Raw genomic sequence first — 56,204 nt, 5'->3', positions numbered from 1 at the left:
CACGAGCGCTACCAGCCCCGGCGCATGATGGACGTGATCTTCTGCCGAAACGTCCTGATCTATTTCGATCTCGACGTGCAGCAGCAGATCATCGCCAAGCTCTGCCAGCATCTGCGCCCGGGCGGCCTCCTGATCCTCGGCCATGCGGAATCGGCGCGCGGCGGAAAGGCCCCGCTGCGCCTTCTCCTCAACACGATCTACGAGCGGCTGGACGACTGACCGGGTGGGGCGCCGATCCGTCACGGGCCGGGCGACCTCTTCTCCGTTTCCACGCGGCACGAACGAAAAAAGGCGGCCTCCCGGACCGCCTTTTTCCTTATCCTGCGGCCGCAAGGCCGAAAGGGTCAGATGCCGTCGCCGTAATAGGGCGGCTGCTTCTGGGGTTCGGAGGCCTCCTCGCGCTTTGTCCCCCGGTCGGCGATGAGGCCGGTGACGAAGGGGCGCAGGAGGAAGTCGAGGAGGCCGAGAGCGGCTGCCGAAAAGACGTTCAGCCCGAACAGCACCGCGAGGACGACGAGAAGGGCGCTCGCGGTGGCGCGGGCGGCGAGCCGCGTCGTCGCAGCTTCCGTTCCCGGCGCGACGTCGCCTCCGAGCCATTCGGCCTTCGCCTTCCCGAAGCCGGACAATGCGGCGGTGGCGGCGGTACCCGTCTCGCTCGCCACGGTCTCGGCGGGCCTTGCGATCTCCTTGACGACGCCGAGGGCGACGGTCTCGTTGGTGAGCTGGTCGATCAGGATGAAGGCGCCGAGCTCGCGGTTCTCCTCGTAGGTGGTCGCCACCGGCGGCCGGTCGAAGGCGATGGTCACCTTGCCGATCTCGTTCATGAGAAGGGCGTTGGCGGGCTTCACCTCGTAGGAATGAATATCGACCGAGCCCGAGAGCGCGCGAAGCGTCGCGGGCGTCTGGTGCGAACCGAGCTTGGCGATGAGGCGACCGCCGGCGACCATCGGCCGGTCGACCATCCAGAGAAGATCGGCCTCGACGGTCTTCACCGGGCGGATCGTGTCGCCCTCGCGCACGATGACGTCGCCGCGCGAGGCGTCGATCTCGTCGTTGAGGGTGAGGGTCACGGATTCGCCGGTGCGCGCCCGCTCGATCATGCCGCCGGGACCCCAGACCGCCTTGACGCTGGAGGTCTGGCCGGAGGGCAGCGAGATCACCCGGTCGCCCGCCCGGATCGTGCCGCTCGCCACCGTGCCGCAAAAGCCGCGGAAGTCGAGATTGGGACGGTTCACCCACTGGACCGGCATGCGGAAGGGGGAGGCGTCCGCATCGAAGGTCTCGGGGCTCGCGCTTTCGAGGCGCTGGAGCAGCGTCTCGCCGTGATACCAGGGCGTGTTCGGCGATCGCGTGACGATGTTGTCGCCGTTCTTGGCCGACAGCGGCACATAGGAGACGTCGGTGAAGCCGAGCTGGGGCAGGATCTCCTGATAGCCGCGCTTGATCTCCTCGAACCGCTCCTGCGAAAAATCGACGAGATCCATCTTGTTGATGGCGATGACCACCGACTTGATGCCGACGAGGGAGGTGATGAAGGAGTGGCGGCGGGTCTGGGGCAGGATGCCCTTGCGCGCGTCGACGAGGATCACCGCGAGCTCGGCCTGGGAGGCGCCGGTCGCCATGTTGCGGGTATACTGCTCGTGGCCGGGCGTATCGGCGATGATGAAGGCGCGCCGGCTGGTGGAGAAGTAGCGATAGGCGACGTCGATGGTGATGCCCTGCTCGCGCTCGGCCGACAGGCCGTCCACGAGAAGCGCGAAGTCGAGATCGCCGCCGGTGGTGCCGAACTTCTTCGAATCCTTTTCCAGCGCCTCCATCTGGTCGTCGAAGACCGCATTGGTCTCGAAGAGGAGGCGGCCGATCAGCGTCGACTTGCCGTCGTCCACCGAGCCGCAGGTGATGAAGCGCAGGAGGGATTCGGCGGGCGCGACGAGCGGCTCCATCCCCGCTTGGGGATCGATGACGCGCACATTCTCGCTCGCGGCGGTCTCGCCGTTTGCATCGGGGGCGGGGCCGGCGTAGCGCTCGTCGGCGAGCGCGGCCGCCACCGAGCCCTGGGCCCGGTCGGCCTCGTCGGTGCGGGTCTCGTCAGGGCGTCCGTCTTCGATGCGGTGCGCGTCGTCACCGGCTTTGTCGACGCGGGGGGTGTCGTGCAGGGCGTTGGACATGATCAGAAATAGCCTTCCTGCTTCTTCTCTTCCATCGACGCGCCCGAATCGCGGTCGATGACGCGCCCCTGGCGCTCGGAGACGCGCGAGCCGCGCATTTCGGCGAGGACCTCTTCGAGGGTCCGGGCCTCCGATTCCACGCCGCCGGTGAGCGGGTAGCAGCCGAGGGTGCGGAAGCGGACCATCATCTCCTCGACCTTCTCGCCGGGCCGCAGCTGCATGCGGTCGTCGTCGCGCATGATGAGGGCGCCGTCGCGCCGCACCACGGGTCGCCTCGCCGCGAAATAGAGCGGCACGACCGGGATCTCCTCGAGGGCGATGTAGTCCCAGATATCCTGCTCGGTCCAGTTGGAGAGCGGGAAGACGCGGAAGCTCTCGCCGTTGCGCTTGCGGGTGTTGAACAGGCGCCAGGGCTCCGGCCGCTGGTTCTTGGCGTCCCAGCGATGCTCGGGCGAGCGCAGGGAGAAGACGCGCTCCTTGGCGCGGCTCTTCTCCTCGTCGCGCCGCGCGCCGCCGAAGGCCGCGTCGAACTTGTACTTCTCCAGCGCCTGCTTGAGGGCCTGGGTCTTCATGACGTCGGTGTGGACGGCCGAGCCCGAGTCGAACGGGTTGATGCCCGCCTTCACGCCCTCCTGATTGGTATGGACGATGAGCTCGACGCCGAGCTCCTTGGCGCGCCGGTCGCGGAACTCGATCATCTCGCGGAACTTCCAGGTGGTATCCACGTGGAGGAGCGGGAAGGGGGGCTTGCCCGGCGAGAAGGCCTTCATGGCGAGATGCAGCATCACCGCCGAATCCTTGCCGATCGAATAGAGCATGACCGGATTGTCGGCGGTCGCGGCGACCTCGCGGATGATGAAGATCGATTCGGCCTCCAGGCGCTGGAGGTGGGTCATGTGCTTCATGGGCCTTGGGCCTTCAATGCGTGGTCTTCAGAGCGGCCCTTGGCAAAGGCGCCGCGATAACAGGCGGGGTGGCTCCGGCCGGATCAGGCTCTCGCGCCTTTCGGGACGGACGTAGCGTCCGGGACGTGCAGGCCGCATTCGCGCTTGGTGTCGTCCTCCCACCACCAGCGGCCGGCGCGCTCGGGCTCTCCCGGTTCGAGCGCCCGGGTGCAGGGAGCGCAGCCGATCGACAGGAAGCCCTTGTCGTGGAGGACGTTCACGGGAACGCTCTCGCTCGCGGTGTAGGCGGCGATCTCGGCCCGCGTCAGGTCGAAGAGGGGATTGGCCTTGACGAGGCCGCGCACGGCGTCGAAGCCGACGAAGTCCATATCGCTGCGATTGGCCGACTGGTCGGCGCGCAAGCCCGTCACCCAGCCATTGGCACCGGCCAGCGCGCGGCCGAGCGGTTCGATCTTGCGCACGCCGCAGCATGCGAGGCGGAACTCCTTGGCATAGTAGAAGCCGTCGATGCCCTGATCCTCGATCAATTCCTCGAGCTTCTCGCCGTTCGGATATTTGGCGTGGATGCGCTTGCCGTATTGTTCCTCGGTGCGGCGCCAGAGGTCGTAGGTCTCGGGAAACAGGCGGCCGGTATCGAGGGTGACGACCTCGATTTTGATCGCGTTCGAAAAGATCAGATGGGTGATCATCTGGTCCTCGATGCCGAGGCTCGTGGTGAAGACGAGCCGCCCCGGAACCGTCTCGCGCAGACGCTTAAGGCGCTCCAGCGGCGACAGGGCCGGGAACTCCGCGTTGAGCTCGGCGGCAAGGCCCTTGAGATCGGTCGGGGCCTCAGCGGTCATCGCGCGGCCTCCTCGCGGGCGGCCATGCGCTGCTGCAGGATGCTTTTGCCCTCGCCGAACCCGGTCTGGTAGTGGACGGACATCGTGTCCTTCATCTCCAGCCATTGCTGCACCGGCTGGCGGTTCGCCATGGTGTCGGGAATGTCCACCTCGTCGAAGCCGCAGGCGAGCGCATCGGCGAACTGGTCGGCGATGAGCGGGCCCTTGGCGCGCAGGGTGCCCGTGAAGCCTTCGCGGCGCAGGCGCTTGGCGAGCGAGAAGCCGCGCCCGTCCGAAAAGGCGGGAAAGGCGATGGCGATGAGGTCGACCGAGCCAAGATGCGGCGCGATCTCGGCGATCTCGGCCGTGTTCTCGACGAAGAGGCCGAACGGGGCCTCCGGCGTCTCGATCTCGCCGAGGAGCGCGAGGGGAACGAGCGGCTTGGACCCGGCCGCGTTCCCGGCGGGGGCCTTGGCATCCTCGGTGGTCTCGATCAGGCGATAGGCGTCGCGGCGCTCGCCTTCGGGCGTGATGACGGTCATTATTCTGCTGCCTCTTGCGCGGCCCGCGTTTCAATGAAGCCGGCAAAGCTTGCCTTGAACGGATCGGCTCCGGTGCGTCGCACGGTCTCGATGAAGCTTTCCGAGCCCTCTCTTTCGGAAAGATAGGTCTCGACCAGCGCCTCGATCGCGCCCGGCACGTCCTCGGCGTCGATGCCGGGACCGAGGCGCTCGCCGAGGCTCGCATGCTCGGTCGCATCGCCGCCGACGGTGATCTGGTAGTTCTCGCGCCCGCCCTTTTCGAGGCCGAGAATGCCGATGGCGCCCACATGGTGGTGGCCGCAGGCATTGATGCAGCCGGAGATCTTGATCGGCAGCTCGCCGATCGCCTTCTGGCGCGCATCGTCCGCGAAGGTCTTCGCGATCTCCTGGGCGATCGGGATCGACTTCGCCGTCGCCAGCGCGCAGTAGTCGAGGCCCGGGCAGGCGATGATGTCGGTGACGAGCCCGGCATTGGCGGTCGCCAGATCGTGGGTCTTCAGCTCCGCATAGAGCGCCGGCAGATCGTCCTTCTTCACGTAAGGCAGGACGAGGTTCTGGCTGTGGGTGACGCGCAGTTCGCCGAGGGAATAGCGCTCGGCGATGTCGGCGAAGGCCTCCATCTGATCGGCGCTCATATCGCCCGGAACGCCGCCGATGGGCTTCAGGGAGATGGTGAGCGCGATATAGCCCGGCTGCTTGTGGGCGAAGCCGTTCTGCTCGACGAAGCGATCGAGCCCGGCATCGGCCTTGCGCGCCTCGCCCAAGGTGACGGATTCGGCCGGCAGGTCCTCATAGGCGGGCGGGGCGAAATAGGCGGCGATCCGCTCCACCTCTTCGAGCGGGGCGTTGACCGTCGGCCCGTCGAGCTTTGCGTATTCCTCCTCGACGCGGGCGGTGAATTCCTCGGTGCCGGTCTCGTGGACGAGGATCTTGACGCGCGCCTTGAACTTGTTGTCGCGCCGGCCTTCGGCGTTGTAGACGCGCATGATCGCCTCGACATAGGCGAGAAGCTCGTCCTTGGGCAGGAACTCGCGGATCACCTTGCCGATCATCGGCGTGCGGCCGAGCCCGCCGCCGACCGAGATCTCGTAGCCCGGCTCGCCCGCCTCGTTCCGCCTCATCCTGAGGCCGATATCGTGGACGCGGATCGCCGCGCGGTCGTGTTCGGCACCGGTGACGGCGATCTTGAACTTGCGCGGCAGCCAGACGAATTCGGGATGCTGGCTCGACCACTGGCGCAGGAGCTCGGCGGTCGGGCGCGGGTCCTCCACCTCGTCTGCGGCAACACCCGAGAACTGGTCGGCGGTGGTGTTGCGGATGCAGTTGCCCGAGGTCTGGATCGCGTGCATCTCGACATCGGCGAGGAGGTCGAGGATCGCCGGCACGTCCTTCAGCTTGGGCCAGTTGAACTGGATGTTCTGGCGCGTGGTGAAGTGGCCATAGCCCTTGTCGTAGTCGCGCGCGATCTTCGCGAGCTGGCGCAGCTGGCGTCCGCTCAGGGTGCCGTAGGGGATCGCGACGCGCAGCATGTAGGCGTGCAGTTGGAGGTAGAGGCCGTTCTTGAGGCGCAGGGGCTTGAACTCGTCCTCGGTGAGCGAGCCGTCGAGGCGGCGCTTCACCTGCTCCCCGAACTGGGCCACCCGCTCGCGCACGAAGCGCTCGTCGAATTCGTCGTAGCGATACATCTCAAGGCCTCTTGGCTTCGTGTCTCATTGGCGCCCGTCGGCGCCGTCTGCAGGTGGCGCCCGTCGGCGCCGTCCGTCCGATCTGCCCGGACCGGATCAGGCAATGGGGCCGAAATCGGCCTGCTTGCCCATGTCCGGATGGATCGAGGGACCCTTCTGGCGCATCACGTCCCGGAAGTGCCTGGCCAGCGGATGGCCCTCCTCGGTGATCTCGACCGGAACGAGATAGGGATCGACGACGGCGTTGGCGGCGGCCGCAGCCTTGCCTTCGGCCTCCATCGCATCGGCGCTTTCCTGATCGTGGGCGATGCGCGCCGCCTTGGAATCGCGCGTCCAGCCCGTCTCGGCGAGAAACACGGTGTCGCCCTCGAGAAGATCGCTCGCCATCACGATGGCGGGCAGCTTGTCGCCCTTGACCTTCGATCCGGCGCGGTGGTCCTTCGCCATGGCTTGTCTCCGCTTGGCCTCGTTCCATCGGATGCGCCGTTCGGCGGCGGTCCAATTCATAGAGGTTCTAAATAGGGCTTGGAGCCCAAAGATGCGCCGTTCGCGATTGCCGGCAAGCGGGGCGGGGAGAAACAATATTTCCCGATGCCCCGGAGCGGGCAGGAGATTCGTTCCGCAAGGCTCGCGATGCGGGCTTTGCGACGGGGCCGGCCCGCACGTTCCGCGCCCTTGGCACGCTGCGTTATGCCGAGCCCTAGGGCCTACTCGCCGGCGGGGCCGGACGGGCGCCGCAGCCCGGCCTCGCCCGCCTCCGCCTCGCCCTCGTGCCCATCGGGAAGGGCTTCGGGCGCGGAAGCGGGGGCCTCGAATTCGGGAACGATGCGGCGCAGGCATTCGACGGCGCGATCGGTCTCGCCGGCCTCGATCGCCGCCTCCACCGTCTTCAGGTTGCGCGACAGGAGCTGGACGTCGGGCACGCGCGAGCGGGCGAAGAACAGGCCCTCGCGGCCGGTCTCCTCCCGGTTCTCCTCCAGGGAGAACAATTCCTCGTAGAGCTTCTCGCCCCGGCGAAGGCCGGTGAACTCGATCGCGATGTCGATATGCGGGCGCAGTCCGGCAAGCTGGATCAGCCGCTCGGCAAGTTCGGCGATGCGGATCGGCTTGCCCATGTCGAGGACGTAGATGAGGCCCTTGGAGCCGGCATTGTTCATGCCGTCGCCCGCCGCATGGAGGATGAGGCGGGAGGCCTCCGGAATGGTCATGAAGAAGCGAACGATGTTGCGATCGGTGACGGTGAGGGGGCCGCCGCGGGCGAGCTGGCTCTGAAAGAGGGGCACGACCGAGCCGGTGGAGCCCAGCACATTGCCGAAGCGCACGGTCATGAAGCGCGTCGCGTCCTGGCTGAGATCGAGCGACTGGCAATAGGCCTCAGCCGCCCTTTTGGTGGCGCCCATGACATTGGTGGGGTTCACGGCCTTGTCGGTCGAGACCATGACGAAGGCGCGCGCGCCCGAGGCGAGGGCGGCATCGGCGACGTTGCGGGTGCCGATGAGGTTCGTCTCGATCCCCTCGATCGGGTTCTCCTCCACGATCGGCACATGCTTCATGGCGGCGGCGTGGAAGACGACCTCGGGCCGCGTCTCCTCGAACAGGCGGGCGATGCGCGCGGCATGGCGCACGTCGAGATGGCGGGGGACGACCTGGAGATCGGGGCAGCGGGCCGCGATCTGGCGCTCGATCGCCCACAGGTTGAATTCGGAATTGTCGACGAGGATGAGGCTCGCCGGCCGGAAGCCCACGATCTGGCGCACGAGTTCCGAGCCGATCGACCCGCCCGCGCCGGTGACGAGCACCCGCGCGCCGGCGAGGAGATCGCCGGTCTCGGCGATGTCGAGATCGACGACCTTGCGGCTGAGGAGATCCTCGAGCTCGATCGGCCGGGGCTCGATGGGCGCGTTCTCGTCGACGACGCCGGTGCGGGCAATGTCGGGCAGGCGCTTGACCGCGATCTTCAGGGGCGCGGCCGTCGCGACGATCTCGGAGAGGATGGAGGCGGGAAGGCCGGGATCTGCGACGACGAGTTCGCCGACGGGCGACAGGGCGCCGTCCCGGCGCGTCGCCGCGATCTTCGGAAGATCCTCCCAGCCGCCGAGCACGGGAACGCCGTGAAGCTGGCGGCGCCGGTTCTTCGGCCGCTCGTCGAGAATGCCGACGATGCGCCCGCCCCGGCCGGAGCGGCGGGCATTGCGCACGAAGAGATCGGCATCGTCGGTATAGCCGTAGACGAGCACCGCCTCGCCCTGGGGAAGGTCGGGATGCTCGGCGCGCTCGCGCTGGCCGCCCTCCTTCATGAGCCGGTAGGCGAGGCGCGGGCCGCCGAGGCCGACGATGAGGACGAACCAGGTGGTGACGATCGCCGCGCGCGGCAGATAGTCGCCCCGCAGCACGAAGAAGCTGACGAGGAGGAAGACGACGAGGGCGACCGTGACCGCCTTGACGATGGAGGCGACGTCGAGGAGCGAGGCGTAGCGCCAGGCGCCGCTGTTCAGGCGGAAAACCGGATAGACGAGGGCGCAGATGCCGGTGAAGACGAGGATCTGGGCCCAGATCTGCCAGAGATTCATCATCGGCGTCAGGCCCCAGGACAGGGCCATGGCGAAGGTGATCGACAGGAAGCTGACGAGGATGTCGTGAACGACGCCGAGCTTGCGCAAGGAGGCCCTCGGCCGGCGGACCGCCTTCAGCTTCTCGATCGTCTTGCCGCCGGTGAACGGGTCCATCAGCCTTTTCGTCCCTTGAGGCTCTCGCCGCTGCGAAGATCGGCGCCGCTGCGAAGATCGGCCCCGCAATGCCGGCGCCCGCGACCCGCCGCATGGGCGTGCGGCAGGGGGACCGGGCCCGGCGCCGCAGGCCTTGCGCCGGGGATCGGGCGTTGGAGCCCGTCAGATACACCCTTCGGATGGGCGCGTCCAACCTTGTGCGAAGGACCGGCGGGCCTCGAAGGCCCGCGCCGGCGCCGCCCGTCAGGCGGCGAAGACGCCGGCCCCTTCGTCCGCCGTGCCGACGAGGGCGCGGAAGGGGGCGAAGAGTTCGCGGCCGATGCCGTATTCGTAATGGGAGAGATCGACCACTACGGGTTCGCGGGCCTCGAACTCGGCGGCTTCGACCTTCACCTCGAGGAGTCCCGCCTCGGCATCGAGGCGCACCACGTCGCCCTCGCGCAGTTTGGCGATCGGCCCGCCGGCCTTGGCTTCCGGGGTGACGTGGATCGCGGCCGGCACCTTGCCCGAGGCGCCCGACATGCGCCCGTCGGTGACGAGGGCGACCTTGTGGCCGCGATCCTGCAGGATGCCGAGGAGCGGGGTCAGCTTGTGAAGCTCGGGCATGCCGTTCGACTTCGGACCCTGGAAGCGCACGACGCAGACGACGTCGCGGTCGAGCTCGCCCCCGTCGAAGGCGGCCTTGACCTCGTTCTGGTCCTCGAAGATGCGCACCGGCGCCTCGACCGTGCGGTGCTCGGGCTTGACGGCCGAGATCTTGATGACGCCCCGGCCGAGATTGCCGGACAGCATCTTGAGGCCGCCATTGGAGGAGAACGGATTGTCGCCGGTGGTGAGCACCTTCGGATTGCCGCTCTCCTCGGGCGCCGGCATGCGGGCGACGGACTGGCCGTCCTCGCCGAGCTTCGCCTCGATCGCATAGGCGTCGAGCCCGGTGCCCCAGGCGGTCTTCACGTCCTTGTGGAGGAGGCCGCGCGACAGGAGTTCGCGGATGAGGAAGCCCATGCCGCCGGCGGCGTGGAAGTGGTTCACGTCGGCGAGCCCGTTGGGATAGACGCGGGCGAGCAGCGGGGTGACGTCGGACAGGTCCGAGATGTCGGCCCAGGTGAGGCGGATGCCCGCGGCCCGCGCGATCGCGACGAGATGCAGGGTGTGATTGGTCGAGCCGCCGGTGGCATGGAGGCCGACGACGCCGTTGACCACGGCCCGTTCGTCCACCACGAGGCCGGCGGGGGTGTATTCGTTGCCGAGTGCGGTAATGGCGAGCGCGCGCTTCGTCGCCTCTTTCGTCAGGGCGTCGCGCAGCGGCGTGTTCGGATTGACGAAGGAGGAGCCGGGCGTGTGCAGCCCCATGATCTCCATCAGCATCTGGTTGGAATTGGCCGTGCCGTAGAAGGTGCAGGTGCCCGGCCCGTGATAGGAGGCCGATTCCGCCTTCAGGAGTTCGTCGCGGCCGACCTTGCCCTCGGCGTAGAGCTGGCGGATGCGGCTCTTCTCGTCGTTGGGAAGCCCCGAGGTCATCGGGCCGGCGGGCACGAAGATCGCCGGCAGATGGCCGAAGGTGAGGGCGGCGATGGCAAGGCCCGGCACGATCTTGTCGCAGACGCCGAGATAGACGGCGGCATCGAACATGTCGTGGGAGAGGCCGACGGCGGCGGCCATGGCGATGACGTCGCGCGAGAACAGGGACAGCTCCATGCCGGCCTGGCCTTGGGTGACGCCGTCGCACATGGCCGGAACGCCGCCCGCGACCTGGGCGGTCGCGCCCACCTCGCGCGCGGCCTCCCGGATGATCTCGGGGAAGCGCTCGAAGGGCTGGTGGGCCGAGAGCATGTCGTTATAGGCGGTGATGATGCCGAGATTGGCGGTGACGTCGCCCATCAGCCGGTCCTTGTCGACCGGTCCGCAGGCGGCGAAACCGTGGGCGAGATTGCCGCAGGTGAGCGTCGAGCGCTTCGGCCCCTCCGAGCCCTTGGCGCGGATGCGGGCGAGATAGGGCTCGCGCATGTCCTTCGAGCGCTCGCGGATGCGATCGGTGATCTCTTCGATGCGGCGGTCGACGGTCATGGTGTCATCCTTCCTGAAAGATGGGCCGAAGCGGCGGCACGCGTCTTCGGCGGCATGGGCGAACGGCCTGTCTCAGGGCGCCCAGAAAACGTTGAGGGGCTCGGCGCGTGTGGCGCCGAGGATCGCGCGGACCGGCATTTCGGACACGTCCGAGCCGGCGAGGGCGGCATCAAGGACGGTCCGCTTCTCCTCCCCCTCGATATGGAGAGCGAGGAAGCGCGCGTCCACCAGCATGGGCAGAGTAAGGGTGATGCGGGGCTCGCCCGCGCCCGGTGCGTGAACGGCGGCGACCTCGTCATGGCCCTGCGGATGGAGGAGTTCGTCGAGATTGCCCGCGCCAGGGAAGAAGGAGGCGGTATGGCCGTCCGTTCCCATGCCGAGAACCGCGACGTCGAAGGGCCGCGACAGGCGGCAATAGCGATGGCGCAGCTCCTCGATCGCCTCCTCGGGCGTGTCGTGGCCGGTATAGAAACCGAGAAGATGGGCCTTCTCGGCCGGTCCCTGCATGAGATGGCGCCTGACGAGGGAGAGGTTCGAGCGCTCCGAGGTCTCGGGCACCCAGCGCTCGTCGACGAGGGTGACCTCGACCTGCGACCAGTCGATCTCGGCCCGGCCGAGATGTTCGAGGAAGAGTTTGGGCGTCGAGCCGCCGGAGACGGCGAGGGTGGCGGAGCCGCGCGTCGCGATCGCTCCGGCGAGCACCGCCGCGACGCCCGTCGCGAGCGCCTCGGCGAGATCCTGCCGGTTGTCGTAGCGGTGGAGGACGGGATCGGTCATGACGGGATCGGCCTTCTCGCTGAGGGTCGGGAACGGGGCGTGTCGCGGGGCCGGTCTCAGTCCGGCTCGTGCCAGGTGCGGCCGTCGCGCTCGATCAGCGCGATCGAGGAGGACGGGCCCCAGGTGCCGGAGGTGTAGCCCTGGGGCTTCTGGTTCTTCTCGTCCCAGGCCTTCAGGATCGGGTCGATCCAGTCCCAGGCCGCCTCCACCTCGTCGCGGCGCATGAAGAGGGTCTGGTTGCCGCGGATGACGTCGAGGAGAAGCCGCTCGTAGGCGTCGGGATTGCGCACCTTGAAGGACTGGGCGAAGGTCATGTCGAGGGGAATCTGGCGAAGGCGCATGCCGCCCGGACCCGGATCCTTGATCATCAGATACTGCTTCATGCCCTCGTCGGGCTGCAGGCGCAGGACGAGCTGGTTCTGCTGCACCTCGCCCGCCACATGGGCGAAGATGTTGTGCGGCGGCTTCCTGAAGGTGATGACGATCTCCGACATGCGCTGGGAGAGCCGCTTGCCGGTGCGCAGGTAGAAGGGCACGCCCGCCCAGCGCCAGTTGTTGATCTCCGCCTTGATGGCGACGAAGGTCTCGGTCTGGCTCTCGGGCTCGCCCAGATCGTCGAGATAGGACTTCACCGCATGGCCGTTCGAGGCGCCGGACTTGTACTGGCCGCGCACGGTGAGGGTCTCGACATTGGCGGCGGTGATCGGGTTCAGCGAGCGCAGGATCTTCAGCTTCTCGTCGCGCAGCGCGTTGTCACCGAAATCGGAGGGCGGCTCGAGGGCGACGAGGCACATCAGCTGGACGATGTGGTTCTGCACCATGTCGCGCAGGGCGCCCGCCGTGTCGTAATAGCCGGCGCGGCCTTCCAGCCCCACCTCCTCGGCCACCGTGATCTGCACGTGGTCGATGTGATTGGCGTTCCAGACCGGCTCGTAGAGCGCGTTGGCAAAGCGCAGCGCCATGAGGTTCTGCACCGTCTCCTTGCCGAGATAGTGATCGATGCGGAAGACCTGGTCCTCGCGGAAGTGGCGGGCGATCTCGGCGTTCAGCGCCTTGGCCGATTCCAGATCGCGCCCGACGGGCTTCTCGACCACGACGCGGGTCTTCTCGTCGGCGAGGCCGAACTCGGTGACCTTCTGGGCGAAGGCGCCGAAGAGGCTCGGGGCGACCGCCATGTAGAAGGCGCGGATGCGGGTGGTGCCGGTTTCGTCGAGACAGGACTTCAGCTCGGCCCAACCCTCGCCGGAGCGGGCGTCCACATGCCGGTAGAAGAGGCGATCGAGGAAGCGGGCGACGGCCGGCTCGACGAGATCCTCCGGCTCCACATGGGCGGCGAGCGCCTCGCGGGCAAAAGCGCGATAGTCCTCGTCGGACAGCGGCGTGCGCGAGGCGCCGATGATGCGCGCGGCGTCCGGGATCTGCCCGTCCCGGTCGCGGTGATAGAGTGCGGGCAGCAGCTTGCGCGCGGCAAGGTCTCCGTTTCCGCCGAAGACGACGTAGTCGAAGGGTTCGACGGGAATGATCTGACTGGACATGACGCGGTTCCGCTGCGCGATTCAAACGGTTCAAATCATGCCTTTAGGGCATTCTCCCCCGAGAGCGCAATCACAACCGGCGCACAGTCGCGGCACAAGCGGACACGGCAGCCATGCATTCGCGGACCCCTTGCCGGGATCCATGCGGGGCGCCCTGCCGAAACGGGCCGGAGGCGTCAGCCCCTCGCGCGCTCGATCGAGCGTTTCAGGGCGGCAAGGAGGTCGTCCTCCGAGAACGGCTTCTTGACCGCCTCCACGTCCGGACCCGCGGCCTCGGGGAATTCGATCTTCTCGCCATAGCCGGTGACGAAGACGAAGGGGATGCCGCGTTCGACGAGGGGGGCGACAAGGGGGAAGCTCGTCTCGGCGCCGAGATTGACGTCGAGCATCGCAAGGTCGATGGATTCCTCGTCGAGGATGCGCCGGGCCTCGGAGACCGAGGCGGCGACGAAGACCGTACTCGTGCCGTGGCTTTCGAGAAGCTGCTCGGCATCGAGCGAGATGATGACGTTGTCCTCCACGAGGAGCGCATTCATGCCCTCGAGAAGTTTTGCGTTGCCTGCGGTCATTGCGTTGCGGTCCTCGGGCCTCCGGGAGGCGTTTGTCGTGTCGTCCGCGCCATATCCGTCATGGGGCGTCGCCGAATGGTCGTGCTGCGGATGCGGATCGATCTCGATCACGTGGGCGGGCAGGACGAACCGGCCTTCGAAGCCGGCGAGCTTGTAGCTGATCTCGGCCTCGCCGCCGAGTTCGTGCGGGATCGAGCGCTCGATGATGGTGGTGCCGAAGCCCCGGCGGCTCGGCCGCTGGACGGCGGGCCCGCCTTCCTCGCGCCAGTGAAGGACGCAGTTGTCGTGATCGTCGATCCGCCACTTCACGTAGACGCGCCCGGTCGAATCGGAGAGCGAGCCGTATTTCGCCGAATTCGTCACCAGTTCGTGGAAGACGAGGGCGAGGATCGAGAAGGCCTTGGCCGAGACGTGGAGGGCGGGACCCGACAGGACGACCCGGTCCTTCTTGGCGCCGATATAGGCATCGACCTCGGTCTTGATGATGTCGGCGAGGGGCTGGGGGGCGTATCGCTCGTCGGTGATCTGGTCGTGGGCGCGGGCGAGCGCCTGAATGCGGCCCGAGACGATCTTCGAGAAGTCGTCGATGCCGGTCGCCGTCGCCTTGCTCTGGGTGACGAGCGCGCGGATGAGCGCGAGGATGTTGCGGACCCGGTGGTTGAGCTCGGCGATCAGGAGTTCCTGGGACTGCTGGGCCTGGGCCTGCTGGCGCGAGGTCTCCTCGGTGAAGCGCACGAGAACCTCGAGGATCGACACCCGCAGCGCCTCGGACGCCTTCTTCTCGGCCTCGGTCCAGGACAGGGACTTGCCGCGCACCGTCTCCTGCCAGGCCTCGAAGCTCTTGCGCGGCGTCAGGCGCGGCCCGTTGGGGCCGTAGTCCATCTCCTTGGCCTTGGGATTGCCGGCCCAGTTCACGGTCTGGACGAGCTCCTGGCGGAAGAACATGATGTAGTCGCGCGGCGAACGCGAGATCGGGATGGCGAGAAGGCCGGCGACGTCCGCGCCGAATTCCCGGGCGCCCGGATAGACCGAGCCCAGTTCGTCGGTGGCGTAGACGCGGCTCGCGGCGGCCCGGTTGAGGAAGCGGGCGAGCGCCGGCATCGCCTCGACGGGGGGCGTCTTGCCGAAGCTCTTGGCGACGCCGTCCGCCCAGACCGAGAAGCCGTCGGACGGAATGATCGGCTGGAGATCGCCCGCGAAGTCGGAGAGATCGGCGACCGAGGGCGTCAGGCTCATCAGCTTGCCGACGAAGCGGTCGTGCAGTTCGCGCGCCTTCTCCTCGGCCTTGCGCTGCTCGCGCGCAAGGCGCCCCTCGATCATCAGCGAGATCATCAGGCCGAAGAGCTCGGTGGCGTTGCGCATCTCCATGGAGAGCCGGCGCGGCTTGTAGTGGTGCAGGGCGAACAGGCCCCAGAGCTGGCCGTCGATGACGATGGAGATCGAGAAGGAGGCCTCGACGCCCATGTTCCGCAGATATTCGACATGGATCGGCGAGACCGAGCGCAGCACCGAGAGCGACAGGTCCAGCGGCTCGCCGGACGGGTCGAGCGCGGGCTCGATCGGCACGGGCACGGCCGCGATGTCGGCGATGGTGCGCACCCGGTTGCGCACGTAGAGCGCACGCGCCTGCCGGGGGATGTCGCTCGCCGGATAGTTGAGACCCTTGAAGGCTTCGAGCCCGGTGCGCAGCGCCTCGGAGACGACGGTTCCCGCCCCGTCCTGGTTGAAGCGGTAGAGCATCACCCGGTCGAAGCCGGTGACGCTGCGCAGCTGGCGCACGCTCTCGTCGAAGAGATCCTGGGTGGACCGGGTGCGCTGGAGGCGGCCGGACATGGAGCGGACGAGCGTGCCGGGGCTGATCGTCTGGCCGACATCGGAGGGCTCGGCCTCGACGATGATCGAGGCGCCGGAGATGTGCATGGAGACGTCGTATTTCCGGCCGTCGGCCAGGAAATCGATGCCGAAGACGCGCTCGGAGGCATCGTCGGCCGACAGCATCTGGACGCGCGAGCGCAGCATGTGGATCACGCTGTCGCCGAGGAGATCGGAGACCGGCGCGCCGAGAAGGTCGTCCACCTGCCGGCCGGTATAATCGGCGACGTTGAGCGAGACGCGCTGGATCAGCCAGTCGAAGGAGATGACCAGCAGGAAGCCGAAATCCTGGATCGCGCCGAGCATGTGGATCGGTTCGCGGTCGCAATTGGTCAGATCGACCGAGAAGGTCGTCGGGTCCTCTGTGACGGTCATCTGTCTGTCCCGCTGGGTGAAGCGTCTGGTGTCCGATACGCCCTCTCGGCGGCGGCGCGGAACAGACGAAAGCCTTCCCTGGCGCTCGAAAGAGCCCTTTCGAAGGCGTCCTCCTCCCGCATCAGGGGTTCGAGAGCGGCCATGCGCCGGGAAAAATTGCTTGAGCCGCGTGCCGTCTCGAAGAACGCCGTGGGAATTGTTCCCACGGGTCTCGCCCATGAAGCATCAAGCACGTGGCGGTGCAACATGCGCGCACCCAATCGTGACCCTTCGACGACGTAGAGGAAGCCGATGGCGGAGGCCGGATCGCGCGGGGCGTCCGCGCGCAAGGGAATGGACGGGGGGAGGCGCATTCCGAGGGCGGCGAGATCCTGCGAAAGGGCGAAGCGGGCGGGGGCGTAGGGCCCGAGCTCCGGCGCCTCCGCGACCGCCTCCTCGATCACCGGCTCGAGCGTGGCATGGGCCGAATGGTTCATCGCGAGATAGGCGGCATAGCGCTCGCGCGAGGTCCAGATCTCGCCGAGAAAGGCGTCGAGCTCGCGGTGATCGCGATCGGTTTCCACGCGCAACGCCTCGCGCAGGCGCGATGCGCCATCGGACGCGGTGTCCGGCGTCATGGTGCTCGCGGGAGGTGCCGCGGCAGGAGATGCGTCGGCCTGTCCCGCGACGAGCCCGGTCGCGGCAAGGCGGGTGTCTGGAAGCATGAAGTCCGGTAGGGTCCGTCGTTTCGGGAGGTCGGGCGCGCTCGATATCGTGTCGAACTCGTTAATCTGGCGTCGCTCAAGAAAAATGACAGATGATCCTTTGCCGGGAAACGATCACTTTCCCTTGGTCGGCAAGGCTTACCAGCGTTCCTTTCGCGCCGGTATCGGGTCCGTCATTCGGGCGGGGATGCGGGACACCGGCTGTGTCCTCGCGGGGGCGGGAGGCAAGCATGCCCGGATGCCCCATTGGCCGCGGTCAAAAGACGAGCAGCGCTGGATACAGAGGGCGAAACGGGCCTGGAGAGCGCAAGGTTCCACGTGGTTGCAGGAATTTTTTCACGTTCTGTCTTTGGGTGTTCTTGTGCCGGATCTTCGGTTTTGGCCTCAGAAGCGGTCGCGGAAGGCGTACCAGGTCATCGCGAGCATGGCGATGAGGCCGCGCAGGCGCGTGCCGCCGGGAAAGGGCGGGATGTCCAGGTCTTCCAGAAGCTTCAGGCGGTCGCGATTGCCCGCGAGCCGTTCGGCATAGAGGCGGCCGGCGAAATTGGCGAGCATGACGCCATGGCCCGAAAAGCCGCCGATCGCCGTCACGCCGGTCTCGCTCGTGTCGACGAAGGGCATGCGTTTCATGGTGATGGCCACGTGGCCGCCCCAGGCATGGGTGAGCTCGACGCCCTTCAGCTGCGGATAGACCTCGGCGATCTGCCTCGATATGTGCCGGGCGATGTCGCCGGTGGCCGAGGTATAGGCCTCGCGCCCGCCGAAGAGCAGGCGGCCGTCCGGCGACTTCCGGAAATAGCGCACGACGAAGCGCGAATCGTGACAGGCCTCCCCGCCCGGCAGGATGGTGGTCTCGCCGAGCGGCTCGGTCGCGCCGATGAAGGAGCCGATCGGCATCACATGGGCGTCGAGCCGGCGCGACAGGTCGCGGCCATAGGCGTTGGTGGCAAGGAGGACGTCGCGGGCCGAGATCTCGCCTTGCGCGGTTCTCGCCAGATGCCGGCCGTCCTCGTGGGTGAGGGAAAGGACGGGGCTCGCCTCGTGGAGGGCGGCGCCGGCCCGGGCGGCGGCAGCGGCGGTCGCGACGGCGAGCTTCAGCGGATTGAGATGGCCGGTTCCCGTGTCGCGCATGCCGCCGAAGAAGCGGCTCGTGCCGAGGCGTTCCTCGGTCTCGGCCCGGTCCATGAAGCTTGCATGGGGATAGTCGTAGCGGGCGGCGAGGATCTCGGCCTGGGCCTTGAAGTCGTCCACATAGCGGGCCTTGTGGGCAACCGCGAGCTGGCCGCGGCGAAGATCGACGTCGAGCCGGTTCGTCTCGATGAATTCGAAGAGGCTCGCCTTCGCCTCCTCGGCGAGATCGAAGAGGGCGCGCGAGCGCTCGTAGCCGATCTCGGGTTCGAGCTCTTCGGGCCAGAGCCGCTGGCCGGTGCCGATCTGGCCGCCATTGCGGCCCGAGGCGCCGTCGCCGAAGCGATGGGCCTCGAGGACGGCGACGCTCGCGCCGGCCTTGGCGAGGTTGAGCGCGGCCGACAGCCCGGTGAAGCCGCCGCCGACGACGAGAACGTCCACCTGCCGGCGCTCGGCGAGCTTCGGATAGTCGGGACGCTCGACCGTATCCTCGTAATAGGAGCGGCCGGGCGCGATGGGGGAGGTCGCGGCGTGATCCATGGACGGGGGCTGCGCCCTCAGACCTGGAGCAGCAGGAACTCGCGCTCCCACGGGCTGATCACCTGCATGAAGGTCTCGTGCTCGCCGCGCTTGATGCCGGCATAGGTCGCGACGAAATCGGCGCCGAGAACGCTGTGGAAGGCCTTCTCCGCCTCGAAGGCCGCGACCGCTTCCAGAAGCCCGCGCGGCAGGGCGATCTCGCCGTCCTCGTTGGCCGTGCGCTCGGTCGGATCGGTGGGGCGGATCGCCTCGATCATGCCGAGATAGCCGCAGGCGAGCGAGGCGGCGATGGAGAGATAGGGATTGGTGTCGGAGGAGGGCAGGCGGTTCTCCACGCGCCGGCCCTCGGGCTCGGAGGTGGGCACCCGGAAGGCGGTGGTGCGGTTGTCGAAGCCCCATTCGCAATTGGTGGGCGCCGCCATGCCCCAGGTGAGCCGGCGATAGGAATTGACGTAGGGCGCCATCATGATGAGGGCGGCGGGCACGTATTTCTGCATGCCGCCGATGAAGTGGTGGAAGAGATCGGAGGGCCCGCCATCGGGCCGCGAGAAGACGTTGCGGCCGGTCTCGATATCGACCACCGACTGGTGGATGTGCATGGCCGAGCCGGGCTGGCCCTGGATGGGCTTGGCCATGAAGGTGGCGTAGATGTCGTGGCCCATCGCCGCCTCGCGGATGGTCCGCTTGAACAGGAAGACCTGGTCGGCGAGCTCCACCGGATCACCGTGGCGCAGGTTGATCTCGAGCTGGGCCGCGCCCTCCTCGTGGATCAGGGTATCGATCTCGAGCCCTTGCGCGTCGGAATAGTCGTAGATGTCGTCGATCAGCTCGTCGAACTCGTTGACGCCGCCGATGGAATAGGACTGGCCCGACTGGATCTGGCGCCCGGACCGGCCGATGGGCGGGGTGAGCGGATAATCGGGATCGGCGTTCTTGGAGACGAGGTAGAACTCGATCTCGGGTGCGATCACCGGTTTCCAGCCGCGCGCCTCGTAGAGCGAGATCACGTGCTTCAGGACGTTGCGCGGAGTGTAGCCGACGGCCGCGCCGCTCTGGTCGACGAGATCGCAGATCACCTGGGCGGTGGGATCGCTCTCCCAAGGCACGGCGCAGAGCGTCGAGAGATCGGGCACGAGCTTCAGGTCGCCGTCGTTCGGCGAATAGCGGAAATCGCCGCTCTCTTCCGGGTATTCGCCCGAGATCGTGTGCATGAAGAGGGCCGAGGGCAGGGCAAGCGAGGTGTTGCCGACGAACTTCTTGGCCGGCATCATCTTGCCGCGCGCAACGCCGGCGAGATCCGGCGTGATGCATTCCACGTCGTCGATGCCGCGCGCCATCAGCCAGTCGCGGGCATCCTCCATGGAGGCAACGCCGCGCTTGGATTCCCAGAAGTCGCGCGACTGGGCCTGGGCCTGGGCGGCCGCCGCCGCGCTCTCCCGCGCCACGGGTTCCAGTCTCGGTCGGGGGGCAGGCCTTGCCGATGCCTGCGCCGGGGCAGGAGCGGACGCCTCCGGCTGCGGCTTGCGGCGAGGCTGGACGGGCTCGGGATTGCGCGGTCGCGAGGAGGGCTGTTCGGGCTTGGGCATGACGTCCGTTCGGCTTGATGACCGGCCGACAATAACCGCTCGCCCGGCGGTCAGGAACCCCGCAATCGAATGCCATGCGCCGGACGAATGAATCGACCCCTCGGGTCGATCCACGTCCGTCGAGGGGCTCAGACGCCGCTCGGGCTGCCAGCGGACCTTTGAAAGCGATGCTTTCACAGGTTCGCCGGCATCATGCGCCGGACGGGGCCTTCATCGCATCGAGCCGGGCGACCGCCTCCTGCGGGAGCGGCGTCGAGCGGCGCGTTTGCGTGTCGGTGAGGACGACGACGGAGAGCGCCCGCGCGCACGGCTTGCCGTTCTGGAACAGGGCCTGCTCGATTTTGATCGAGGAGCGGCCGACCGAGAGGATGCGGGTCGCGGTCTCGACCTCGCCCGGCCACAGCATCTCGGAGAGGAAGTCGATCGACACATGGGCGACGACGAAGGCGCAGCCTTCGGGGGCGAGCGGGTTGGCGGGGTCGTAGATCACCTCGCAGCGCGCCTGCTCGATCAGAACCATGAAGACCACGTTGTTGATGTGGCCCTGCCGGTCCATGTCGGCAAAGCGCAGCTTGTCGCGCGTGACGTGAGGATAGTCCTCGATGCGGGGGGGCGTTCGGCTGTCCATGGGCGTCGCTCGCGGGGCTGTCGTTTCCGAAGGGCGCCTTTGAGGCGCGCCCGCACTTTTCGGCCAGCGGGCGCGCGAACTCAAGCTCTTCTCGACGGTTCGATCGTTCAACGGTTCGAAGGGCGGACGGCGCGCGCCCCGGCCGACCTTACCCGTCAGGAGCCGGTCCGGCGCGCCGCGAGATCGAAGCGGACGGTGACCTCGCGCGCAAGGTCGCGGCCGGTCGGATCGTTCGAAACGCCGATGCCGTAGAGGGTGCGGTCGATCGTCGTGGAGCCGGCGACCCGTGCCGTATCGCCCTCGCCGGGCACGAAGGTGAAGGCGAGCGTGACCGGATGGGTCTTCCCGCGAAGGGTGAGCTGCCCGTCCGCTTCGAACGCGTTCGGCTCGCTGCCTGCCTGCCGGAAGGTGTCGAGGACGAGGCGGGCTTCCGGAAAGTCCTTCGAGGCGAACCCGTCGGGACCCTGGAGCTGGGGCGCGACGAAGGCATTGGCGGTGGCGATCGAGGCGGTGCGGATCAGGATCTCGGCCCGGGCCGAAGCGAGATCGTCCGGCGAGAAGACGATATCGGCGTCGTAGTCCGAGACGGTGCCCTCCATGGGAGCGCCGGAAAAGCTCGTCTCGAAGCCGAGCCGGCTCTCGCTTTTCTCGATCGTCCAGTCCCCGGTGGTGGTGGTTCCGCTCGCAGCCTCTCCGGCGCTCTCGCCCATGACTGCCGTCTGCGCGTCTGGCGCGGACGCTTGCCCGCTCGCGCCGGTCTCGGCCTGGCCGGCGAGAAGGCCGATGGCGAGGACGAGGGCGAAGCCCGACAGGGCAAGCGGCACGGCGCCCGGCCGGCTTCTCGCCCGCGCGAGCCCCGAGCCGAGGCCCATGCGCGAGAAGGAGGGGAGCTTGTCGCGCATATGGTGCTTGGCGGCGCCCGCCACGTGCAGGGCGAGAAGGCCGAGAAAGGCGAGGGCGAGCCATTTGTGGCTGAAGTCGAAAAAGGCCGCGAGATGTTCGCGGGTCGTCTCGTTCACCGCCTCGCGGATCGGAAGGCTCGGCCAGGGCAGGGCCTCGATCATGAAGAGATAGGTGGGCACCCGCGCGGCCGAGGCCGAGACCACCAGCCAGCCGAAGAGCGGCACGAGGATCATCAGCGCATAGAAGAGGATGTGGACGAGATGGGCGGCGATGCGCTCGCTGCGCGCCATCACCGGCGCATGGGCGGGAGGCGGGTTCATGACGCGCCAGAGGATGCGCGCGACCGACAGAGCGAGGACGAGGAGGCCGATGGTCTTGTGGAACTGGATGACCGGGAAGCGAACGGCGTCCGGCAAGAGGTCGTAGGAGAAGAGAAGCCCGCCCGCGATATTGCCGAGGATGAGCGCCGCGATCGTCCAGTGGAGGATGACGGCGCCTCGCGTGTACCGGGTATAGGCGGCGCGCCATGCCGCCTGTTCGCCTGCCATGCTCATCGGAACGGCCTCGTCGTCTGGTTTCGGGTATGGGGACTGGGAGCGGAAAGGGTGGCGGGAGGCCCGGGACGCTCCCATGCGAGGGCCGGGCGGATGTTTCGGCACGGGATCTGCGCCGGGGCCATCGCGGGGCATCGCCGGATCGTGCGGGGGCTGCCGGTGCGGCGCGGGCGCTTCGGGGTCACGCGGGTCATGCGGGGCATGACGGGATGCGGGCCGGGCGCCGGGATTGGGTCTCCCCCGCGCGGCGAGCGGGCCGCGCGGGGGAAGGGCTTGGCGATCTGCGCGAAAGGCGCCGATCAGGACTGGGGAACGAACTCGGCCTCGATCTCGAGGGTGACCTCGGCGCCGACGGGCCCTGCGAGCTGGTCGATGCCGTATTTCGTGCGATCGATGGTCATCTCGCCGGAGAAGCCCACCGCCGGGTTCTGGGTCATCGGATGCGGGTTGAGCGCGGCGTTCAGGGTCACGTCCATGACCTCTTCATGGGTCTGGCCGTGCAGCGTGAGGTCGCCCGTTACGCGGCCGGTGTTCTCGCCGGTCAGCTCGATCGACTTGGAGACGAACTTGGCCTCCGGGAACTCGGCCGCGTTGAGGAACATGTCGCTCTGGATCTCTTCGGCAAAGCTCTTGTCGCCCTCGAAGTTGACGCTGACCGAGGCCGGGTCGACGGTCGCCGTGAGGCTGGACTGGGCCGGGTTCTCGGGGTCCAGTTCGAGCGTGGCGCTCATCGTGTCGAAGCGGCCGATATAGGTGGAGAGGCCGAAATGGCTGAGCTTCCACAGGACATTGGTGTGGTTGGGATCGTTCACATAGGTTCCGGCGGGAACGTCGATCGTCTGGGCGCTGGCGGCACCGGTGAGGAGAAGGGCGGTCGCGGCGCCGAGAAGAAGATTGCGCATGAGGTGGGCTCCATGGGACAGGCAATTGAAGACGGATGTTCGGGGCGATGGGACGTGGACACCCCGATCCGGCCCTTAGTATTCAAATCCTGGACGCTCTTCTCAAGTGCAAAACCGCTCACGGATTGTTCATCGATGATCGTCCAATCCAATTTCGAAGATCTGAACGAAGGACGAAGACGCAAACGGTGCGTCAGGAGCCGGAAATACATGGGAAAAGGCGGGGTTTCGAAGTCTCTCCGGCCATTGGGAGCGAAACGGTGAACGGTTTGGCCACGGCCCAGCCGAGCCCTCAGGTGGGCGCGCGCCTAAAGCGGCATCTGGCCGAGGGCGCCGAACGGCTCGGCTTCTCAGGCTTCGGCATCGCGCCGGGAACCGGCGACGGGGTGGCGGGGGGACGGCTTAAGACCTTCGTGGCAGAAGGCCGGCACGGCACCATGGGCTGGATGCCGGAGACGCTCGAGCGCCGGCGCTCGGCAAAAGCGCTGTGGCCGGACGTGCGCTCGATCCTGGTTCTCGCCATGAATTACGGGCCGGGCGAGGACCCGCTCGCGATCCTCGAGCGGGCGGACCGGGGGGCGATCTCCGTCTATGCCCGCCATCGGGACTATCACGACGTCATCAAGGGAAAGCTGAAGGAACTGGCGAGCCGGCTGATCGCCGAGGCGTGGCGCGAGGGGCTCGGCGCCCATGACGCGAAGGTCTTCGTCGACACCGCGCCGGTGATGGAAAAGCCGCTGGGCGCGCTTGCCGGGCTCGGCTGGCAGGGCAAGCACACCAATCTGTTGTCGCGCGATTTCGGCTCCTGGCTGTTTCTCGGCTCGATCTTCACGACCCTCGACCTGCCCCATGACGAACCGGCGACGGATCGCTGCGGCTCCTGCACCGCCTGCCTCGACATCTGTCCGACGAACGCCTTTCCCGCGCCATATCAGCTCGATGCGCGGGCCTGCATCTCCTATCTCACCATCGAGACCAAGCGGGTGATTCCGCGCTCTCTTCGCGCGAAGATGGGCAATCGCATCTATGGCTGCGACGACTGCCTGGCGGTCTGCCCCTGGAACAAGTTCGCTGAGGCGGCGCGCGAGGCCAAGCTGATCGCCCGCGAGGATCTGAAGGCGCCGCGCCTCGACGATCTTCTCGCCCTCGACGACAAGGCCTTCCGCGCCCTGTTCTCCGGCTCGCCGATCAAGCGGATCGGGCGGGGCAAGTTCGTCTCGAACTGCCTGATCGCGGCGGGCAATTCCGGCGACCGGGCCTTCCTGCCCCAGATCCGCACGCTTCTCGGCGATGGCGAAGCGCTGGTGCGGGCGATGGCGGTCTGGGCCTTCGCGCAGCTTACGTCCGATGCCGACCTCTTGCGCGAGGCCGGGCCTGCGCGAGATAGCGAGACCGACGAGATGGTGATCGAGGAATGGCAGGCGGCGATGACGGAGAGAGGCACGGGCGGGCAGGCCCCGACGGGAACGCCGACGGATAGGGGAGAGCGGAGATGAGGCTCTTCGTCTTCGGAAACGGCTATTCGGCCTCCGCCTATGTGGACCGGGTGAAGCGCGAGGACGTCGTCGGCGTCACCGTTCGCAGTTCGGAGAAGGCCGAGGCGCTGGCTGCGTCCGGGCTGCCGGCCCTCGTCTTCGACGGGGAGCGCTTTTCGCCCGAAGTCGCGCGGGTGCTCGGTGGGGCGACCCATCTTCTCGTCTCTGTGCCACCCGGCCACGCGGCCCCGCCCGAGGCGCGGGTCGGCGGGGCGAACGCGCCGGACGGCGATCCGGTGCTGAAACTCTTCGGCGAGACGCTGCTCAACGAGGCCCCACACCTCGAATGGATCGGCTATCTCTCCACGGTCGGCGTCTATGGCGACCATGACGGGGCCTGGATCGACGAGGAGACGCCGACCGCGCCGCAATCGGCCCGCTCGAAAGCGCGGGTTTCGGCGGAGGACGGCTGGCGCGAGCTTGCCGCCCGGCGCGGCGTACCGCTCTCGATCCTGCGGCTTTCCGGCATCTACGGGCCGGGCCGAAACGCCTTCGAGAGCTTGAGAACGGGCAAGGCCAAGCGGCTGATCAAGCCCGGCCAGGTGTTCAACCGCATCCATGTGGCCGATATCGCGGGCAGTCTCGAGCTTCTCGCCGAACGGCGCTGCGACGGGATCTACAACGTGACCGACGACGAGCCGGCCCCGCCCCAGGACGTCGTCACCCATGCCGCCCGGCTGATGGGGGTGGAGCCGCCGCCCGAGACGCGCTTCGAGGAGGCCGATCTCTCGCCCATGGCGCGCTCCTTCTACGGCGAGAACAAGCGCGTCTCCAATGCGAAGATCAAGGCCGAGGGCTATGCCTTCCGCTATCCGACCTATCGCGAGGCGCTGGAGGCGATGAGGCCCGAGGGCCGGGACGGCTGAGGCGGGCCGTTCGGCCGACAGTCCCGGGACATGAAAAAGGCCGCCCGAAAGCGGCCTTTTTCGATGGCTGTGCCGGGACCCGGCCGGGCTCTATTCGGCCGGAACCGCGTCCCCGCCGCCCTTGCGCCTCTGCCGCCCCAGCGGGTCGCCGAGGCGCGGGCTCGGCTCGTTGATGCCGCGCCGGCGCCGGACGAAGGCGATGACGCTCTCGCCGAGCATCAGGAGGGCCGGCGTCAGGATCAGCGTGAGGATGGTCGCGAAGGTGAGACCGCCGGCGATCGCCGCCGACAGTTCGGTCCACCACTGGGTGGAGGGCGCGCCGAACTCGATCGAGCGGTTGAGGAAGTCCACATTCGCGCCCATCACCATGGGAACGAGGCCGAGGACCGTGGTGATCGAGGTGAGGAAGACCGGGCGCAGGCGCTGGGCGCCGGTGCGCAACAGGGCTTCCAGCACCGGCTGACCCTGTTTCCTGAGGTCGTTATAGGTGTCGATCAAGACGATGTTGTTGTTCACCACGATGCCCGCCAGCGCGATGACGCCGATGCCGCCCATGACGATGCCGAAGGGCCGGCCCGTGACGAGAAGCCCGTAGAACACGCCCGCCGTCGAGAAGACGATGGCGCTCATGACGAGGAAGGCCTGGTAGATCGAGTTGAACTGGGTGACGAGGACGATGAACATCAGGGAGAGGGCCACCGCGAAGGCGCCGCCGAGGAAGTTCGCGGCCTCCGCCTGATCCTCCGCCTCGCCGCCGAAGGAGTATTCGACGCCCGCCGGCAGGTCCATGGTCTCCAGTGCCCGGGTGAGCTTCTGGACCTGATCGTCGACGAGGAGGCCTTCCGCCGCGTCCGCCTCGATCGACATCACCCGGCTCTGGTCGATGCGGGTGATGGTGCCGACCTTGGGGGAAGGCTGGAAGGAGACGAAGTTGCGGATCGGCACGAGGCCCTGGCTCGTGGGGATGCGCAGGTCCTCCAGCCGCTCCAGCGTGCGGTCGCCCGCCGGGAAGCGCACGCGGATCGGCACCTCGCCGTCGCCGCTGGCGTTTTCGGGCCTGTAGTCCGACACCTCGATGCCGCGGGTGAGAAGCTGCACCGCCTGGCCGAGAAGCGAGACGTCGGCGCCGTAGCGCGCGGCCTCCTCCCGGTTCACCGACAGGCGCCATTCGACGCCGGGAAGCGGGCGGGTGTCGGAGACGTTGGTATAGCCGCCGATCTCGTCCATGGCGCTGCGCACCATGGCGACCGCATCGCCGAGCGAGGCGAGGTCGCCGCCGGAGAGCTTCACGTTGATGGGCTTGCCGGAGGAGGGGCCGTTCTCCTCCTGCTGCACCTGGATGGTGATGCCGGGAATGTCGGCGGTGAGGCCGCGCACCTCCTCGAAGATCTCGGTCGCGCGGCGCCGCTCGTTCCACTCGTCGAGTTCGAGCTGGATCGTGCCGATGACGTCGGAGCCGAGCTGGCGCGCGGTTCCCTCGCTTAAAGTTCGGGCATAGACGCTCTTCACCTCGTCGAGGTCGAGGAGGCGGTTCTCCACTCGGCGCACCAGGGCATCCTTCTCGAAGATCGAGAAGTTGTCTCGGGCGCGGACCTGGACCTGCGCGAATTCGGGCTCGATCGAGGGGAAGAACTCGACGCCGCGTCCGAACTGGGCGTAGCCGTAGAAGGCGCCGATCAGGATCGAGATGGCGATGACGAGGGTGGCGAACGGGCCTTTGACGGCGGCGTTGAGGACCCTCAGATACAGCCCGGTCGCCCCGCCGATGGTCGACAGGTCGCCGGTCTCGGCCGCCTCCAGTTCGGCGCGCTGCTTGGCCGCCATGGGCTGGGCCTTGCCGATGACGCCGCCGAGCACGGGAATGAAGATCAGCGCCATGAAGAGCGAGGCGGTCAGCGTGATGATCACGGTGAGCGGCAGGAACTTCATGAACTCGCCGACGATGCCCGGCCAGAACAGGAGCGGCAGGAAGACGGCGAGAGTGGTGACGGTGGAGGCGATGATCGGCCAGGCCATGCGCTTGGCCGCGTGGCGATAGGCATCGCGCGCGCTCGCCCCTTCGAGAAGGCGCCGATCGGCGAGCTCGGTCGTCACGATCGCGCCGTCGACCAGCATGCCGACGACGAGGATGAGCGAGAACAGGACGATGATGTTCATCGTGAAGCCCGCCATCCAAAGGATCGCGATGCCGGCGAGGAAGGAGCCGGGGATCGACAGGCCGACGAGGATGGAGGTTCGAAGCCCGAGGGCGGCGACGATGACGATCATCACGAGGACGATCGCCGAGATGACGTTGTTTTCGAGATCGGTCAGCATCGAGACGACCTGCTCGGACTCGTCCTGCAGGAACTGCACCTGCACCGTGTCCGGCCAGGTTTCCTGATGGCGCGCGACGACCGCGCGGGCCGCGTCCACCGTCTCGATGATGTTGGAGCCCGAGCGCTTCTTGACCTCGAGCGCCAGCGAGGGCTGGCCGTCGATGCGCGCGAAGCCCTCCGGGTCCTGGAAGGTGCGCCGGGCGATCGCCACGTCCTTGAAGGTGAGGACGGTGTCGCCGTCCACCTTGATCGGCATGTCGAGGACGTCGTTCACGTCCTCGACGAGACCGGGCACCTTGAGGACGATGCGGCCCGCGCCCGTATCGATGGCGCCGGCGGCGATGAGGCGGTTGTTGCGGCTGATCTGGTTGACGAGGGCGTCGAAGGAGAGGTCGTAGGTCTCGAAGACCGTCGGGTCGATGAGGACCTCCATCAGCTCCTCGCGATCGCCGCCGATATCGACTTCGAGGACGCCGGGCGCCGATTCCAGGTCGTCCTGCAATTCGCTCGCCATCTCGACGAGGGTGCGCTCGGGCACCGGGCCCGACAGGACGATGGTGACGATCGGGAAGAGCGAGGTGTTGACCTCGTTGACGACCGGCTCTTCGGCCTCGGCCGGAAGGTTCGGCTTGGCCCGGTCGACCCCGTCCTTGACGTCGGTCAGGGCCTCGGCGGCGTCGAAGCCGGCCTCGAAGGTGAGCTGCACCGAGGCGAAGCCCTCATAGGCATGGCCCTCGATCTCGTCGAGACCGGACAGGGAGGAGAGCTCGGTCTCAAGCGGGCGCACGAGCAGGCGCTCGGCGTCCTCGGGCGAGATGCCTTCGAGGACCGTCGAGACGTACATCACCGGGATCGGGATGTCGGGCTGGGACTCCTTCGGGATCTGCTGATAGCCGACCACGCCGGCGATGATGATCAGCGCGAGGAACAGAAGGACGGTGCGCGAGCGCTCGAAGGCGGCGTCGATCAGGGCGTTCATCGTGCGTCTCCCCCGCCAGTCTGGGATCCGAGGGCGCGGGTGAGCGCGCCGGCGAAGGCCTCGCCGAGATCGCCGGTGGTCTCCAGCCCGTAATCGGCCTGAAAGGCGCGGATGGCGGTGCGGGTCGCCTCGCCGAGGCGCCCGTCGGCGGGCCCTGCCTCGTAGCCGAGCCGGTTCAGAACCTCCTGGGCCATGCGCACGAGATCGGGCTCGGGCGCTGCGCCCTCCTGAAGCCGGCTTGCGAGGGCGGCGGCCTCGGGCAGGGAGATGGCGGCGCCTTGCGCAGCTTCGGTGGCGAGCGCGGCGATGCGCGGATCGGCGGACGGATCGCCCGCCTCGGCACTCACGCCCGTGGTCGCGCCCGTGGTTGCGCCCGCGTCCGCGTTTGCGTCCGTGCCCTCTTGCGTTGAGGCCTCGGCGATACCGGGCAGCGCGGGTTCGGCCGGCGCGTCGGCCGGGGTCTCGACGATCGGATCGTCCTTGGACGGGGCCTTGGCGTTGACCGGCTCGCCATCGGAGACGAAGCCCTGGCCGACGGAGATGATGCTGAGGCTCTCGGGCAGGCCGGTGACCCAGATGCCGTCGGTCTCGGCGCGCACGAGTTCGGCCGGATAGAACTTGACCCTGGACTGGTCGTCGACGGCCTTGATGCCGAGCTCGCCGTTCGGCCCGAGGGCGAGGATGGCGGCGGACAGGAAGTGGGCCGGCGTCTCGCCGACGGGGATGCGTACCTGCGCGGAGATGCCCGCCGGAATCTCGCGATCGGGATTGGGAATGGTGATCTCGACGGGGAAGGTGCGCGTCGAGGCGCTGGCATTGGTCGCCACATAGGTGACCTCGCCCTCGCGGCTGACGCCGGTGATGAAGTTCACCTGGGCCTTCTGTCCGAGCTGGATCTGGCCGATGCTCTGCTGGGCGACCTGCACCTCGACGGTGAGCGGATCGGTGTCGATCTGGACGCCGATCTCGGCGGCGGCGGCGATGAACTCGCCGAGATCGAGATCGAAGTTCTCCAGCGTTCCGGTGATCGGCGCGCGGATCGCCGTATCCCCCTCGCTCTGGCGGATGGTCGCAAGACTCGCCTCGGCGACCGCGAGTTCGGCGCGCACCTGCCCGAGTTCCGCCGTCGTCGCATAGCCGCGCTCGACGAGACCCGACACCCGGTCGAAATCGCCCTGGCGGCGGGCAAGCTCGGCTTCGGCCTGGGCGATCTGGGCGCTGCGGTCGTCGAGGGCGATGCGGGCGATGAGATCGCCCTCGTTCAGGAACTGGCCCTTGCGCGCGGCGATCTCCTCGATGGTGCCGCCGGTCTTGGCGCGCACCGGGGTCTGCCGGTCGGGCCGGGCCTGGCCTTCGGCCGAGACGAACTGGACGACGGGCTTGGCCGTCGACCGGAACGCCTCCACCGTGAAGGGCTGGCTCGCCTTTGCGCGCGGCGTCTCGGCGACGGGCGCGGCGGGCTCCTCCGCAAGATAGCCCGAGCCCATCCAGCCGACGAGGGCGAGGACGAAGAGAAGGGCGAGCCAGCCGGCCTTGGAGCGGGGCTCCTTGCGCGGGGTCTGCGGATCGGCGGGGGTTCGGTCGGTGGTCATGTCGTCCTTGGCCGTCCTGCGGCCTGCGATGCGTTCGTGCCGGGCGATGAGGGTATGGGCGTCGGGCTCCATCATGGCTTCACCTCCCCGCCGCGTTTCGCAAGGCGCGCGGCCAGACCTTCGAGGGTGCCTATGCATTCGGCGAAGAATTCGTGGGCGGCGCGCATGCCGCCGGGGACCGGCTCGCCCGCCGCTTCCGCAGATTGCGCAACGCCCGCATCCTTTCGCGCGCGGCAATCGGCCTCGATCGTCTCCATGGTCTCGCGCATGCGCGCGGTGATGCCGTGAATCATGTTGACGAAGGGTCGGTCGGCGAGGCGGAAATAGTCCTGCCGCTCGCCGGGCACGTCGACGCGCTCGATCAGGCCCTTGCCTTCGAGAAGGCGGGTATTGGTGGAGATCGAGCCGCGGCTGATCGACAGCCGTTCGGCGAGCTCGGAAAAGCTGATCGGACCCGGATCCACGAGGAACAGGCCGAACAGGCGGCCGGCGATGCGCGGCATCCCCTCGAGCTCCATGTGATCGCCCATGCGCTCGATGAAGCGCAGATGCGGGCAGTCGTCCCCGGTGGGGCTCGAGAAGTGGCGGGGATCGGGGGTCTGGTTCATGGCGGATAGCTACGCCCGGCGCTTCGTTCAATCAAGACTGAACGAAAAATATATTCAGTAAGGACTGAACGAATGGTTGCGACCCCGACGGCTCGCGAAGCCGGAAGCTGCCTCGTTCACGAGCAGATCATCGATTCGTGACGAGGATGTGATAGGGTTGCGACCGGGAGGCGCCCGGCCGGCGAAGATCGGCGGGCATGAGGAGAGACGAGGGGCCGGTGAACGACCCGCAGACCATCGACCGGATCTACGAGGCCGCGCTTCTGCCCGAGGCATGGCCGCGGATCCTGAAGGAGATCGCGACCGATCTCTGCGCTGCGGGCGGTGCCCTGTTCTCCGTGACGCCCACTTCCATGCGCTGGACCGGCTGCGAGACCATGTCGGACCTCATGGCCGAATTCGTCGCCCTCGGCCGTCCCGACTTGAACACGCGAACGCCCCGCGCGCTCGACCTGTCGCGCCGCTTCTACGGCTGCATCACCGACCACGATCTCTTCACCGATGACGAGCTCGACGCCGAGCCCTTCTATCGCGACTTCCTGCGCCCGCGCGGCTTCGGATGGTGCATCGGGACGATCGCCCATCTGCCGGACGGCGGCAATCTGATCTACACCTTCGATCGCGGCGAGGCGGCCGGTCCCTTCGGCGAAAGGGAGCGCGCGCGGCTCGAGGCCCTGCGTCCGCACCTGTCGCGGGCGGCGCTGATCTCGGCGAGGCTCGCCCTCAGTGAGGCGCAAACGGCCGCAAGCCTTCTCGGCCGCATCGGCATCGCGGCCGCCGTCATCTGCGACCGGCGCCGGCTCTTCTCGGCCAATGCCCAGTTCGAGGCGTTGATGCCGGCGGTCTTCCTCGACCGGTCCCGGCGCTTGTGCCTCAGCGATGGTGGCGCCGACAGGCTCTTGGAGATTGCGCTTTTAGACGGGGCGACGGACGGCGTGCGTTCGATCGCGGTGCGCGGGGACGAGGGCCGGCCGGCAATGGTCGTCCATCTGGTGCCGGTGCGGCGGATGGCGCGCGATCTCGTGCCGCTCTCCTCCCATCTCCTGGTGGTGAGCGCTGCCAATGCGGGCCCGGGCCCCATGCCGAGCGCCGATCTCCTGCATCTTCTTTTCGACCTGACACCGGCCGAGGCGCGGGTCGCGCAGGGCATCGCCGAGGGCCGGACCATCGGCACCATGGCGGCGGGCGGAACGGCGAGCGAGAACACCCTGCGCAGCCAGCTGAAATCCGTCTTCGCCAAGACCGGCGTGTCGCGCCAGGCCGAACTCGTGCGCCTGCTCTCCTCGGTCGGCATCTGACGGTGTGGAGAAAGGCCGGCGCCGGGGAGCGCGAGGCCTATTTGGCGGGCGGCTGCGACTTGGCCGAGAGGGCCTGTTTCAGGGCCGCGCTCAGGGCGTCGAACGGCTTTTCGTGCACCGCCTGGCCCGGGCGCTGGGTGAGGAACTCGTAGATATGCGGCACGAGGTCGACCGCCTGGTCGAGGGTCGTGTCCGAGCCGCGCTGATAGCCGCCGAGAAGGCGCAGGTCCCGCGTGTCCTCGAAGCGCGAGGTCATGGCGCGCAGCCTCGTGACGAGTTCGCGCTCGCTGCCGTGCCAGGCCTTGTCGGCGAGGCGCGAGATGGATTTGAGATAGTCGACGGCCGGGAAACGGCCCTGTTCGGCGATCTCGCGGTCGAGCACGATATGGCCGTCGAGCGTGCCGCGAATGGCGTCGGCGATGGGATCGTTGTGATCGTCGCCGTCGATGAGGACGGCGTAGATGCCGGTGATCGTGCCCGAGCCTTCGAGGCCGGTACCGGCCCGCTCCAGAAGCTGGGGCAGTTCGGAGAAGACGCTCGGCGGATAGCCGCGCGAGACCGGCGGCTCGCCCGCCGCCAGCGCCACGTCGCGTGCCGCATGGGCATAGCGCGTCACGCTGTCGACGATGAGGAGGACGTCGTCGCCCGCATCGCGGAAATGCTCGGCGACGGCGGTGGCCGTGCGCGGGGCGAGGCGCCGCATCATCGGGCTCTCGTCGCCGGTGGCGACGATCGTGACGACCTTTTCCAGATCGCCCGCCATCACCTCTTCCAGGAATTCGCGCACCTCGCGGCCGCGCTCGCCGACGAGGGAGACGACCACGGTGTCGAAGCCCTTGGCCTGGGCGAGCATGCCCATGAGGGTCGACTTGCCGACGCCCGAGCCGGCGAAGACGCCGAGGCGCTGGCCCTTGAGGAGCGGGGTGAAGATGTCCACCACCGAGACCCCGGTGGGCACGGCCTGCGAAATGCGCGCGCGCTTGAGGGCGGTGAGCGGCGGGGCGTCCACCGGGCGTTCCACATCGCCGGTTCCGACGGGGCCGAGATCGTCCCGCGGGCGGCCGAAGCCGTCGAGGACCCGGCCGCGCCAGCTCGCATCGGGCGCGATGGCGAACGGGCCGACCTTCAGGGCGCGCGAGCCGACGCCCTTGGAAAAGCGCGAGCCGTAGGGCTTGACGGTGAGGCTGTCGGCATCGATGCGCACCACCTCGCCGAGCTCGTCCTCGCTCTCGCCGGGGCAGCGTATGCAGTCGCCGAGGCGCATGAAGGGCGACAGGCCCGCAACCCGGAAGGACTGGGGGGCGACGTCGACGATGCGCCCCGAGATCTCGATGCGCGGGGCCGAGAGGGCGGCCTGGGTCTCGACGGACGCGCTCATCGGTTGGCTCCGAGCGAGCGGATGGCCTCGCCGAGCGAGCGGTCATTGGTCTCGACGACGTTCGCCGCGCTCTCGAAGGCGCGCTGGAGGGTGATCAAACGGGTGATCTCCTTGAGCGGGTTCACGTTCGCCTCCTCCACATAGCCCTGGATGACACTGTCGGAGAGGAAGTCGACCACCGGGGCCGCCGGGATGTCGGAGACGACGCCGGAATTGTCGTGACGGGTGACGTTGGCGTTCGCGGGAATGCGGAAGAGGCCGACGGCGCCGACTTCCTGGCCGTTCTGCTGGATCATGCCGCGCCCGTCGACGACGATCGGACCGCCGGCGGGATCGAGCTGGAGGGCGGCGCCGCCGGCATCGACGATCGCGCGGCCGGTCAGCGTCTGGACCGAGCCGTCCGGCGCGATCTGGAGGCGGCCGTCGCGGGTGTAGACGAGGCCCTGATCGCCCTGGAAGGCGAAGAAGGCCTCGCCGCGCACCGCCAGATCGAGCGGATTGCCGGTCTGGGTCATCGCGCCGGACTTGTTGGACAGATAGGTCTCGCCCTCGGTGACGAAGGCGACGGGGTCCTTGCCGGTGCGCGACAGGAGCTCCTCGAAGCGGACTTCCTCGGCGCGAAAGCCGACGGTGCGGGCATTGGCGATGTTGTGGGCGAGCGTTTCCAGACGCTTTTCCATCGCGATCTGGCCGGACAGGGCGACGGGCAGGGAGGTTTCCATCGAAAGCCTTCGGGTCTTGGCGCTGGCGGGACCTCGTCGAGGTTCCCCTTTGAAGAATGGCGATCGCGGCGCGCGGGCGCCCCGTTCTGACCCTCAAGATGCCCTATGACGGCTTGCCCGAGACTGGCACCGCGCACGCCCTGCCCGACCCCGGGCTGGGGCGGCGGCGCGGGCGGGTGCCCGCTTCAAGGTCCGCGCAAGCGCTCGTCCGTACCGCTTCACCATCAACATGGTGGGAACTGGCATGGGCATTCTTCTCGGTCTCGTCGTCGTCCTCGGCTGCTGTCTCGGCGGCTTCGTGGCGATGGGCGGTCATCTGGACGTTCTCGTCCAGCCCTTCGAATACGTCATCATTCTCGGCTCGTCCTTCGGCACCTTCCTCGTCGGCAACTCGCCCAAGGTCATCAAGGACACCGGCAAGGCCGTGGGCGAGGCGTTCAAGAACGCCGTTCCCAAGCAGAAGGACTATCTGGAGGTGCTCGGCCTCCTGCACGCCCTGATGCGCGAGATGCGCTCCAAGTCGCGCTCTGAGGTCGAGGCCCATGTGGACGCGCCGGAGGAATCGACGATCTTCCAGGCCTATCCGACCATCCTGAAGGACAAGCAGAAGCTCAGCTTCATCTGCGACTATGTCCGCCTGATCATCGTCGGCTCGGCCCGCAGCCACGAGATCGAGGCGCTGATGGACGAGGAGATCGAGACCATCTGCCACGATCTGATGAAGCCCAAGGGCGCCCTTCAGGACATGGCCGATGGTCTTCCGGCGCTCGGCATCGTCGCCGCCGTGCTCGGCGTCATCAAGGCCATGGGCGCGCTCGACCAGTCGCCGGAGATCCTCGGCGGCCTCATCGCGGCGGCTCTCGTCGGCACCTTCGCCGGCGTGTTCTTCTCCTACGGCGTGATCGGCCCGATCGCGACCAAGGTGAAGGGCGTGCGCGAGAAGAAGGGGCGGACCTATGTCGTGATCAAGTCGACGCTGATCGCCTACATGAACGGCGCCATGCCCCAGATCGCCATCGAATACGGCCGCAAGACCATTTCGGCCTACGACCGTCCGACCATCGACCAGGTCGAGGCCGAGACGATCGGCGGCGGCACGGCGGCCGCCTGATCGCCACGGCCTGGGTTTAAGGAAAGCGAACGATGTCGAATACCGCCAGCGTGGACGGCCAGAGCGATATCTCGGAACGGCTGAAGTCGGCCGCCGAGATCGATCCCGCCCGGCTGCCGCAGCTTCGCGCGATCGCCGAGGCGACCGCCGACCAGCTCACCACCGCCCTCAACCGCCTGTCGGTGGAGAAGGTCGCCGTCACCTTCGCCGGCTTCGAGGGAAGTTTCGGCCCCGAACTGGGGGAGGGGGAGGTGAGCCCGCCCCTCGTCACCGAACTCCTTTCGAAGCGCTTCGTGCGGCCGGCCTATCTGAAGGCCCCGCAATCCTTCTGCGATGCCTGCATCGCCTGCTTCTTCGGCGCGGCCCCGTCCGAGGCCAAGGGCGCGCGGCGCATCACCGATCTCGACCGGGCGCTGGTGCGCGAGGCCTTCAAGGCGCTCGCCGATTCCTTCGCGCTCTCCTTCCGCCGGATCGACGAGGCCGGCTTCGAGGCCGCGCGCCTGGTGCCGGGCGACGAGTTCGCGGAACTCTTCGGCGGCGCGAACGCTCGGCGCCACGTGGAGATGAGCTTCGAGATCCGCAAGGCCAAGTCGAAGAAGGCCGCGCGCGAGGAGGCGGCCAAGGGCGCGGAGGCGAAGCCCGACGAGCCGCTCTCGACCGTCGTTCTGGCGCTCCCCTCCTCCTATCTCGCCCTCCATCGCCGCCGCCTCGCCGAGCCGATGAAGGTGCCCGAGCCCTCGCCCGACGACAGCTGGTCGGAGGCGATGATCCGCAATTTCGAGAAGTCGGGCCTGCACCTCAAGGCGATCCTCGCCCGCAAGCGCGTGCCGATGCGCGACATCGCCCATCTGAGGGTCGGCCAGACCCTTCCCCTCGGCGTCAAGGTGACCGAGGCGATCACCATGGAATGCGAGGGCACGCCCATCTTCAAGTCCCAGGTCGGCTTTGCGCGCGGCGCCTATGTGGCGCGGTTCGAGGAGACGATCGATCCGACCCGCGAGTTCATCGATGACATCCTATCTCATTGATTTCCTGCTGATGGCCGCCCTCGTCGTGACCGCCCTGCGAACCGGCCGGATGGTCCGGGAGATCAAGACCCTGCGCCAGTCCGGCACCGAGCTGCTCGAGGCGCTCGCCCAGTCGGAGGCGGCCCTCAACAAGGCGGCCGGCGCGGTGACGGCGCTGAAATACGACGGTCTCGACACGCTGAGGGCGATCGAGGCCGAGTGCGAGCGGGCCCGGATCGCCGGTGCGAGGCTTGCCGAACTCGTCGAGCGGGCGGACTTCCATGCCTCGGGCACGGCCCGCCCGGCACGGGCACCCGCACAGGCACCCGCACAGGCACAGGCACAGGCACCGGCAAAGGCTCTCGCCGCCGGACCCGCCCGCGGCTACGAGACGGCCGCCTGATCTTTATCATTTGTTAAGGTTCGTCGGGCTTCGGCAGGTTCGGATAAGTTCGCCGGGCTAGAAGTCGGACAGCGCCCCGGAATGTGAACCGGCGGCCAGAGCGACAATGCCAGACGGAGGATGATGCTCCATGATCGATCCGGACGAAAACGAGACCGAGGACTTCGAAGGCGGCGAGTTCGAATTCGACGCCGGCCAGTTCAATCCCGAGGGCTTCGCGCCCGAGGAAGAGGAGGAGCCGGAGACGGACGCCCCCGATTTCAGGGGCGCGGACCGGATGGATCTCGACCTCGTGATGGACGTCTCCGTGACCATGGAAGTGGTTCTCGGCTCGGCCCGCATGAGCGTCGCCGAACTCCTGAAGCTCAATCGCGGCTCGATCGTGAAGCTCGACACCAAGGTCGGCGATCCGATCGACGTCGTCGTCAACGGCCGGGTGGTGGCGCGCGGCGAGATCGTCGTGCTCGACCAGGACGACCAGCGTTTCGGCATCACCCTGACCGAAGTCGTCACGCCGGGTTCGAAGGCGAACGCGAAGAAGGCGAAGGCGGCCTGATCCTGTCATGAACGGTCTGGCGAGCTATTCCGAACTGCCCATGGTGGCGCCCTTGAGGGGCGGAGCGCGCGCGGCCGTGCTGCTTCTGGCGCTCGGCGCCGAAGGCGCGGCCAAGCTGCTCAAGCACATGGCGCCGGACGAGATCATCTCCCTGCGCAAGGCGGCGGCCAGCCTCGAAAACGTCTCGCCCGACCAGATCGACGAGGTGGTCGAGGACTTCGCCTCCACCTTCAAGCGCGGCCCGATCTTCCACGGCCCCGACCAGCAGATGGCCGATCTCCTGAAGAGCGCCCTGAGCGAGCAGGAATACGAAAGCCTGTTTCCCGACGAGAAGAGCCGCGCGATCCAGACCCTGTTCACGGCCCAGGTCCGCGACGTGTGGGAAGCGGTGGCGGACGTGGAGGCCGAGGATCTCGCCGGCAAGCTGTCGGACGAGCATCCGCACATCATCGCCATTCTCTTCGCCAAGCTGCCGAGCGAGCGCGCGGCGCTCGTCGCGCGCGCCTTCGAGCCCGCCCTTCGCAACGACGTCCTGAAGCGCATGCTCGAGGTCCGGCCCCTGTCCGGCCCGATCCAGGCGATCTTCGAGGCGCATGTGCGCGAGGCCTATCTGGTCTCGGCCGAGGGCGAGGCCGAGAACGGCGAGAGCCGCCATCTGGTGCTCGCCAACGTGGTCAACCGGCTCGACAAGACCGAGAGCGAGGAGCTCATCGGCTTCATCGAATCGGCCGACTCGTCGGAAGCCGACGAATTGCGCAAGCTGCTCTTCGCCTTCGACGACATCCCCTCGATGCCGCAGAAGTCGCGCCTCACTCTGTTCGACGGCTTCCAGACCGAGACCGTCATCCTCTCCCTGCGCGGGGCGTCCGCCGAGGTCACCGAGACGGTGCTCGCGACGCAAGGCGCGCGCGCCCGCCGCATGATCGAGGCCGAACTCGCCCAGGAATCCAACGCCACGAAAGAGGCGATCGACGGGGCGAGGCGGTCGATCGCGGCAAGGGCGCTCGAACTTGCGAGCCGGGGCGCGATCGTCCTGCGCGAGGACGAAGAGGCGTAAGGACCTGCGATGCGCGATGCCGGCGCATCGGGCCGCTTCGTTACGGCAGAACGACCCATGACGGCGACACCCGGCGGTTGAACACGGCTTAACCGTCCCGCTTCATCGAAACGCAACCAAATTACGGGCTAATCGGCGGTGGCGGAGAGCGAAGATCGTTCCCAGAAGACGGAACAGCCGACCGAGAAGAAGATCCGCGACACGATCGAGAAGGGCAACCTTCCGGTCTCGCGGGAAGCTCCGGTCCTGGCGTCCTTCCTGGCGATCTCGGCGTTCTTCGCCCTGCAGGCACGCGAATCGGGAACCCGGCTCGTCGCCACCTTGCGGACAACGTTCGACAATCCTCTCCAGTGGCGGTTGGAGACAAGCCAGGACGCCGTGCATGTTCTGCAAATGCTCAGCATCGAAGCTGCGACCTTCGTCCTGCCGGCGACCGCCTTCCTGTGCCTCGGCGGCATCCTCGCATCGGTTCTCCAGAACCCGCCGCAGATCAATGTGGAGCGCATCCAGCCGAAATACTCGAACATCTCGCTCGCCTCTGGCGTCTCGCGGATCTTCGGCCCGCGCGGCCTGACGGAGTTCGTGAAGGCCGTGTTCAAGTTTCTCATGATCGGAGCCGTGGTCGGGACGCTTCTGGTGTCCAATGCCGGCACCATGATCAAGACCATGCTCGCAGATCCCGTCCAGGTGCCCGAGCTGGTGCTGGATCTCGCCATGACGCTCCTGTCCGGCGTCTCGATCGCGACGATCGTGCTGGTGGCCGCCGACATCGCCATGAGCCGCTTCCACTGGAAGCGCGACCTGATGATGTCGAAGCAGGACATCAAGGACGAGAACAAGCAGTCCGAGGGCGACCCGATGGTCAAACAGCGCCAGCGCCAGGTGGCGCGCGAGCGCTCCAAGCGCCGGATGATGGCGCAGGTTCCGAGCGCCACCCTCGTGATCGCCAACCCGACCCATTACGCCATCGCCCTGCGCTATGTGCGCGAGGAGGGCGGCGCGCCGACGGTGGTCGCCAAGGGCACCGATCTCGTCGCCCTGAAGATCCGCGAGCTCGCCGAGGAAAAGGAAATCCCGGTGATCGAGGACAAGCTCCTCGCAAGATCGATGTACGATCATGTCGAGATCGATCAGATGATCCCGCCCGAATTCTTCAAGGCCGTCGCGGAAATCATCTACTATCTTCACACCCGCGAGGGCTCGAAGGTTTCCGTCGCCGTCGCCTGACCGGCCCGGAGGCTGCAGCCGAGACCGCTCGCGGCACGGGGGGCGACCCCGGAAGGGCTCACGCATGCCGGCATTCAGCCTCGATCTCGACAGCATGAAACGGACATTGGAGCCCGTCCGCGCGACCGCCGGCATGTCGGCCAACTAAGATGCTCGACGTCAAGAAGCGGACCTCGCTCACCCGCGAGAAGCTCCTGGCCGACGCGATCCGCGAATTCGTCGCCGAACTGCGTCTCGTCGACGTCGCCGACTACGTCGCCTATCTGCGCTTCGAGAACTACGCCAATATCGAGGACATCGTCGCCTCCTCGGCGGAACTCACGCTGAAGCCCTTCGTCCTGCGCTTCGCCAATTCCGGCGACGTGAACATCTCCTGGGGCACCAAGCCGATCATCGGGCTCGCGCTGGAATTCCAGCACGACGGCGTGACCGTGCATTTCCGCCTCGAGCTGAGCGCTGCGACCGCCGCCGTCGACATCACCTTCGTCGATATCGACGGGCCGAGCCTTGGCGAGGAGGCGGCGACCGAGCGCCTCGCCTTCGCCCTTCGCGATGCGCGCCTCGTCGGCATGGACGAGCCGGACGACTTCTAGAGCGAGGCGCCCGAGGCTCACCCCGGATCCCGGCGCGCGACCGCGTCCGGGGTTCCGATCGCCCGGGCGTGCGGGCATCGGCGATTGCCTTTCGGCCTTGCGCCCTATCTTCCGGCGTCGAAGACCGGAGCGCCGGACGGGGCTGGAAGATCCCGGCCCGTCGCGCTCCGGGCCGTCGTCTTGCCGCATGATGGCATCCGAACCCTCATCCGAGGTTTCGGCATCATGCCCCTCAGAAGGAGCCGCAGGTCCCATGAAGCTGTTCAAGAACGCGACCTCGCCCTTCGCCCGCCTCGCCCATGCGATGCTGATCGAGGCGGGGGCCGATCTCGAGATCGAACTCGTCAACCAGTGGGAAAGCCCGGAGCGGCTCGTCGAGCGCAATCCGGCCCAGCGCATTCCGACCCTCGAACTCGATGACGGCACGATCCTCACCGAGGCGCTGCTGATCGCTGATCATGCGGCGAGGATCGCGCCGGACGGCTCGCACCTGAAGGCGACGAGCCCGCAGGAAGCACAGATCACGGGGATCGCCTTCGGCGTCTTCGACGCCGCCGTCTATACGCTGAACGGGCGCATGATCGTCTCCGGCAGCTTCACCGACACGGCGTTCGACGACCAGCCCATGGGCCTTCGCCGGCGCCGCTCGATGACGGGCGGCATCGCGCGCCTCGACGCTCTGGCGGACCGGCTCTCCACCGACAGGCCCGGCCTTGCCGAGATCGCGACGGTGACGGCTGTCGACTATCTGCGCCTGCGCTTTCCAGGTGCCGGGTGGCTCACGATCCCGGATCGTCTTTCGGAGGTCTCGCGCGCCTTCGCCGACCGTCCCTCGCTGCGCGAGACCGCGCCGCCGGCCTGACGAACGCGCCGCATGTTTGACGAGGGGAGCGCAAGACCGCGCCGCATGTTTGGCGAGGGGCGCGCGAGATCGCGCCGCATGTTTGACGATGGGGCGCGAGATCGCGCCGCCGGCATGACGATAGGGAAGGTCGACGCGCTTTCGCGTTAATTCTTCCTTCATATCTTCAGTTTCGGACAAGTGGTTCCCCGTAGACAGGTCCCATACGAAATCCCATCGGGACATCCGTCATGGACCAGGTCTATCTCCTGTCACTCGCCTCCCGGCAGGCCGAATGGCTGACGCAGCGTCAGGCCGTGGTCGCCGAGAACGTTGCGAACGTGAATTCGCCCGGCTACACGGCGAAGGACATCACCCCGTTCTCCGAAATCCTCGACAACACGGCGCTGACCCAGGCCGGGTCCTCGCCCATGCACCTTGCCGGCGGCGGGGCGCCGCGCGGGGGCGGGGAGACGCGCGAGGCCGGCACCTGGGACGTCAAGCATTCGGGCAACAGCGTCACGGTCGAGCAGGAGATGCTGAAGGCCGGCGAGGTGAGCCGCGACTATTCGCTGAACACCTCGATCGTGAAGAGCTTCCACCGCATGTACATGTCGACGATCAGGGCCTGACGCGCGATGTCCGATCCCCTCGTCTCCGCCCTCAAGATCGCCTCCTCCGGCATGCAGGCCCAGTCGACGCGCCTGCGCGTCGTCTCCGAGAACGTCGCCAATGCCGAAACCACGGGCGCGACGCCGGGCGCCGACCCCTATGCGCGCAAGACCGTCACCTTCAAGTCGATCCTCGACGAGGTGACCGGCGCCCACATGGTCGAGGTCGGCGATATCGGCACCGACAAGAAGCCGTTCGAGAGCGATTACGATCCGGGCAATCCGGCCGCCGACGCGAACGGCTACGTCAAGCGTCCGAACGTCCAGATGCTCACCGAGATGATGGACATGCGCGAGGCCAACCGCTCCTACGAAGCCAATATCCAGGTGGTGAAGCAGGCCCGTGAAATCATCAACATGACAATCGATCTCCTGAGGAGCTGACACCCATGATTCCCGCGATCGGATCTTCCCTCTTCGACCCGAGCATCGCCCAGACCCGCGCACCTTCGGCCTCCGAAGGCATGGCGCAGGCGGCCAAGCCGCAACCCGTCGGCGGTGCGAGCGATTTCTCCCAGGTCCTCTCGCGCGTGATGGTGGACGCCGTCGACAGCGTCAAATCCGGCGAGGCGACCTCGATCCAGGGCGTGTCGGGCAAGGCCTCGACCCAGGCCGTCGTCGAGGCGGTGATGGGCGCCGAGCGCACGCTGCAGACGGCGGTCGCGGTGCGCGACAAGGCGGTCGCGGCCTATATGGAACTCTCCCGGATGCAGATCTAGGGATTTCGGCGGGGCGCATCCGCCCTGCCATGCCCTGTCCTGCCGGCGCCGTTCGACCGGCCACCGGGCGGGCGGGCTTGTCCGCGAGGCCCGCGATTACCTTCCGTTTCCGCCCGATATCCGGATCTGCGCCGCGCGCCTGACGCCGCTGGGCGCGCGAGGCGTTTGCGCGCGTGTCGCCCGACGCCGTTTCGGGAGCCTTGCCGAAAGCTTGGCCCGCCGCCCATCCGCCCTCTTCCATCCGGGCGGCGATGCAAGCCTCAAGATCGCCTGACCTGAAACAATGGCGGCGAGTTGGAACCGGGCGAAGCGTCCCGGCCCCGCCGGTCCGGTCCGCACCGTTCCGGATCTTGTCCGCAACCCCGTCCCCAGGAGACACCCCATGCGTGCACTCGCCATCGCCGCAACCGGCATGAACGCGCAGGAAACCAATGTGGAGGTGATCGCGAACAACATCGCGAACGTGAACACCACCGGCTTCAAGCGGGCGCGCGCCGAATTCACCGATCTTCTCTACCAGGTGGAGCGCGCCAAGGGCGTGGCGGCCGCCGGCGCCGAGGGCGTCGTTCCCGAGGGCGCCCAGCTCGGCCTCGGCGTGCGCCTCGCCGCGATCCGCAACGTCCACCTCCAGGGCACGCTGAAGGAGACCGGCAACCGGCTCGACCTCGCGCTCAACGGCGAGGGCTGGTTCCAGATCCAGGGGCCGAACGGCGAGACGCGCTATACCCGAGACGGCGCCTTCAACACCAATGCGGACGGCCAGGTCGTCACCCTCGACGGCTATCTCGTGCAGCCCGAGCTGACCGTGCCCGACAACACCACCGAGATCACCGTCAACCAGGCGGGCCAGCTCTATGCGCGGGTCGACGGCCAGTTGCAGGAGGTCGGCCAGCTGACCCTCGCGGTCTTCGCCAACGATGCGGGCCTCCACGCCGAGGGCGGCAACCTGTTCTCCGAGACGCTCGCCTCCGGCGCGCCGGTGGCCGGCGTTCCCGGCGATCCGGGCTATGGCGTCATCCACCAGGGCTATCTGGAGGATTCCAACGTCGATCCGGTCAAGGAGATCTCCGAGCTGATCTCGGCCCAGCGCGCCTACGAGATGAACTCCAAGATCATCTCCGCCGCCGACGAGATGGCGAGCATCGTCTCCAAGGGCATCCGCTGACCATGGCCCGCCGAGCGATCCGCGCGCTTTCGGCCGCGCTCCTTTCCGCAGCCGTACTCGGCGCGTTCGCAGTGGGAACGGCCGGGGCCGCCGAACTCGAAATGCCGGTGCCCTCCACGACGATCTATGCCGGCACGGACATCGTCTCGGCGGGCCTGTCGAAGCGCAGCTTCATCGTCAAGGACGACAAGGTCGCCCTCTTCGTCGCCGACGAGAGCGAGCTTCACGGCCTCGTCGCCCGCCGCACGCTTCTGGCCGGCAAGGCGATCCGCAGATCCGATCTCGTCCTGCCGGACGCGGTGAAGGCGGGCGCCAACGTCACCCTCGTCTACCGCACCGACGGGCTCGTCATCACCGGTCTCGGACTGGCGCTCCAGTCCGGCCAGGAAGGCGAGACGATCCGCGTGAGGAATGCCGACAGCGGCATCACCGTCTCCGGCCGCATCGCGCCCGACGGCTCGATCGCCATCGAAGGATGAGAGCCGTGCCGTCCCGTCTTCCCGCCTGTCTTTCGGCCCTCATGATCGCGGCCGCCCCGCTTGCCCATGCGGCCGACTATTCCGGCCCCGCCGGGGCCGGCGTCCGGGGCGCGACCGGATACGTGGTCGGCAATCCGGCGGATGCGGCCGGCACCGTGCGCATCAAGGACATCACCAATGTGCGCGGCGTGCGCGGCAACCAGCTCGTCGGCTACGGCCTCGTGATCGGGCTCCAGGGCACCGGCGATTCCATGCGCAACTCGCCCTATACCGAGCAGTCCCTGCAATCCATGCTCGACCGCATGGGCGTCAACATCCGCTCCCAGGCGGCCGGCGGCAAGAACGTCGCGGCCGTGACGGTGACGGCCGAACTGCCCGCCTTCATCGGCACGGGCTCGCGCATCGACGTCAACGTCGCCTCGCTGGGCGATGCGACCTCGCTGCTCGGCGGCACCCTCGTCATGACGCCGCTCTACGGCGCCGACGGGGAGATCTACGCCGTCGGCCAGGGGCCCGTCGCGGTCACCGGCTTCCAGGCCGAGGGCGCGAGCGAACAGGTCACGCAAGGGGTTCCGACGGCGGGCCGGGTGCCCAACGGCGCCTTCGTCGAGCGCGAGGTGCCGGGCACCTTCTACGACGACGGCCAGCTGGCCATGGAACTCTCCAATCCCGACTACAAGACGATGGTGCGCACGGTCGACCTCATCAACGCCTATGCGCGCGAGCGCTGGGGTCGCCCGGTGGCGCGCGAGGAGGACTTCCGGACCCTCCATCTCGACCGGCCCGACAGCGTGTCGCCGGTGCGCTTCCTCGCCGAGATCGGCGATCTGCGCGTCGATCCCGACCAGGTGGCCAAGGTGGTCATCGACGAGCGGACCGGCACGATCGTCATCGGACAGAACGTGCAGATCTCGACCGTCGCGCTGACCCATGGCAACCTCACCGTGCGCGTCACCGAAATGCCGCAGGTCTCCCAGCCCGAGCCCCTCACCGACGGCCAGACGGTGGTGACATCCGACACCATCGTCGACACCCAGCAGTCGGGCGGCACCTTCGCCTTCGTCGGCGGCACCGATCTGGAATCGGTGGTGAACGGGCTCAACCGCATCGGCCTCAAGCCCTCGGGGATCATCGCGATCCTGCAGGGGATCAAGACCGCCGGTGCCCTTCAAGCCGAACTGGTGGTGCAATGACTGGCCGATCCTCCCTCCGCTTCCTTCACGCTCTCGCTCTCGGCGTGACGGCGCTCGCACTGTCCGCCGGCACAGCCCTCGCCGCGGGCGCCGCGGCCCCCAAGGCCCCGCCGCCGATCCCGCCCCAGGAGGTGCGCATCGTCGACGAGGGGACCGGCGAGCCCAAGGTCGACGAAAAACCGCTGTCGGAGGTGGAGAACTACTGCCTCAACATCGCCGACAAGGCGCAGGACGCCCGCCATGCGCTCCAGACCAAGGAGCTGAAGTCGCTGGAGAGCCAGATCGGCGAGAAGATCACCGAGCTCGAGACCCGCCGGGCGGAGTACCAGAAGTGGACCGAGGAGCGGAAAGCCTTCCTCGAGGACGCCTCGAGCGTGGTCGTCGACATCTATTCCAGCATGAAGGCGGACGCGGCCGCGCCCCAGCTCGCACAGCTCGGGCACGAGAACGCGGCGATGATCCTCGTGCGCCTCAAGCCGCGCCAGGCGAGCAGCGTCCTGTCGGAAATGTCGCCCGAGGATGCCGCCGCCATCGCCAAGCTGATCGTCGAGAAGACCTCGAACGACACCAAGACCGAGGACGCCACCACCGTGGCGCAGGGCCAATCGTGAAGACATCCCCGAAGGCCGCCGTCCCGGTCGCGCTCGCCCTTTCCCTTCTCGCCGGCTGTGCGACGAAGAAGGAGGACATGTTCGGCGAACCGGTGCTGACGCCGGTGGGCAGCGGGCTCTACCAGTATCCCGACATCGTCCAGCCGGCGGCCTTCCCGAAGGGCGCCACCCAGTCGAAGAACTCGCTCTGGGCCGATTCCCAGGCCAATTTCTACCAGGACCCGCGCGCCCTCTCCATGGGCGACATCGTGACCGTGCGCATCGACATCGCCGATCAGGCCTCGATGGCGAACCTTTCGGAACGCGACCGCGAGGCGGGCGTGACGGGCGGGGCGGATGTCAGCGGGTCGATCGGCTCCTTCGGGCTGCCGACGGTCGGCGCGACCCTCGGTTTCGACGGGGGCTCCAACGCCAAGGGCTCGGGCCGGGTGCGCCGCTCGGAGGACATCAAGCTCTCGGTCGCGGCCGTGGTGACCCAGGAACTGCCGAACGGCAATCTCCTGATCTCCGGCCAGCAGGAGGTGCGCGTCAACTACGAGGTGCGCGTGCTCTCGATCGCCGGCATCATCCGCCCGCGCGACATCCTGCCGGACAACTCGATCGACTACAACAAGATCGCCGAGGCCCGCATCTCCTATGGCGGACGGGGCCGCATCAGCGAGGTGCAGCAGCCCGGCTGGGGCCAGCAGATCTACGACGTGGTCTCGCCCTGAGCGAGAAGACCGGGCTGAGCGAGAAGACCGGAACCGTGGACCTCGAACGGGCGCCCCTCAGGCGCCCGTTTTCGCGTCGCGCGAGCGCACCGTCTCGATGAGGTCGACCGCCTCGGGGCTCGCCCATTCGGCCGGGCCGTTGACCGCCGCGCGCGCACAGCCCGCCTGATCGACGAGGAGCGTGACCGGCAGGCCGAAGGCGGTGCCCTGGCTCTTCAGGTTCTGGAAGACGCCCATGGTCTCGTCCCGGTAGAAGGGCAGGTCCGTCAGCCCCGTCTCCTCGTAGAAGGCCTTCGGCTTGTCGTCCGCGCCCGTATCCACGTTGATCGGCACGACCGAGAAGTCCTCGCCGCCCTCGCTGCGCTCCAATTCGTCGAGCGCCGGCATCTCGGCCCGGCAGGGCGCGCACCAGGTGGCCCAGAGATTGACGAGGAGCGTGCGGCCGGAGAGATCGGCAAGGGTCATCTCGCGTCCGTTGCCATCCTTGAAGGCGACGGCGGACACGTCGAAGGGCTCGGCGACGGCGGAGACGGCGGCGACCTCGCCGCGCGCGGCCTCGTCGATCGCCTCGGCGAGCGCGGGATCGGCGGGACAGGTGGCCGAGGCCACGCTATCGCCCGCGTTGCCTTGGAGGCTTCCCGTCACGTATAGGACGCCTGCGCCCGCGACGATGCCGGCGGCGAGCGCGCCGGCCACCGCCAATCCCAGAACCCTGCCGGACCCTGCCGGCTTGTTGTCCGCCATTTCGACCCCTCGAACCTCGTAAAAGCGTTTCCCATGAGCCAGACGACCAGCAACGAAATGTGGGGCGGACGTTTCGCCTCCGGTCCCGATGCGATCATGGAGGAGATCAACGCCTCCATCGACTACGACAAGCGTCTATATGAGGAGGATATCGCCGGATCGAAAGCCCATGCGGCGATGCTCGCCGACCGGGGCATCCTTTCGGCCGGCGACCGCGACGCGATCATCGGCGGGCTGGAGACCATCCGCGTAGAGATCGCCGAGGGGCGCTTCGCCTTCTCGCGCCAGCGCGAGGACATCCACATGAACATCGAGGCGCGCCTTGCCGAGCTCATCGGCCCGGCCGCCGGACGCCTGCACACGGCGCGCTCGCGCAACGACCAGGTGGCGCTCGACTTTCGCCTCCACGTCAAATCGGCGCTCGAAGGCTTCGAGGCCGGGCTCACCGCCTTCATCGAGGCGCTGCTCGACAAGGCCGAGGCCCATGCCGATACGGTGATGCCGGGCTTCACCCATCTCCAGGTCGCCCAGCCGGTGACCTACGGCCACCATGCGCTCGCCTATGTGGAGATGGCGGGCCGGGACCTGTCGCGCTGCCGCGACGCGCTGTCGCGCATGGACGAATGCCCGCTGGGCGCGGCGGCCCTTGCCGGCACCGGCTTTCCGATCGACCGCCACCAGACGGCCGAAGCGCTCGGCTTCCGCGAGCCGACGCGCAACTCCCTCGACACGGTTTCGGACCGGGACTTCGCGCTTGAATTCCTCTCCTTCGCCGCGATCTGCGCGACCCATCTGTCGCGCCTGGCCGAGGAGATCGTGATCTGGTCGACGCCGCAATTCGGCTTCGTGAAGCTGTCGGACGCCTTCTCGACCGGCTCGTCGATCATGCCCCAGAAGAAGAACCCGGACGCCGCCGAACTGGTGCGCGCCAAGCCCGGGCGCATCAACGGCGCGCTGATCTCGCTCCTGACGGTGATGAAGGGCCTGCCGCTCAGCTATTCGAAGGACATGCAGGAGGACAAGGAGCAGGTCTTCGACGCGATCGATTCCCTGAACCTCGCGCTCGCGGCCGCCACCGGCATGGTGCGCGACATGACCATCGTGACGGACAGGATGAAGGCGGCTGCCGGCCACGGCTTCTCCACCGCCACCGATCTTGCCGACTGGCTGGTGCGCGAGGCGGGCCTGCCCTTCCGCGAGGCCCATCACGTGACGGGCCGGGCCGTCGCAAGGGCCGAGGAGAAGGGCGTCGGCCTTGCCGATCTAACGCTCGACGAGATGAAGGCGCTGCATCCGGCGATCACGGACGGCGTCTATTCGGTCCTCACCGTCGAGGCCTCGGTCGCAAGCCGCACGAGCTTTGGCGGCACGGCGCCCGACAATGTGCGCGCCAGCGCGAAGGCCTGGCGCGAAAAGCTGGCGAAGACGGGCTGAACCGGCGCTCCAGGAGGGCCCTCGCCGTTTCCTCGGGCAAGTGTTGCCGCAAATCCGGTGCATTTCGCGCGTGGCGACGATAAGAGGGATCACGATCGGCCGATGGCGAACGGGAATCTCGGAGAGACGGGTATGAGAAACGCATGGCGCGGCGCGACCATTCTGGGCGGACCCCTCATCGCTCTGGCCTTGTCGGCCTGCGGTGTGAAGGGCCTGCCGAACGCGCCCGAGAGCGATCGCCCGCCCGTCGGCATCACCGAGGCCGACCAGAGCGGCGGCACCCAGATCATCGGCATGAACCGGACGCGCACGACGAGCCCGCTCGCAGCGCCCCGCATCGGCCAGGTCACGACCGGCTCCGAACGGCAGGTGGGCGCGTCCGAGATCGCGCGGACCCCGGGCGCTACGCGAAAATCCTTCTTCCTCGACCCGCTCCTCAACTGAGTCTGCCGCCCGCGCCGCTCCGGACCTTCACGGCGCGCGCCTGAACGCATCGCGCGCGGCCAGGCGGCCCGCGCCTCTCTTCACGGAGCCTCCCTCAAGGGCGAGGCCCAGCGCCGCGTGAGACCCCATGAACCACTTCGAATACAGGGCCGGTGAACTCTACGCCGAGGGCGTCGCCGTCTCGCGCATTGCCGAGGAGATCGGCACCCCGTTCTACTGCTACGCGACCGCTACCCTGGAACGGCACTACAAGGTGTTCTCCGAGGCCTTCGCCGATATCGACGCGATGGTCTGCTACGCCATGAAGGCCAATTCGAACCAGGCGGTGCTGACGACGCTCGCGCGCCTGGGCGCCGGCGCCGACGTGGTCTCGGGCGGCGAACTGCTGCGCGCCATGCGGGCCGGCATCGATCCCAAAAAGATCATGTTCTCGGGCGTCGGCAAGACCCTGCACGAGATCGACATGGGCATCGCCATGGGGATCTTCTGCTTCAACATCGAATCGGAGAACGAGCTCGAACTGATCTCGGCCCGGGCGGTGGATGCAGGCACGACCGCCCATGTCTCCTTCCGCATCAACCCGGATGTCGACGCGCGCACCCACGCCAAGATCTCGACGGGCAAGAAGTCCGACAAGTTCGGCATCGCCTATGATCGCGCGCCCGAGGTCTATGCGAAGGCGGCGCGGCTTCCCGGGATCGAGGTCACCGGGATCGACATGCATATCGGCTCGCAGATCATCGATCTGAAACCCTTCGACGAGGCCTTCGACCGGCTCGCGGCATTGGTGCGGCGCCTGAGGGGCGAGGGCCACACGATCAGCCATGTGGACCTCGGCGGGGGGCTCGGCGTTCCCTATCGCAATGCCGACGCGACCCCGCCCGAGCCCCATGCCTATGCCGAGGTGGTCAAGCGCCATGTGAAGGATCTCGGCGCCAAGATCGTCTTCGAGCCGGGCCGGATGCTCGTCGCCAATGCCGGCATCCTCGTCTCGCGCGTCCTCTACGTGAAGAAGGAGGAGGGCAAGACCTTCGTCATCGTCGACGCGGCGATGAACGACCTCATCCGCCCGACGCTCTACGAGGCCTGGCACGAGATCCAGCCGGTGGCCGAGCCCGCGCCCGGCGCCCCTCGGATCACCGCCGACGTGGTGGGGCCGGTCTGCGAGAGCGGCGACTATCTCGGCCGCGACCGGGAGATGGCGGCGCTCGCCGAGGGCGATCTCGTCTTCGTCTCCTCGGCCGGCGCCTATGGCGCGGTGCAGTCCTCGACCTACAACACGCGCCCTCTCGTGGCCGAGACCCTGGTGAAGGGCGAGGACTACGCGCTCGTTCGCCCGCGCCAGACCCTCGACGAGCTGATCGGCCTCGACAGCCTGCCGGACTGGCTCGAAAGCTGAGCGGGCCGGGCCGGGCCTGTCCGGACGGGAGGGGCCGGAGGGGAGGGGTTTTGCGCGCCCCAAGACGGGCAGCCTGCGGCCTCGTTTCGCCGCCCCGGCCGGCGCATGCCGTCGCAGGCGGGTTCACAGTCCCGTCAAACGCCTCGCTTCTCGTTCAAAACCTGATAAAAAGAAAGCTTGTTGAGCTTTCGAGGTAACATGACCGATCAGCTGCGGAAGCGTCCGGCAGGGGAGATCGCGCGGATCGGCACGACGCGCCGCATGGCGCGCACGGCCCTCGTCCTCGAACGGTCCTGGCCGCTGGTTCTGGGCCTTGCCCTCGTTCTGTCCGCCTTCCTCGCCCTGTCCTGGTTCGGCCTGTTCGCGGCCATGGCGTTCTGGCTGCGCCTCGTGGTGCTGGCCGGCTTCGTCGGCGCCGCCGTCGCGGTGCTGCTGCGCAACCGCAAGATCCGCTGGCCGAGCGCTTCGGAAGTGGATGCGCGCATCGAGATCGCGAGCCAGCTCGCCCACCAGCCCCTGCGCACCCAGACCGATACCCTGTCGACGACCTCCGACCCCTTCGCGCTCGCCTTGTGGCGCGAGCACAAGCGGCGCATGGCCGAGCGGCTGCGGCACCTGTCCGGCGGCCCGGTGCGCACCCAGACCGAGCGTCTCGACCCGCACGGCCTTCGCGCCATCGTCTGCCTCCTCCTCGTGACGAGCTTTGCCTATTCGCTGGGGCCGAGCGGCGGGCGCGTCGCCGATGCCTTCGTCATGCCGCGTTCGGGCCTTGCCATCGCCGAGCGGCGCGTGGACGCCTGGATCACGCCGCCGGCCTATACCGGCCGTGCGCCGATCTTCCTTGCCGGGCCGGGCGTCGACGAGAGCGCGGGCGAGGGGCCGATCATCGCCCCCGAAGGCTCGACGCTGTCGGTCCGGGTTTCCGATGCGAGCGGGATCGAGTTCTCCTTCTCGCCCGAGCGGGACGCTGCCGAGAGAATGCGCGTTCTGCCGAGCGCCAAGGGCGCGGCGGCCCTCGGGCCCGAAGGCGGCGAGGCGGGCGCCGGCGCCGCCGAGGCGCCCAGCACCGCCACCAATACCGAGCCTTCCGGCCCCGCCTCCTACGAACTCGCCTTGACCGAGAGCGGCACCGCTTCCCTCTCCTCGACCCTCCTCGATCACGGCGAGTGGCGGATCGAGGTGACCCCCGACGAAGACCCGGAGATCGCCTTCACCGCGCCGCCGGGCCGGGCCGAGCGCGGCGACGGGCTGGAACTCGCCTATCGGGTCTCCGACGATTACGGCATCGCCGCCGCGAAGGCCGAAATCGAGGTGGCCGACGACCAGATCCCGGGCGATGCCCGCCCGCTCGTCCAGCCGCCCGAGATCCGTCTCGCTCTGCCGCGCCGCAGCCAGGACGGCAGCGAGGCGCGCACCGTCGCCAATCTCGACGAAAGCCCCTATGCGGGCGCGAACGTCGCCATCACGCTTCTTGCCACCGATGCCGCCGGCCAGACCGGACGCTCAGACACGCGCATGGTGACCCTGCCGGAACGACGGTTCCGCAACCCGCTCGCGCGCGCCGTCGTCGAGCAGCGCCGCATCCTCGCCCTCGACGCCAATTCGGTTCCGCGCGTCCTGGAAATGCTGGATGCGGTGACCCTTCACGGGGACACCTTCATCGAGAACGCGTCCGATTATCTCGCCCTCAAGGCCGCGCGCTCGCGCATCGCCACCGCCTATGACGACGAGGGGCTGATCAGCGCCGTCGACTTCCTGTGGGAGATCGCGCTCGGCATCGAGGACGGCAATCTGTCGCTGGCCGAACAAAGGCTGCGCGATGCCCGCGAGGAACTCGCCGACGCGCTGGAGAACGGCGCCTCGAACGAGGAGATCGACCGCCTGATGCAGGAACTGCGCGAGGCCATGCAGGAATATCTGCAGGAATATGCCCGCGCCATGCAGAACCAGCCGCCCCAGGATCAGAGCCAGATGGGCGAGATGCAGGAGCTGTCCCAGAAGGACATCGACGAGATGCTCGACCGGATCGAGGATCTGGCGAAGTCGGGTTCCAAGGATGCGGCCCAGCAGCTCCTTTCCGAGCTCCAGCAGATGATGGATTCCCTCCAGGCCATGCGCCCCGGCCAGCAGCAGCAGGGCCAGCAGGGCGAGAATCCCATGCAGGAACAGATGAACCGCATGGGCGAACTCCTGCAGGAGCAGCAGCGCCTGATGGACGAGACCTACGATCTCGGCCGCCGCCAGTATCGCGAGCAGCAGCGCCAGTCCCAGGAGCGGATGCCCGGCGAGCCGCGCGAGAACGGCCAGCCGCAACAGGAGGGCCAGAACGGGCAGGACGGCGAACAGGGCGAGCGGATGACGCCCGAGGAATTTGCCGAGCAGATGGAAGCCCTCGGCAAGCGCCAGAGCGAACTCCAGAAGCAGCTCGAACAGATGCAGTCCGAACTCGGCGAGCAGGGCTTCGAGCCCTCCGAGGATCTCGGCGAGGCGGGCGAGGCGATGGGTGAGGCCGAAGGCGCGCTCGGCCAGGGCAATGACGGACGGGCCGTCGGCGAACAGGGCCGGGCCATGGAGGCCATGCGCCGGGGCGCCCAGGACATGATGAACCAGATGCAGCAGGCGCAGGGCCAGGGGCAGCCGGGCAGCCAGCCGGGCGGACAGAACGGCCCCGGCATGCAGGGCCAGCAGCGCCAGCAGACCGGGCGCGACCCGCTCGGCCGCCAGCGCCAGACGCAAGGCCCGCAATTCGGCCAGGACGTGGACGTTCCCGACGAGATCGACGCCCAGCGGGCGCGCGAGATCCTCGACCAGATCCGCGACCGGCTCGGCGACCAGCTCTCGCCGGACCAGGAACGCCGCTATCTGGAGCGCCTGCTCCAGACACCCTGAGGCGGACGAAACGCGGGCCGGACGCCGGACTGGATCGCGACCGGATGCGCCGCCTCGGCATTCGGGGTCTCGCTGTGGATCGTGCGGAGGCCGGGCCTTTTCGTCGCATCAGGCGAGGGGAGGGCATCGGACCCGCGCGGTCGACCGGGCTCCGGGTTCAGCCCGATGGTCCGGGAGCGGCCGCGAGGCCGGGCGCGGGGGCGGTCCGGCGATGGACTGGAGACGGTTGGCCGGGCACCGAATCGGCCGCTGCTGCTGCTACGACCGTCTGCAACCCCAGATTAAAAAATGACACGTGACGTAATGTATCTTTAACTTACTAAATCTAGCGTCGTGGCGAAGTCCCTTTGATTTCAAAGGGGTTTTGGAGATGATGCCATGCCTGTGAACGACAAGGACACCGTGTTCGATCTCTTCGACGGCGCGTGTCTCGATGCCTTTGATTTTCACCTCTTCGACCCGGCCGTTCGCGCCGGTCTCGAGCGTGTGGCCGTGCCGGCGGCGCGAAAACCGGCGGTGATCGCCCCGGTCCCGATCGCCTCGGTCTCGAAAGGGCCGCCGCCGAGGCCGACGGAGCGTGCGGGCGTGAGACGGCGCGGCACGAATGCGGCGTAAGGGACGCCCGGCGCCGTGGGGCGAAGCCGGCAGGCGGAGGATGGCGGAACGGCGCTCTGCCCGGTTCGGCCCGTCGCGGCGCTCTCCCGGGCACGGGGCCGGCCCTTCAACGATGGTCGGTAAGGTCCGCGGATGTCGGGCAAGCTCCGGCCGTGCCAAATTGGGCCGGGCCGGGTCGGGTCCGGGATAGGCGCCAGGTCGGGTCGGGATGGGGTGGTGCCCCTGGCCGGGATCGAACCAGCACTCCTTTCGGAACGCGATTTTGAGTCGCGCGCGTCTACCAATTCCACCACAGGGGCTCGGATCGAACGAGGTCCGATCCGGTGCGGCGAAGTCTACACCGCCGGTCGCCGGAGGGTCAACCGGAGCCGGGCCGCCCGGCGAGGGCGGCGTGCGAGGCTCCTGTTTCCTGCTGACGCATCGGATGGCCCGAAAACCGGGTCCACTTTTCGGTCCGATGCCGTAGGGTTCGCCGCACCCGCTCCTCTCCCTATTCGTCCTCCTCGGGCACCGGCACGTTGAAGCCGTTGAGGGTCATGGAGACCATGCAGTAGAGGCCGACGAGATAGATCAGCTCGTGGGTGCCCTTCTTGCCGAAGACGCGCACGGCCATGTCGTAGGTCGGGCGCGGCAGCACCGAGCCGGTGACGAGGGCATAGGCGACGTCGTAGGCCGCTTCCTCCTCCCCTTCGAGGCCGGTCGGCTTGACGCCGGCGACCAGCGTCGCGAGTTGCTGCTCGTCGATGCCCTTTTCCTCGGCGACCGCCACATGGGCGTAGATCTCGTAGGCCGAATTGAAGTGGGCGCCGGTGACGAGGATGGCGATCTCGCGCGCCTTGGGCGGCAGCGTCGCCTCCATGGACATGATCTTGGTGAGGTCCCAGATCGCCTTGCCGATCTTCGGTTCCTGCAGCCAGGGGTTCCACGGACCCATCAGCGCGCCGTTGTCGGCGACCGCCGTGAAGGCGTTGAAGGTGGAGGAGATGCCGGCCTTCATGTCGTCGTAGAGCGGCTTCTGCTCCTCGGTGAGGTCTTCGGGGGCGATGAGAGGGAGGCGCATGGACAATTGCCTTTCGGTTCGCGCTGGTCCTGGGGCCTCGGACCCGATTTAAGGGTCGGGTCCGAGGCTCCGGTTTCGTGCTGACGCATCGGATGGCCCGAAAACCGGGTCCACTTTTCGGTCCGATGCTGTAAACCGACAACGACAAGCGGCCCGGATCGATGCGTGCAGTGCAGCATGCCGCCGGACAAATTGCGAACCGCGCTCTTCGATCGCCTTCCAGATGACGGAATTTCCCATGGCCCCTGCCGTATCGCCTGCCCTCAACGACGACGAGGCGCGCCTCAAGGACGTCGTCTCCCACGTGGTCGACGTGTTCAAGCCGGGCTTCGGGGTTGTTCTGTGGGACGGCCAGCGCCTCGGACAGGCGGAAGGCCCGGCGCTCGTTCTCGCCGATCCGGCGGGGCTTGCCCGGCTCGTGATGCGCCCCTCGCTCGGGCGCGCGATCGCCCTTTGGATGGACAAGGGGATCGACCTGTCCGGCGGCACGTTCTTCGATCTCTCGCGCCTGCGCTCGGACGTGCGCACGAAGGATGCGCGGCGACAGATCCGAAAGGCGATGCTGGCGAAAGCGCTGCCGGCGCTCTGGCGCCTGTCGCGAAAGGCGGGCGCCGAGGAGGCCGTGGGCGGCGAGGATGGACGGCGCAGCGGCTCCTCCAAGGAGGCGATCCAGTATCACTACGACGTGGGCAACGACTTCTACCGCCTCTTCCTCGACGAGCGCATGCTCTATTCCTGCGCCTATTTCGACGGCTGGCACGAGGACATCGACAAGGCGCAGGAGGACAAGCTCGACATGATCTGCCGCAAGCTGCGGCTGAAGGCGGGCGAGCGGTTTCTCGACATCGGCTGCGGCTGGGGCGCGCTCCTCATCCATGCGGCCTCGCGCTACGGCGTTTCCGGCCACGGGGTGACGCTGAGCCAGGAGCAGTTCGATCTCGCGACCGCCCGGGTGCGCGAAGCGGGTCTTCAGGACAGGATCACGATCGA

The 56,204-nt window shown here is 67.9% G+C and carries 50 protein-coding genes and 1 tRNA gene (2 of these 51 running past the window's edge); 26 read left to right on the top strand and 25 right to left on the bottom strand.

Going from position 1 to position 56,204, the window contains the following annotated elements:
* A protein-coding gene (locus DYI37_RS07085; protein WP_116682537.1) for a CheR family methyltransferase crosses the window boundary here: on the top strand, window positions 1-219 show its 3' portion. Its footprint begins 705 nt before the window's first position; only the last 219 of its 924 coding nucleotides appear in the window; its start codon lies off the left edge, out of view; it ends in the stop codon at window positions 217-219.
* A gap of 125 nt (window positions 220-344) precedes the next feature.
* On the opposite strand, the gene cysN is transcribed toward DYI37_RS07085, so the two are convergent.
* The 17 genes from cysN to DYI37_RS07000 all read right to left on the bottom strand — a co-directional run bounded on the left by cysN (window position 345) and on the right by DYI37_RS07000 (window position 22,987).
* Complete coding sequence (gene cysN / locus DYI37_RS07080; RefSeq protein ID WP_116682536.1) at window positions 345-2,168, bottom strand: sulfate adenylyltransferase subunit CysN; 1,824 nt, start codon at window positions 2,166-2,168, stop codon at window positions 345-347.
* A 2-nt stretch (window positions 2,169-2,170) separates the two neighbouring features.
* Complete coding sequence (gene cysD / locus DYI37_RS07075) at window positions 2,171-3,073, bottom strand: sulfate adenylyltransferase subunit CysD (protein WP_116682535.1); 903 nt, start codon at window positions 3,071-3,073, stop codon at window positions 2,171-2,173.
* Between the two features lie 83 nt (window positions 3,074-3,156).
* Window positions 3,157-3,915 (bottom strand): phosphoadenylyl-sulfate reductase, encoded by a 759-nt coding sequence (locus DYI37_RS07070; protein ID WP_116682534.1) that lies wholly within the window; start codon window positions 3,913-3,915, stop codon window positions 3,157-3,159.
* Window positions 3,912-4,436, bottom strand: a complete 525-nt coding sequence (locus DYI37_RS07065) for a DUF934 domain-containing protein (protein WP_116682533.1) — start codon at window positions 4,434-4,436, stop codon at window positions 3,912-3,914. Before DYI37_RS07065 ends, DYI37_RS07070 begins: the two co-directional genes overlap by 4 nt.
* Complete coding sequence (locus DYI37_RS07060; RefSeq protein WP_116682532.1) at window positions 4,436-6,121, bottom strand: nitrite/sulfite reductase; 1,686 nt, start codon at window positions 6,119-6,121, stop codon at window positions 4,436-4,438. Before DYI37_RS07060 ends, DYI37_RS07065 begins: the two co-directional genes overlap by 1 nt.
* A gap of 96 nt (window positions 6,122-6,217) precedes the next feature.
* Complete coding sequence (locus DYI37_RS07055; protein ID WP_116682942.1) at window positions 6,218-6,568, bottom strand: DUF2849 domain-containing protein; 351 nt, start codon at window positions 6,566-6,568, stop codon at window positions 6,218-6,220.
* Between the two features lie 260 nt (window positions 6,569-6,828).
* Window positions 6,829-8,847, bottom strand: a complete 2,019-nt coding sequence (locus tag DYI37_RS07050; protein WP_116682531.1) for a polysaccharide biosynthesis protein — start codon at window positions 8,845-8,847, stop codon at window positions 6,829-6,831.
* Between the two features lie 243 nt (window positions 8,848-9,090).
* Complete coding sequence (gene edd / locus DYI37_RS07045) at window positions 9,091-10,914, bottom strand: phosphogluconate dehydratase (protein ID WP_116682530.1); 1,824 nt, start codon at window positions 10,912-10,914, stop codon at window positions 9,091-9,093.
* 72 nt (window positions 10,915-10,986) lie between these two features.
* Window positions 10,987-11,691, bottom strand: coding sequence for a 6-phosphogluconolactonase (pgl, locus tag DYI37_RS07040; protein WP_116682529.1), 705 nt, complete (start codon window positions 11,689-11,691; stop codon window positions 10,987-10,989).
* A gap of 56 nt (window positions 11,692-11,747) precedes the next feature.
* Window positions 11,748-13,226: a glucose-6-phosphate dehydrogenase gene (gene zwf, locus DYI37_RS07035; protein WP_116682528.1), complete on the bottom strand. Its 1,479-nt coding sequence runs from the start codon at window positions 13,224-13,226 to the stop codon at window positions 11,748-11,750.
* A 176-nt stretch (window positions 13,227-13,402) separates the two neighbouring features.
* Complete coding sequence (locus DYI37_RS07030; RefSeq protein ID WP_116682527.1) at window positions 13,403-16,042, bottom strand: HWE histidine kinase domain-containing protein; 2,640 nt, start codon at window positions 16,040-16,042, stop codon at window positions 13,403-13,405.
* Complete coding sequence (locus DYI37_RS07025; RefSeq protein WP_116682526.1) at window positions 16,039-16,746, bottom strand: biliverdin-producing heme oxygenase; 708 nt, start codon at window positions 16,744-16,746, stop codon at window positions 16,039-16,041. Before DYI37_RS07025 ends, DYI37_RS07030 begins: the two co-directional genes overlap by 4 nt.
* 384 nt (window positions 16,747-17,130) lie before the next feature.
* Window positions 17,131-18,414, bottom strand: a complete 1,284-nt coding sequence (locus DYI37_RS07020; protein ID WP_116682525.1) for an NAD(P)/FAD-dependent oxidoreductase — start codon at window positions 18,412-18,414, stop codon at window positions 17,131-17,133.
* Between the two features lie 17 nt (window positions 18,415-18,431).
* Window positions 18,432-20,000 (bottom strand): glutamine synthetase family protein, encoded by a 1,569-nt coding sequence (locus tag DYI37_RS07015; RefSeq protein WP_245413816.1) that lies wholly within the window; start codon window positions 19,998-20,000, stop codon window positions 18,432-18,434.
* 190 nt (window positions 20,001-20,190) lie between these two features.
* Window positions 20,191-20,628, bottom strand: coding sequence for an acyl-CoA thioesterase (locus DYI37_RS07010; RefSeq protein ID WP_116682524.1), 438 nt, complete (start codon window positions 20,626-20,628; stop codon window positions 20,191-20,193).
* 155 nt (window positions 20,629-20,783) lie between these two features.
* The gene (locus DYI37_RS07005; RefSeq protein WP_116682523.1) at window positions 20,784-22,085 is read right to left on the bottom strand and encodes a cytochrome b/b6 domain-containing protein; all 1,302 of its coding nucleotides are present in this window, start codon (window positions 22,083-22,085) and stop codon (window positions 20,784-20,786) included.
* A gap of 299 nt (window positions 22,086-22,384) precedes the next feature.
* Complete coding sequence (locus tag DYI37_RS07000; RefSeq protein WP_116682522.1) at window positions 22,385-22,987, bottom strand: YceI family protein; 603 nt, start codon at window positions 22,985-22,987, stop codon at window positions 22,385-22,387.
* Between the two features lie 269 nt (window positions 22,988-23,256).
* Between DYI37_RS07000 and queG the strand changes: the two genes are divergently transcribed.
* Together queG and DYI37_RS06990 are read left to right on the top strand one after the other, a co-directional pair.
* Window positions 23,257-24,483, top strand: a complete 1,227-nt coding sequence (queG, locus tag DYI37_RS06995; protein WP_425365034.1) for a tRNA epoxyqueuosine(34) reductase QueG — start codon at window positions 23,257-23,259, stop codon at window positions 24,481-24,483.
* Window positions 24,480-25,388, top strand: coding sequence for an SDR family NAD(P)-dependent oxidoreductase (locus tag DYI37_RS06990; RefSeq protein WP_116682521.1), 909 nt, complete (start codon window positions 24,480-24,482; stop codon window positions 25,386-25,388). Before queG ends, DYI37_RS06990 begins: the two co-directional genes overlap by 4 nt.
* A 90-nt stretch (window positions 25,389-25,478) precedes the next feature.
* Here the strand turns inward: DYI37_RS06990 and DYI37_RS06985 are convergent, their stop codons facing one another.
* From DYI37_RS06985 to DYI37_RS06975, 3 genes are read right to left on the bottom strand one after another with little or no spacing between them, the layout of a single operon-like run.
* Entirely contained in the window at window positions 25,479-28,685 is a 3,207-nt protein-coding gene (locus DYI37_RS06985) for an efflux RND transporter permease subunit (RefSeq protein ID WP_116682520.1), read from the bottom strand.
* Window positions 28,682-30,352, bottom strand: coding sequence for an efflux RND transporter periplasmic adaptor subunit (locus tag DYI37_RS06980; RefSeq protein WP_245413814.1), 1,671 nt, complete (start codon window positions 30,350-30,352; stop codon window positions 28,682-28,684). Before DYI37_RS06980 ends, DYI37_RS06985 begins: the two co-directional genes overlap by 4 nt.
* The gene (locus tag DYI37_RS06975) at window positions 30,349-30,885 is read right to left on the bottom strand and encodes a GbsR/MarR family transcriptional regulator (protein ID WP_116682518.1); all 537 of its coding nucleotides are present in this window, start codon (window positions 30,883-30,885) and stop codon (window positions 30,349-30,351) included. The genes DYI37_RS06980 and DYI37_RS06975 overlap by 4 nt, the downstream gene beginning before the upstream one ends.
* 197 nt (window positions 30,886-31,082) lie before the next feature.
* Between DYI37_RS06975 and DYI37_RS06970 the strand changes: the two genes are divergently transcribed.
* Window positions 31,083-32,183 carry a helix-turn-helix transcriptional regulator gene (locus DYI37_RS06970; RefSeq protein WP_116682517.1) on the top strand — a complete coding sequence of 367 codons (1,101 nt, stop codon included), beginning with the start codon at window positions 31,083-31,085 and terminating at the stop codon, window positions 32,181-32,183.
* A 37-nt stretch (window positions 32,184-32,220) separates the two neighbouring features.
* Here DYI37_RS06970 and DYI37_RS06965 read toward each other — a convergent pair whose 3' ends face one another.
* Window positions 32,221-33,561, bottom strand: a complete 1,341-nt coding sequence (locus tag DYI37_RS06965; RefSeq protein WP_116682516.1) for a FliI/YscN family ATPase — start codon at window positions 33,559-33,561, stop codon at window positions 32,221-32,223.
* The gene (flgF, locus tag DYI37_RS06960; protein WP_116682515.1) at window positions 33,558-34,283 is read right to left on the bottom strand and encodes a flagellar basal-body rod protein FlgF; all 726 of its coding nucleotides are present in this window, start codon (window positions 34,281-34,283) and stop codon (window positions 33,558-33,560) included. The genes DYI37_RS06965 and flgF overlap by 4 nt, the downstream gene beginning before the upstream one ends.
* A 244-nt stretch (window positions 34,284-34,527) precedes the next feature.
* On the opposite strand from flgF, the gene motA reads away from it, so the two are divergent.
* The 16 genes from motA (at window position 34,528) to flgH (ending at window position 46,629) form a co-directional block, all read left to right on the top strand.
* Window positions 34,528-35,394: a flagellar motor stator protein MotA gene (gene motA / locus DYI37_RS06955; protein ID WP_116682514.1), complete on the top strand. Its 867-nt coding sequence runs from the start codon at window positions 34,528-34,530 to the stop codon at window positions 35,392-35,394.
* 32 nt (window positions 35,395-35,426) lie between these two features.
* Entirely contained in the window at window positions 35,427-36,422 is a 996-nt protein-coding gene (locus tag DYI37_RS06950; protein ID WP_116682513.1) for a FliM/FliN family flagellar motor switch protein, read from the top strand.
* Window positions 36,403-36,804 (top strand): hypothetical protein, encoded by a 402-nt coding sequence (locus tag DYI37_RS06945; RefSeq protein ID WP_116682512.1) that lies wholly within the window; start codon window positions 36,403-36,405, stop codon window positions 36,802-36,804. The genes DYI37_RS06950 and DYI37_RS06945 overlap by 20 nt, the downstream gene beginning before the upstream one ends.
* A gap of 130 nt (window positions 36,805-36,934) precedes the next feature.
* The gene (fliN, locus tag DYI37_RS06940) at window positions 36,935-37,360 is read left to right on the top strand and encodes a flagellar motor switch protein FliN (protein WP_116682511.1); all 426 of its coding nucleotides are present in this window, start codon (window positions 36,935-36,937) and stop codon (window positions 37,358-37,360) included.
* 7 nt (window positions 37,361-37,367) lie between these two features.
* Window positions 37,368-38,417 carry a FliG C-terminal domain-containing protein gene (locus DYI37_RS06935; protein WP_116682510.1) on the top strand — a complete coding sequence of 350 codons (1,050 nt, stop codon included), beginning with the start codon at window positions 37,368-37,370 and terminating at the stop codon, window positions 38,415-38,417.
* 138 nt (window positions 38,418-38,555) lie between these two features.
* A complete protein-coding gene (gene flhB / locus DYI37_RS06930; protein WP_116682509.1) occupies window positions 38,556-39,644 on the top strand; it encodes a flagellar biosynthesis protein FlhB in 1,089 nt (362 codons plus the stop codon).
* 149 nt (window positions 39,645-39,793) lie between these two features.
* Window positions 39,794-40,237 carry a hypothetical protein gene (locus DYI37_RS06925; protein WP_116682508.1) on the top strand — a complete coding sequence of 148 codons (444 nt, stop codon included), beginning with the start codon at window positions 39,794-39,796 and terminating at the stop codon, window positions 40,235-40,237.
* A gap of 253 nt (window positions 40,238-40,490) precedes the next feature.
* Entirely contained in the window at window positions 40,491-41,099 is a 609-nt protein-coding gene (locus tag DYI37_RS06920; protein ID WP_158555101.1) for a glutathione S-transferase N-terminal domain-containing protein, read from the top strand.
* Window positions 41,100-41,329: 230 nt separating this feature from the next.
* On the top strand, window positions 41,330-41,710 hold the full coding sequence (flgB, locus tag DYI37_RS06915) for a flagellar basal body rod protein FlgB (RefSeq protein WP_116682506.1): 381 nt from the start codon (window positions 41,330-41,332) through the stop codon (window positions 41,708-41,710).
* 6 nt (window positions 41,711-41,716) lie between these two features.
* Window positions 41,717-42,133, top strand: a complete 417-nt coding sequence (flgC, locus tag DYI37_RS06910) for a flagellar basal body rod protein FlgC (RefSeq protein ID WP_116682505.1) — start codon at window positions 41,717-41,719, stop codon at window positions 42,131-42,133.
* Window positions 42,134-42,138: 5 nt separating this feature from the next.
* Complete coding sequence (gene fliE, locus DYI37_RS06905; protein WP_116682504.1) at window positions 42,139-42,468, top strand: flagellar hook-basal body complex protein FliE; 330 nt, start codon at window positions 42,139-42,141, stop codon at window positions 42,466-42,468.
* Between the two features lie 382 nt (window positions 42,469-42,850).
* A complete protein-coding gene (gene flgG / locus DYI37_RS06900) occupies window positions 42,851-43,633 on the top strand; it encodes a flagellar basal-body rod protein FlgG (RefSeq protein WP_116682503.1) in 783 nt (260 codons plus the stop codon).
* A gap of 2 nt (window positions 43,634-43,635) precedes the next feature.
* Entirely contained in the window at window positions 43,636-44,112 is a 477-nt protein-coding gene (gene flgA / locus DYI37_RS06895) for a flagellar basal body P-ring formation chaperone FlgA (protein WP_116682502.1), read from the top strand.
* Window positions 44,109-45,305, top strand: a complete 1,197-nt coding sequence (flgI, locus tag DYI37_RS06890; protein WP_116682501.1) for a flagellar basal body P-ring protein FlgI — start codon at window positions 44,109-44,111, stop codon at window positions 45,303-45,305. Before flgA ends, flgI begins: the two co-directional genes overlap by 4 nt.
* Window positions 45,302-45,916 (top strand): MotE family protein, encoded by a 615-nt coding sequence (locus DYI37_RS06885; protein ID WP_116682500.1) that lies wholly within the window; start codon window positions 45,302-45,304, stop codon window positions 45,914-45,916. The genes flgI and DYI37_RS06885 overlap by 4 nt, the downstream gene beginning before the upstream one ends.
* The gene (gene flgH / locus DYI37_RS06880; RefSeq protein WP_116682499.1) at window positions 45,913-46,629 is read left to right on the top strand and encodes a flagellar basal body L-ring protein FlgH; all 717 of its coding nucleotides are present in this window, start codon (window positions 45,913-45,915) and stop codon (window positions 46,627-46,629) included. The genes DYI37_RS06885 and flgH overlap by 4 nt, the downstream gene beginning before the upstream one ends.
* A gap of 57 nt (window positions 46,630-46,686) precedes the next feature.
* Here flgH and tlpA read toward each other — a convergent pair whose 3' ends face one another.
* Complete coding sequence (tlpA, locus tag DYI37_RS06875) at window positions 46,687-47,373, bottom strand: thiol:disulfide interchange protein TlpA (RefSeq protein ID WP_116682498.1); 687 nt, start codon at window positions 47,371-47,373, stop codon at window positions 46,687-46,689.
* Between the two features lie 33 nt (window positions 47,374-47,406).
* Here tlpA and argH point away from each other — a divergent pair, with 33 nt between their 5' ends.
* The 5 genes from argH (at window position 47,407) to DYI37_RS06850 (ending at window position 54,154) form a co-directional block, all read left to right on the top strand.
* A complete protein-coding gene (gene argH, locus DYI37_RS06870) occupies window positions 47,407-48,807 on the top strand; it encodes an argininosuccinate lyase (protein WP_116682497.1) in 1,401 nt (466 codons plus the stop codon).
* Window positions 48,808-48,909: 102 nt separating this feature from the next.
* On the top strand, window positions 48,910-49,251 hold the full coding sequence (locus DYI37_RS06865) for a hypothetical protein (RefSeq protein WP_116682496.1): 342 nt from the start codon (window positions 48,910-48,912) through the stop codon (window positions 49,249-49,251).
* Between the two features lie 127 nt (window positions 49,252-49,378).
* Window positions 49,379-50,650: a diaminopimelate decarboxylase gene (gene lysA, locus DYI37_RS06860; RefSeq protein ID WP_116682495.1), complete on the top strand. Its 1,272-nt coding sequence runs from the start codon at window positions 49,379-49,381 to the stop codon at window positions 50,648-50,650.
* Window positions 50,651-50,848: 198 nt separating this feature from the next.
* Window positions 50,849-53,539, top strand: a complete 2,691-nt coding sequence (locus tag DYI37_RS06855; RefSeq protein WP_116682494.1) for a TIGR02302 family protein — start codon at window positions 50,849-50,851, stop codon at window positions 53,537-53,539.
* A 378-nt stretch (window positions 53,540-53,917) separates the two neighbouring features.
* On the top strand, window positions 53,918-54,154 hold the full coding sequence (locus DYI37_RS06850) for a hypothetical protein (protein ID WP_116682493.1): 237 nt from the start codon (window positions 53,918-53,920) through the stop codon (window positions 54,152-54,154).
* 214 nt (window positions 54,155-54,368) lie between these two features.
* On the opposite strand, the gene DYI37_RS06845 is transcribed toward DYI37_RS06850, so the two are convergent.
* Together DYI37_RS06845 and DYI37_RS06840 are read right to left on the bottom strand one after the other, a co-directional pair.
* Window positions 54,369-54,453, bottom strand: a tRNA-Leu gene (locus tag DYI37_RS06845).
* Window positions 54,454-54,644: 191 nt separating this feature from the next.
* The gene (locus DYI37_RS06840) at window positions 54,645-55,214 is read right to left on the bottom strand and encodes a carboxymuconolactone decarboxylase family protein (protein ID WP_116682492.1); all 570 of its coding nucleotides are present in this window, start codon (window positions 55,212-55,214) and stop codon (window positions 54,645-54,647) included.
* Window positions 55,215-55,452: 238 nt separating this feature from the next.
* Between DYI37_RS06840 and DYI37_RS06835 the strand changes: the two genes are divergently transcribed.
* Window positions 55,453-56,204, top strand: partial view of an SAM-dependent methyltransferase gene (locus tag DYI37_RS06835; RefSeq protein WP_116682939.1) — the 5' portion only. 547 nt of this gene lie beyond the right edge of the window; 752 of the gene's 1,299 nt are visible here — the first part of the coding sequence; the start codon lies at window positions 55,453-55,455; its stop codon lies off the right edge, out of view.

The sequence above is a fragment of the Fulvimarina endophytica genome (assembly GCF_003403015.1).
GTDB classification, from domain to species: Bacteria; Pseudomonadota; Alphaproteobacteria; order Rhizobiales; family Rhizobiaceae; genus Fulvimarina; species Fulvimarina endophytica.
This window is presented reverse-complemented; position numbering and strand designations above follow the sequence as displayed.

What these genes read in the sequence shown, in the direction of transcription:
- DYI37_RS07005 (WP_116682523.1), bottom strand. Translation starts at nt 22,085, where the DNA reads ATGAGCATGGCAGGCGAACAGGCGGCATGGCGCGCCGCCTATACCCGG.
- DYI37_RS06935 (WP_116682510.1), top strand. Translation starts at nt 37,368, where the DNA reads ATGAACGGTCTGGCGAGCTATTCCGAACTGCCCATGGTGGCGCCCTTG.
- DYI37_RS07070 (WP_116682534.1), bottom strand. Translation starts at nt 3,915, where the DNA reads ATGACCGCTGAGGCCCCGACCGATCTCAAGGGCCTTGCCGCCGAGCTC.
- DYI37_RS06925 (WP_116682508.1), top strand. Translation starts at nt 39,794, where the DNA reads ATGCTCGACGTCAAGAAGCGGACCTCGCTCACCCGCGAGAAGCTCCTG.
- DYI37_RS06840 (WP_116682492.1), bottom strand. Translation starts at nt 55,214, where the DNA reads ATGCGCCTCCCTCTCATCGCCCCCGAAGACCTCACCGAGGAGCAGAAG.
- DYI37_RS06975 (WP_116682518.1), bottom strand. Translation starts at nt 30,885, where the DNA reads ATGAACCAGACCCCCGATCCCCGCCACTTCTCGAGCCCCACCGGGGAC.
- DYI37_RS07030 (WP_116682527.1), bottom strand. Translation starts at nt 16,042, where the DNA reads ATGACCGTCACAGAGGACCCGACGACCTTCTCGGTCGATCTGACCAAT.
- flgC (WP_116682505.1), top strand. Translation starts at nt 41,717, where the DNA reads ATGTCCGATCCCCTCGTCTCCGCCCTCAAGATCGCCTCCTCCGGCATG.
- DYI37_RS06990 (WP_116682521.1), top strand. Translation starts at nt 24,480, where the DNA reads ATGAGGCTCTTCGTCTTCGGAAACGGCTATTCGGCCTCCGCCTATGTG.
- DYI37_RS07065 (WP_116682533.1), bottom strand. Translation starts at nt 4,436, where the DNA reads ATGACCGTCATCACGCCCGAAGGCGAGCGCCGCGACGCCTATCGCCTG.
- flgB (WP_116682506.1), top strand. Translation starts at nt 41,330, where the DNA reads ATGGACCAGGTCTATCTCCTGTCACTCGCCTCCCGGCAGGCCGAATGG.
- DYI37_RS07015 (WP_245413816.1), bottom strand. Translation starts at nt 20,000, where the DNA reads ATGCCCAAGCCCGAACAGCCCTCCTCGCGACCGCGCAATCCCGAGCCC.
- lysA (WP_116682495.1), top strand. Translation starts at nt 49,379, where the DNA reads ATGAACCACTTCGAATACAGGGCCGGTGAACTCTACGCCGAGGGCGTC.
- DYI37_RS07010 (WP_116682524.1), bottom strand. Translation starts at nt 20,628, where the DNA reads ATGGACAGCCGAACGCCCCCCCGCATCGAGGACTATCCTCACGTCACG.
- DYI37_RS06920 (WP_158555101.1), top strand. Translation starts at nt 40,491, where the DNA reads ATGAAGCTGTTCAAGAACGCGACCTCGCCCTTCGCCCGCCTCGCCCAT.
- fliE (WP_116682504.1), top strand. Translation starts at nt 42,139, where the DNA reads ATGATTCCCGCGATCGGATCTTCCCTCTTCGACCCGAGCATCGCCCAG.
- DYI37_RS06885 (WP_116682500.1), top strand. Translation starts at nt 45,302, where the DNA reads ATGACTGGCCGATCCTCCCTCCGCTTCCTTCACGCTCTCGCTCTCGGC.
- zwf (WP_116682528.1), bottom strand. Translation starts at nt 13,226, where the DNA reads ATGTCCAGTCAGATCATTCCCGTCGAACCCTTCGACTACGTCGTCTTC.
- DYI37_RS06950 (WP_116682513.1), top strand. Translation starts at nt 35,427, where the DNA reads ATGTCGAATACCGCCAGCGTGGACGGCCAGAGCGATATCTCGGAACGG.
- fliN (WP_116682511.1), top strand. Translation starts at nt 36,935, where the DNA reads ATGATCGATCCGGACGAAAACGAGACCGAGGACTTCGAAGGCGGCGAG.
- motA (WP_116682514.1), top strand. Translation starts at nt 34,528, where the DNA reads ATGGGCATTCTTCTCGGTCTCGTCGTCGTCCTCGGCTGCTGTCTCGGC.
- flgI (WP_116682501.1), top strand. Translation starts at nt 44,109, where the DNA reads ATGAGAGCCGTGCCGTCCCGTCTTCCCGCCTGTCTTTCGGCCCTCATG.
- DYI37_RS07025 (WP_116682526.1), bottom strand. Translation starts at nt 16,746, where the DNA reads ATGCTTCCAGACACCCGCCTTGCCGCGACCGGGCTCGTCGCGGGACAG.
- cysD (WP_116682535.1), bottom strand. Translation starts at nt 3,073, where the DNA reads ATGAAGCACATGACCCACCTCCAGCGCCTGGAGGCCGAATCGATCTTC.
- argH (WP_116682497.1), top strand. Translation starts at nt 47,407, where the DNA reads ATGAGCCAGACGACCAGCAACGAAATGTGGGGCGGACGTTTCGCCTCC.
- DYI37_RS06850 (WP_116682493.1), top strand. Translation starts at nt 53,918, where the DNA reads ATGCCTGTGAACGACAAGGACACCGTGTTCGATCTCTTCGACGGCGCG.
- pgl (WP_116682529.1), bottom strand. Translation starts at nt 11,691, where the DNA reads ATGACCGATCCCGTCCTCCACCGCTACGACAACCGGCAGGATCTCGCC.
- DYI37_RS06965 (WP_116682516.1), bottom strand. Translation starts at nt 33,561, where the DNA reads ATGAGCGCGTCCGTCGAGACCCAGGCCGCCCTCTCGGCCCCGCGCATC.
- DYI37_RS07055 (WP_116682942.1), bottom strand. Translation starts at nt 6,568, where the DNA reads ATGGCGAAGGACCACCGCGCCGGATCGAAGGTCAAGGGCGACAAGCTG.
- DYI37_RS07050 (WP_116682531.1), bottom strand. Translation starts at nt 8,847, where the DNA reads ATGGACCCGTTCACCGGCGGCAAGACGATCGAGAAGCTGAAGGCGGTC.
- flgF (WP_116682515.1), bottom strand. Translation starts at nt 34,283, where the DNA reads ATGGAAACCTCCCTGCCCGTCGCCCTGTCCGGCCAGATCGCGATGGAA.
- DYI37_RS07020 (WP_116682525.1), bottom strand. Translation starts at nt 18,414, where the DNA reads ATGGATCACGCCGCGACCTCCCCCATCGCGCCCGGCCGCTCCTATTAC.
- flgA (WP_116682502.1), top strand. Translation starts at nt 43,636, where the DNA reads ATGGCCCGCCGAGCGATCCGCGCGCTTTCGGCCGCGCTCCTTTCCGCA.
- cysN (WP_116682536.1), bottom strand. Translation starts at nt 2,168, where the DNA reads ATGTCCAACGCCCTGCACGACACCCCCCGCGTCGACAAAGCCGGTGAC.
- DYI37_RS06865 (WP_116682496.1), top strand. Translation starts at nt 48,910, where the DNA reads ATGGCGAACGGGAATCTCGGAGAGACGGGTATGAGAAACGCATGGCGC.
- tlpA (WP_116682498.1), bottom strand. Translation starts at nt 47,373, where the DNA reads ATGGCGGACAACAAGCCGGCAGGGTCCGGCAGGGTTCTGGGATTGGCG.
- DYI37_RS06855 (WP_116682494.1), top strand. Translation starts at nt 50,849, where the DNA reads ATGACCGATCAGCTGCGGAAGCGTCCGGCAGGGGAGATCGCGCGGATC.
- flgG (WP_116682503.1), top strand. Translation starts at nt 42,851, where the DNA reads ATGCGTGCACTCGCCATCGCCGCAACCGGCATGAACGCGCAGGAAACC.
- DYI37_RS07000 (WP_116682522.1), bottom strand. Translation starts at nt 22,987, where the DNA reads ATGCGCAATCTTCTTCTCGGCGCCGCGACCGCCCTTCTCCTCACCGGT.
- DYI37_RS06945 (WP_116682512.1), top strand. Translation starts at nt 36,403, where the DNA reads ATGACATCCTATCTCATTGATTTCCTGCTGATGGCCGCCCTCGTCGTG.
- DYI37_RS06985 (WP_116682520.1), bottom strand. Translation starts at nt 28,685, where the DNA reads ATGAACGCCCTGATCGACGCCGCCTTCGAGCGCTCGCGCACCGTCCTT.
- DYI37_RS07060 (WP_116682532.1), bottom strand. Translation starts at nt 6,121, where the DNA reads ATGTATCGCTACGACGAATTCGACGAGCGCTTCGTGCGCGAGCGGGTG.
- DYI37_RS06970 (WP_116682517.1), top strand. Translation starts at nt 31,083, where the DNA reads ATGAGGAGAGACGAGGGGCCGGTGAACGACCCGCAGACCATCGACCGG.
- edd (WP_116682530.1), bottom strand. Translation starts at nt 10,914, where the DNA reads ATGACCGTCGACCGCCGCATCGAAGAGATCACCGATCGCATCCGCGAG.
- DYI37_RS06980 (WP_245413814.1), bottom strand. Translation starts at nt 30,352, where the DNA reads ATGATGGAGCCCGACGCCCATACCCTCATCGCCCGGCACGAACGCATC.